The sequence below is a fragment of the Acinetobacter sp. CWB-G5 genome, from assembly GCF_019209785.1.
GTDB classification, from domain to species: Bacteria; Pseudomonadota; Gammaproteobacteria; order Pseudomonadales; family Moraxellaceae; genus Acinetobacter; species Acinetobacter johnsonii.
The window spans coordinates 1-57,671 of sequence record NZ_JAHUTF010000006.1; the positions used below are offsets into that span (position 1 = coordinate 1).

Consider the following 57,671-nt stretch of genomic DNA (forward strand, 5'->3'; position numbering starts at 1 on the left):
ATTGTTAAGCTCTCCAAAGCAGTCTGTAAAATTATTTAATAGAAGAATCATAGAGTAAATCTAAAAATAGATAAAACAGTTTGTTTTTATTTTAATAATCGGTTTTATAGATTTAAAGATATTCATCATAAAAAGTCCCACTACCCCGCAGGACTTTTTACGAAGTAAAAGCTTAAGATTCACTCTGCATCCGCAGTTCAATTCTTAGCGTTCTGGCCTTTAACTGACGTGTCAAACCAAACAACAAAAGACTTAGCACTGCCATCAGTAACATCAAGATAAGTGAGAAGAATTGCATGACCTTAGTGAACTGCGTTGCTTGCTGAACTTGCTTTTCTACACTTGCAGCCATCGGCGTGAGTGTTTTGCCATAGAGTTGATGCTGCATCGTCCATAACTGTTCAGGCTTAAACCCATATTCAATAAAATGTGAATCATTTTTTTCTGCTTGGACCAGAGCAAGCACATGCGGAATGGCTGCATTTTTATCGACAGGTTGATGTAACAATGCCGTCTGCGCAAGCAAATAATGTTTTACGGGCATTTGAATTTGAGACTGCTGCAAATACTGCGCTATTTCACTTTGCTGAATATTTTTATCGTAGTGTACGATTTGCTGAAAAGCCTCGCTTTCATCATCTTTTAAATCATATTGCACATAAGTCAGCCCTGACCAAAGCAGAATAAAGGCAATCAGCCATGCCACAAACTTCAGTATAAAAGATTGAAAACGTACATAGAAAAAATGAATTTTCCGTGCATAGTGCACCAGTATGAATGCTCCAATAAAAGACACCATAATCTTGAGTACAAGCCAACCAAACCATGACAGCAAATTCAGAAAATAATCTGGCTGTTGTCCAAGTGATGCTAAATTTGCATCGACACTCATGGGCATATGTAGTTGCTGTATTTCAGCGCTCAGTCCAAAAAAGCTATAGACAAAATCAGGTTGTAGAAAATAGCTAATGCTGGAGGCAATAAACAAGGCCGCACTCAACATACACCATAAACTCAGTTTACGTTGACGTTGTTTGAGTGCAACCACACCTTGTTCAATGTGCTGAGGCTGAACAACATACTCATCTAAGGAAGGCAAGCGCTTCTCCTCTATTGACCACCCACCTTGGCATTAAGATGGTGTCGTACGATTAGAACTTGAGTCTAAAACCAGTTGATTCAAATTGTCCTGCAAACTACGCAAACGTGTGGTTGCTTCCGCACGTTTCTGCATCCCTTCTTTTTGTATTTGAATCACATCATTTACTGTTTTAATGAGGGTGTTTTGTACATGTTCAAGCGTCTCAATATCAATCACTGAACGTTGATTGGCTTTTGCTGTATCTACTGAGTTTTGATGTAACAAATCGGCATTGCGCTTCAATAAGTCATTGGTCGCATCGTCAATGGTATTGGCCAACTGCACACTATTCTTCTGCTCATTTAAAGAAATCGCCAGACTAATTTGGTTTTTCCATGCAGGCAATGTGATGTTTTTAATCGCATAAAACTTATCAACCAACATCAAATTATTAGACTGAATAATACGAATCATCGGTAATGTTTGCATGGCTGATTGTTGTAAAACCTGCAAATCACTCACGCGTTTTTCCAAATTATTGGCTAAATGATTGAGGTCGTAAACTCTCTGTGTCGTGGTTTGATCTTGTGCATGTGAAGTCAGTGTTGAGATTTCCTGCTGAATTTCATCTTGTTTCAACTGACCAGCTGCGATATACACACCGAGCTGTTTATATTCACTTTGTACACCATTAAACATCCGATCTAGTGTATCAACACGTGCTTTTAAACCAGACTGCGATTTTTCAATTTCTTTCACCAAAGTATCTATCTGTTCTTTGGTGGTATTAAAGTGCATATCAATATTATTCTTTGCCCCTTTAATTTTACTCATCAAACCACCGAAGAAACCTGAATTTTTCTTTTTATTTAAGATACTTGAGGTATTGAGCTGTTGTGCAACTTGTACCACCTGATTCAGCTTTTGCCCTGTTTCATCCAAGTCTTTATTTTGAACCAAATTAAGCAATTCATCGGTATATCCAGAGGTTTGTGTCGCAATATTTTTACCATACTCCGCCACGGCGTTATGGTTGATTTCTGCCAACTCTTTCCGTGCTGCCAAGACTGCATTGAAGTCATCTTGTTGCAAGCCAATTTCTTGCAAATTTAACTGTTGAAACTTGTGTTCAATCACTTCAGTGGTTGGCTCTACCACAAGACTGTTTTGTTCTGAGTTGGTCATAATTCACCTAATCTATTTCTTAAAGTGTTGGTTTCTGTAGTGATTTTTTTAAGGTATGAATCAATTTTTCACGGCTATTATCGAGCTTTTCCAGTTCACTTGTCGAGCTTGATTGCTGCGATTGTTTGACATGATATTGCCATGCCGGGATCAAAACCTGCTGTGCCTCTTTATATCGGTCTAACAAACTCAATGAAAGCTGCTGAGACAACTGCATTTGCGTAATCGCAATATCATTACTGCTTTGCAAAGTCTGCAAGCTGTTTATTTTCTTGGACAAACGTTCTGCAAAATTATCTAAAGGATGTGCATTCTTCACAAATTTAGGATATTCCAGTAAAAATGCTTCAGCGGCAGATATATATTTGGCCATTTGCTCACGTAAACCAGTGAGCTGCTGATAACGTGCTTGCGATTTTTGAATTTCGATTTGTAATTTTTGACTGAGATGATTGGCTCGATCCAGTAATTGATCCAGTTTTTTATAGTATTCAACTTGGGTTGAACCATATTCAATATCAATCCCAAGCCACTTTTGCAGCTCATTAAATTTGCGCTTCTTCAGGTATTTTTTTGAGTCAGCCAGTGACTGGATCAGTTGCTCAATGGTCTGGCTCAACTGTAAAGTGAGCTGCGGGTCCACTCCATTTAACAGCACAGACTGTGCTTGAATGACACCATCTGCATAATGATTGAGACGATATTGATCGTTCAGCAACGGAACCAAATCATTACGCTGGATACTTAAAAGTTCATCTGAATTGACTGGTATATCCCTTAAAGGAACAAGAACGTCAATTTGTGCCATAGTGCTTTAACCCAATAAAGAAATTGAATAAAATCATTTTTATAGTACAGCTTTTATATTAAATAACATGTAGATTTTTGCAAAAATGCTGTGACATCTTTTGTCCCGTAAAAATTATCATGAAGGTTATATCAGTTATTCAGTACTCTATTCGTACTATGACCCAAACCTATTGAGTAGAAATAAAAGATCCAATCAATACATACTCTGTTTTTATATTCTGTGGAGTTACAATCCTTTATGAAACAAAACGCATATTTGAAGTCATAAAAAAGCCATGATCAACATGGCTTTAAAATGGGGTGTTTCGAAATTATAAATAATCGCCTTCACGCTCAGGTTGATAAACCACTTTTTCAATTTTGACTTTCATCATTTGACCATCTGGCTGCGGCCATTCAATTTCTTGACCTTCAGCTAAGCCAAGAATTGCTGCACCAATTGGGGCTACAACATTGACCTGTCCCTTCTCGCCTTTAAAATCATGCGGATAAACCAAAGTAATTTCAGATGCTTCTGTAGATGGCGCAATGGTCAGTAAAACTTTTGCATTCATCGTTACCACATTGGCAGGCATATCTTGTGGAGCAACAACATCGGCGCGTGCCAATTCTTCTTCAAGCAACTGCATGGTCGGTGTAAGTTTAGGCTGATGTTCTAACATCGTTTCTAAACGATGAAGATCCTGCTCAGAAATGATAATTGCTGGGTTTGCCATGTGCTGCATTCCTATTTGAATACGGTATGAATAAAATTCTTATTAAAAATAATTTATTAGCCTATAACTTCTGTTATATCAGAAATGCAGTCTAAATTACATTTCAACTGATTTTGATTTTTTAATGCTATAAAAAAAGCCCCCTTGAGGGGGCTTTCTCAAGTCAGAACTTAGTTTGCGTAAACAGGGAATTTCGCACAAACAGCTTCAACTTTCGCTTTAACAGCGTTAATCACAGCTTCGTCACCTTTGCTGTCTAGGATATCAGCGATCCAGCCAGCAAGTTCACGTACTTCAGCTTCGCCGAAACCACGAGTCGTCACAGCCGGTGTACCAATACGGATACCAGAAGTCACAAACGGTGAGCGTGGGTCATTTGGTACAGCATTTTTGTTCACAGTAATGTGAGCTGCACCTAACCATGCATCTGCTTCTTTACCTGTTACATCTTGCTTAATAAGAGATAACAAGAACAAGTGGTTTTCTGTACCGCCAGAAACGATGTCATAACCACGAGCAATAAGAACTTCAGCCATTGCTTGAGCGTTCTTCACCACTTGTTGTTGGTAAACTTTGTATTCAGGAGCCATTGCTTCTTTAAAACAAATAGCTTTAGCCGCTACAGCATGAACCAATGGACCACCTTGGTTGCCAGGGAATACAGCTGATTGTAATTTTTTCTCAATTTCTTCGTTTGCTTTTGCAAGGATTAAACCTGAACGTGGGCCACGAAGTGTTTTGTGTGTAGTGGTTGTTGTTACGTCAGCAATCTGAACTGGGCTTGGGTAAACACCAGCAGCAACTAAACCAGCAACGTGAGCCATATCTACAAATAGGTAAGCACCAACTTTATCCGCGATGTCACGGAAACGCTGCCAATCTACAATTTGGCTATAAGCAGAGAAACCAGCTACGATCATACGTGGCTTGTGCTCAATTGCTAAACGTTCAACTTCTTCGTAATCAATTTCGCCTGTTTCAGGGTTTAAACCGTACTGAATTGCGTTATATGTTTTCCCAGAAAAACTTACTTTAGCACCGTGAGTCAAGTGACCACCGTGAGCCAAACTCATACCCAAAACAGTGTCGCCCGGGTTAAGAAGAGCTAAGTAAACAGCAGAGTTTGCTTGTGAACCCGCATGTGGTTGAACGTTTGCGTAATCTGCACCGAAAAGTTCTTTAGCACGGTCAATCGCTAATTGTTCAATCACGTCTACATATTCACAACCGCCGTAGTAGCGTTTGCCTGGGTAGCCTTCAGCATATTTGTTTGTAAGTTTTGAACCTTGCGCTTCCATTACTGCTGGAGAGCAATAGTTTTCAGAAGCAATCAGTTCGATGTGCGCTTCTTGGCGAGCATCTTCATTTGTGATTGCTTGCGCGATTTCTGGATCAAATTCAGCAATTGAGATATTGGCAAACATTAGCGAGGTCCTATGAAATTAGGGCTTTTAAGCCGTGCTAAGATTGGCGCGTATTGTAGCATGAAGTTTATAAATTTCGAGAACGAACTTTACGCAGTTTTAAATAAAAAATCGCTCATGAAGCAGAACTCCATGAGCGATTTGAGTCAAAGCAAATTACTGAATTGGCATGAGAGTTTTGACATCGGTCAGAATATTAGGAATATTTAACGCATAAGCTGAACCATGATCCCATGTTGCCTCTGTTCTATATGAAATTGATGAGTTTTTTGCAGCCTCAGTACTCAATAAAAGATCTGTTGCCTGAATTGGAACTGTAGCATCTGCTGCACCTTGATAAATAATGATAGGCGTGCTGATTTTAGTTTTTAAAGGCTGTGAACCATTGGCTAGAAAATCTTTTACTATAGGAATACTGGTCATAAAATCAGGTTGGGTACGAGGATAACCATTAATAGAATTATTATTTAAAAATGCATATTGACCCATTGCCAAGCCAAATTTATTCCCTAAAACAGTATAACAATCTGATTCAGCGTTTTCGGCAATTTGATTTGTAGGCGTTTTAAAAACTTGGAAATACTGTAAATTTGGATTCTGATTACGTAAACCTGCTGTAATCAGTGCGGTAAAGGTATCTAAAGAAGCAAGCGTTTCTATCTTATCATTTACGTCAGGCTGTGCTGCTGCTTTCAGTTCTCCTGCAGTTAAAATAAAAGATAAATTCGAAGCAGGTGCAACAGCGACTGTGCCTTTATAGTCCAATTGAGCTCTAGACTGATATTGCGCAGCGCCCAGTGCCGCATGACCACCTTGTGAGTGACCAACCGTCATCCATTGATTAGAAACCTTAGCGCCTAAATAGTTACGCGTAGCAACCACCGCATCCGTAATTGAAAAGGCCTCACTTTTGACATTTAAGAATGGATGTAATTGATCGGCTGTTGGTTCACCCAAGCCTTCATAATCAGGAGCAACAACCACATACCCAGACGCTAAGAAGCCATCTATCATCCCTTTAACATACGTATTCAATGGAATACGGCTTGGCGCACAGGCATCTGCAACACCCGTTGTACCATGTGCCCACACCACAATCGGCCAACCTTTGGCAGGTACTGCAGTTTTAGGAGTAAAAACCAAAGCTGTCGTTTGTACTTCCCGATTATGGACACCTAACATCTTATAAGTCATGACTACACTTTCACCAGCGGTAGCTGACATATCTGTAGCTGTATATGCTGTTGGCGTAGTTACGACTGGATTAACAATATTGTTTTTAGGAATCCCGTCATCTACACCAACAGAAGTTGAATCGCCATCCCCTCCTCCACAGGCTGTTAAAACAAGCACAGAACTACTGACGAACACGGCCAATATATGTTTTTTCATCTTAAAATTCCTTAATGACATTTTTTCTTGTTGTAACGATTCAAATCACTTGAATACATTAATGATTTACGCCTCAAAATGACGCATGGCAATACCAGTTACGAGAATGATACAAAGTGAACATTGTCTGCAAGTGAGCACTTACCATTGTTATAAAAACTGGTCATTGGAACTTAAAATAAATCCTGATCCCACAACTGAATTCAGGCATTAAGCTCTAGCCTTTGTTTGAACCGAATCCCAAAGAATTATTTTAATGTTAAGCAATCATTTTCCTTTTCAACCTGCCTAAATAAATCGACAAGTAGCTTCCAACTTTTCCCTTGCTTAATAAAGTCTGATCTCTAATCACCTAGCTTCACCAGATGATTTAAACAACATCACCGCACAAAATCAGCGAATAAACCACAAATCTGGCAGTCATAGGCTGTCTTGATAGTCTTGGAAATGATAAATTTATTCAGCTTTTAATTTTCGGATATGCACATGCAAGCCATTATTCTCGACACAGAAACCCATACTCTAAATGGTCAACCCATTGAGATTGCATATGCACCGATTGAAATTGCAAATGGCAAATTAAGCCTAGACAAAAGCCAAGTATTTGATCAGCTCTATGCCGTCGATGAACCGATCTCATTCGCAGCGATGGCTGTGCATCATATTTTAGAGTCAGACCTAGTTGGGAAGCCTCACTATACGACCTTTAAACTACCTACCGAAACGCAGTACATCATTGGTCATAATATTGATTATGATATTCGTGCTATCGAAAAATGTGGTGTCGATACTTCTCATATTAAAGCAATTTGTACACTCGCACTTGCACGTTTGGTCTGGCCTGATGCTGAAGCCCACAATATTTCGGCACTCATTTATATGATTTCAAAAGGCAGTCAAAAAGCCCGTGAAATGATTAAAAAAGCCCATCGTGCCGATATGGATATTATTTTAACGGCCAATATTTTAATGCATGTGGTTCATCAATTAAAAATAAACAGCATGGAGCAATTATTTGCTGTCTCTGAAGATGCTCGTGTTCCGCGAGTCATTAATTTTGGCAAGCATCGCGGAACAGCGATTGCCGAACTCCCTGCTGACTATATTCAGTGGTTAATGCGTCAAGATGAACTCGATCCGTACTTACGTAAAGCTTTAGAAAATACGAGCATTAAAACGCTCTAAAATGTATTGTCATAAATTCTTAATATTGTTGTAATTTTCAGCCTGTATGTTCAGCCTTAATTTATTTGTTCGGGGGAGTAAATTAAGGTATGAATCATTATCAAAAAACAGCATTAGGTTTAGATGCTTTACAACAACGTCATATCCCACTCAATGCACGTCAAAGACGACTATTGGTTTTAATTGGTACAGAAGATTTTGAACAATTGGCTGACCAGTTCAAACAACGCATTGCAACGCCTGAAATCCTCGAACAATTAATTGAATTAGGTTTAATTCATTATACACAAACATCTCATGCCCCTAGCCCAATAAAGCCTTCATCGGAGGCTCAATCATCGACGTCTGTACTCGAAAATAGTCAGAATAACGTCAATCCAATAGATTTAAACAGCAAAGCGCAGCCCCCTACACCACCCGCTCCTACACAAAGCCCTGCCCCACCACTTAAAGCTTATAGCTTTGAAGAAACACGCGATTTGATGATGAGCTTATTACAACGTTATTGTGGCTTAATGGCAAAACAACTTATTCTTCAAATTCAATCGGCGACAGATTTACACAGTCTCAAACGCTGCCAAATGCAATGGATTACGACGTTACAGGAAAGTCGAATAGAACCCGTAGTACTCAACCAACACTTACAACAGATCAATCACTCACTGTTGCGTTTGCAGGCAGCTTAAATAAATAGATTCAAAGGATAATAATTGAGTCTTTTTCGGCCTTAGTTAAGATTTAAAGACTACGAGTTTGATTAGCAATCTATTGTTTTATCATTCAGGCAATAAATCTTAATGTCTTTCATCGACTTTTTCAGACTTTGGCACCATGGTTACTTGAACCATTCGTCTAACAACTTGATAAATAGAAACTATGTGTGAAGTGATAAGCTGATTTTATTTTATGACCTTCAAGATAATCGCTCAAAAAAATTTATCTCTTATATACTGCAATGGGATAACTTAACTTGATATAGATCGCCCATAAAAAAAGCCCATGTAAACATGGGCTTTTTTCAATAGGGTTAATCAACAACTCGGTATATATTTTCCGTTTGTCGACTTTCAAATAACAGTTCAATACTAGGCAGAATCACTTCACCATCAACAACGATATGTTCAATTCGTTTAAACAAATCCAAACGTTCTGCTTCGGAGTTTTCAGGGACTTGTCTTAACTGGGCCTTCACATTATACGTTTGACTGTACTGGTCCTTTACCTTTACATCTACAAGCTGAGTCATAGTCATTTTCCTTTTCTTTTTTTAGCTCTGCTTAATCTTATAGCACAAGTTTTTTCCAACACAGCCCCTAGAGTTGTTAGAATTTATCGCAATGTTAATTTATATAAATATTTTCAAAATCATAACTATAAATCATAAACTTAAATCAAATATGATTAACAACTGAGATACATAGTCATATTTTTTCACATAAAAAAAGCTCGCATTTCTGCGAGCTTTTCTATGTTGGAAGGCTAGTGCTGATTTATTGTTTGAACATTTTGTATCAAACTCAACGAGCTGTCATTGATCCGTCCAACTACATCGTAGCGTCTTAGTTATAGACCTACTGTAAGTACAATATAAAAGCATTTTTCACTATCGACAAGGGCTTATGACATTTCGAAACAACTATACAAATAAAAGCCAATTGATATTTTTTAAAAATGCGAAATGATGCTGAAGGCTAAATCTAGATAACCGCTCGGCATCAAATCAAGTAAATCACACATTCATCCTAAGAATTCTTTTCCATCTTAGTTCAATCCATTTTAAGTAATTTATATCGGTATTGTCGCAATACAAAACTAAACTCATTTATCAAAACTGATTTGTTTAATTATAGTTTTGAACTTTAGCGTTGGTTACGTCTTTCGGCTTGCAAACAGCAGATCAGCAGACTGCTCTACTCTATTTTTACTGTAAGAAGAAATAAGGGATCGATATCCACAACACCACAAAAATGGGCTATAGTTTGTTCATCTGCTATAGGAGACCTTTGATTATCAACGTAACTAGTGTTCTTGGAAAAAATACAACCTATCGCAATTTAAACGATTGGTGCAAATGGCGGTTGTCAGGCCGGTGTAATTGGCGTCAATGTATATATTGGCCAAATGTCTGTATTATCAATCATGTTGAAATTGGCTATAATACCGCGATCAGTGCAGATAATGTGCTTACCTAAATATTCCTAACAAAACAAAAGCTGTAGGCAATTATAAAAAATTCATTCATGATAATAATACTGAAAATTCAATAAACAAAAACTGGATAAATTGCAACCAAAACCACATCAAATCCATTTAATACCGTAAAAATAAAACAAAGCCTGACATTTTTTATACTCCGTAAATTTTAATACATAATATGTTGCTGTTACATTTCAAATATCCATGGATACGAGAAATTAGGTTAGGGTAAATCTTCGCTTTTGTTCAATGAATAAGATAGAGGTACATCATGACCACGATTAATATTTCGGACATTAAAGAACACTCTAGTGTAATTGCTATATGTGGAACTAAAGTTGGAGATGTTGACCACATTGAAGGCAAAGAGATTCAACTCACCAAACATGGCGATGGGAAACACCATATTATCCCAAGTGCATGGGTAAGAGAAATTCGAGAGGATCAAGTCCTTTTAAATAAAGATGCCCAAGAAATTAAAGATAATTGGATTGAAGCATAGATTCAAAGAATTACAAATCTACCAGCTTTTGGGCTGGTAGTTTCATATGAAGTACACACTAAGTAGATACAAAGAACATAATGTCCATCACAGTTCGATCAATATTCATTTATAGCAAAGGTATAAAATTCACTCAATTACAACATTCTTAATCTTTAAAAGGATTTGAAACTTTATCTTTAAGACTTAACCAAACCAAAAAGGCCATAATAAATATAAGTAATCCAATCACAACAAAGAATGTTTCGCCCACAGCAAAACCTGTAATGAGTGCCCCTAAGCCGATTAATGATAATAAAATGACCAATCCGATGCCTAAGACATTCATGTTTGTTCTCCAATGACCGAAATAATAAAGATCTCATTATTGCGTTTAGGCATGTCAATTTAATGTTGTTTTCATTAAACTTTAATAGTAATTTTGATTGATTATGCGCTATTGTGTACTATTCATATTATCTTAATGAAAACTAATGTAATTTTTATAGAGAATTTTCATATAATAATATGAAGCTTCTCTATACTTAGAAAAATATTAGCTAGAAGATTAGATCAATTTTCACGCAGATTAATTCCAATCATGAGAATTGAGCTTTTACAAGCGGCACAACAAAACTTTAAAAAATCTGTACTTGTCTTGGGGGCATGAGTGATCAAGAAATCTGTTTTTCATAGTCTGGATTTACAAAAACTTATTTTGATTTTAATTATTGGCTGTGTTTCAAGCTTATTTCTAATTTCAATTTTTGTATTGAACTATGTCATCAAGGAACAGTTAACCGAGAACTCTTTAGCGGCCAATCAACGCTATGCTTCAAAGATTGCATTTAGTACCGATAAATATTTTGAAAGTATGTTGAGTGAGCTACGCTACAGTGCTCAAATTGTTGGTCAAGATTTCTCAAATCAACAGGTTTTAAAAGCTGAAGTTATTCGCCTTAAAAATCAATCACAAAAATTCAATTCGATCACAATTGTAGATAAGAATGCTTTTATTTTGGAACATTCACCTCAGACCATACATGTTGATCCAAAAAAACAATATAAGACCCCAGGTATTACCGAAGCATTAAAACTAAAGAAAACCTATATTTCCTCTCCATACAAGGGCTTGTCAAACAATTTGATTGTACTAATTGCTCAGCCTATTTTTAATCGTCAAAATGAATTTTTGGGTATAGTGACGGGCACAATCTATTTAAACAAAGAAAATTTGGTAAGTGAACTGTTAACGACGACTTATTCTTACAAAAAGAGCTACACCTATGTTATTGATAATAAAAATAAAATAATATTCCACCCAGATAAATCACGTATAGGAGATTCATTAAAAAATAATACAGGAATGCAATATATTAGATCGCACTCCACTGGAAAGATTGCTCTGGTCAATAGTAAAGGGATCGAAAACCTAGCGGGCTTTGCAGTAATTCCAAGTGTGAATTGGATTGTCGTATCGCAACAACCAACGTTAGAATTATTAAGCCAAGCAAACTCGATCATCGTTAAAGTAACACTGGCTATGCTCGGTTTCTATTTGCTTTTGTTCATATTTGTGTGGAAGCTATCATACTTGATTTCATCACCACTCAATAAGCTTGCACAAATGGCCAGCATGCTGACTCGCCCAAATATTGATCAAGACATTAAAAACATCGATCCATGGTATTTTGAAGCTTTACGCTTTCGCACCGCTCTCTTGCTCAGCTCCAAACATTTTAAAGATGAAATTGCAGAGCTTAAACAACACGTGAACACCGATCCGCTGACGGGGCTTTATAACCGCCGCGGTATGAAACTGTTTTTAAATGAATTAGAAGCAACCAATACACCTTTTTCGGTACTGACATTGGACATAGATCACTTCAAAGCAGTGAATGATAGTTATGGACATAATCAAGGCGATTACGTGTTGAAAAAGTTGGCTTCTCATATGAAAAGTAACTTTCGTCAACATGATGTGTGCTGCCGAGTCGGTGGAGAAGAATTTATTGTTTTTGTAGTACACGAAGATCCAAAGATTGCCTATATAGCAGCCGAACGGCTTCGTATAACAGTAGCACAAAGCTACATACACCCGATTGGAACGATCACTGTTTCAATTGGCATTGCCTCTTGGCCTCAAGACTCTGAGGATATCCAAGAGGTGATTAAACTTGCGGATCAAAAACTCTATCAAGCCAAAAATGACGGTCGAAATTGTATCCGTTCAACGTCATCGAATTGATACCAATTTTATTCACTATAAAGTTAGGCCAAATCATGCAGTGCTTTCAAATCCATCTGTTCAAAAATGAAAAGGACTAAAATAGTCCTTTTCATTCAAGATGATAAAAATCATACTTTTAAGTTCTATCATCCACCTCACTCATTTTTTCTAGTTCTGCATCATTTAATAATTGCCCTGTATGTTGCGGCTTAATCAAGGGTGCAGTCGGACGCGGGTTGCGCTGGGTATATTGTATACCTATGCCCGCTTTGACATCATCAGCTGCAACTTCCGTTTCAAAACGTTGCTGATCTAAAGCTCGGATATCCTCACTTACCTGCTGAATTTCATCCTGACTTGCACCCAGTTGCTGCAAGGTCAGTTGACCTAAAGCCAATGCAGACTCAAAGGTTTCTCGAACCATCAAACTGACATTTTTCTTGGACAAATACAGCGCGTGTTCACGGTCATAGGAACGAACAATCAGCTTAGCCAAAGGAAATTCAGCATTCACCAACTCTACAATTTTATTAATCGTTTCTTTGTGGTCAACACAGACTAAAATTGCTTCTGCGGTATCTGCCCCTGAGGCATGTAAAATATCTAAACGACATCCATCGCCATAGTAGACATCAAAACCAAATTTTTCTGCATTTTGGATCATGTTGACGTCATTATCAATAATGGTCACATCCACACTACGTGCCAATAACAGCTGACTGGCCACTTGACCAAAACGACCAAACCCAATCATCAATACTTTACCCGTTAAGCCATCGGCAACCCTGACCTGATCAAGTGAGCTTTCATCCTGTTCAAGGGTAAAGCGTTTAAACAGCACACCAATGATTGGCGTTAACACCATAGATAATACGACAATCGCGGTTAAATTCGACTTGATGGTATTGTCAATAATTTGAGCTGTCGTCGCGGCACTAAACAATACAAAGGCAAACTCGCCCCCCTGCGCCATCAGTAATGCACGATCTAAAGCTTCGGGATGATTACTCTTGGTCAAACGTGCGACCACATAGATCATCAGCGCTTTGGTCAACATCAACGCAATGACACCACTGACAATTAACGGCCAATTTTGTCTGACCACTGCCAAGTCCAAAGACATCCCGACACCCAAGAAGAATAAGCCGAGTAATAAGCTTCGAAAGGGTTCAATATCCGCTTCAATTTGGTGTCGGAAAGTCGATTCGGACAGTAACACTCCCGCTAAAAATGCGCCCAGTGCCATGGATAAACCACTGAGTTGCATCAGCAATGCCGCGCCCAATACCACCAATAACGCCGCAGCAGTCATCACTTCACGTGCTTTAGCAGCAGCTAAAATTTTAAATAATGGATTGAGTAACCAATGCCCTGCAACAATTAATCCCGCGATCGCCAACAGTCCAATGCCAATCCCTTGTAAATTGATAGATGAGCTTTCCGCTGCTTGATTGGGTGCCATAAAGGCAACCAATGCTAATAAGGGAACGATCAATAAGTCTTCAAACAATAAGATCGCAACGATCTTTTGACCACGTCGTTGATGCAGCTCTCCACGATCATTTAACAGTTGCATCACAATCGCAGTCGACGTCAGAACAAAGCCCGCGGCACCAATGAACGCAATTTTCCAGCTAAAGCCAAACAACATGCCCATACCCGTTAAGGCAATGACTGAAATAAGGATTTGCAAACTGCCCAATCCAAAAATTTCTTTCCTCAAACTCCATAAGTGCGAAGGCTGCATCTCCAATCCGATGATAAAGAGATACATCACGATGCCGAGTTCAGCAATATGTAAAATGGCTGTGGGATTGTTAAAAAAGGCAAAACCAAATGGCCCAATAATCAATCCAGCAATTAAGTAGCCTAATATCGAACCGAGACCAATACGTTTAAAAATAGGGACAGCAATGACCGCTGCACTCAACAGTACAACAGGTCCAACTAGTCCCAGTGAATCTACTTCTGCACTCATTTTGTTCTCATCTTGGTTGTTGGCAATCCATGCCAATTTCACGCTATTTTAATTTTATTCATTAAGGTCTATGTCAGTACGGATAAAACTTCTCAGCTGTGATCTTTTCGCTCTGCATGTCCGAAGGCTTATCATCAACACTCAACATGCTGCGAATTAAGCATGGCTGGACCAGCCTATGTTTAAAACTATATACAGCATTGTTGCTATACAGCAAGATTTTATTCGAGGAATAAAAAAACACCTCACTATTTATGAACAGAAGATAATCAAGAGCAGATTTTTATAACAGATAGATACTTAACAATAGTGTTTAGTAAGATTCTATCGTCAAAGATAAATTGGATCTTTGACGATATAGAGATGACATTCGGAATTATACTCCATCAAGATAAAGTAGAACGTCGTATGTTCAAGCATATTTTCTCGCCCCAGCCACACAAACAATGGCTGCCAAAGTGACGACCAACATCATCCAACTCACGCTTTCATGTAGTAATAGAGCGGCAAGTGCAAGACCCATAAAGGGTTGGAATAATTGCAGTTGACCAACAGATGCAATGCCGCCTTGTGCTAATCCTCGATACCAAAACACAAAACCCAGCAACATGCTAAAGACAGAAACATAAGCCAGTCCTATCCATGCGGCTGTACTGACATTCTGAAATGAAACAGGCATGCTCCATAATACTATTGGCAACATCACTGGTAACGAGAGCAGTAAAGCCCAACTAATGACTTGCCAACCGCCCAGTGTTCGCGAAAGTTTTGCTCCCTCTGCATAGCCTAATCCGCATAGAATAATTGCTGCCAGCATGTATAGGTCGCCTGTCCATGCAGTACTCATCTCTCCAAGTGCAGCATAGCCCGCTACAAAAATGGCTCCCATTACTGAAAACAACCAAAAAAGTGGCTTGGGCCGTTCACCTCCGCGTAGAACTGCAAAAATTGCAGTACTAATAGGTAATAATCCTAAGAAAACGATGGAATGAGCAGAACTTACATGCTGTAGGGCCAAAGCGGTTAAGAGTGGAAATCCGATGACCACGCCCAATGCACTGACTGCAAGTGCAGGTATGTTTGAAGCGGTCGGGCGTGCTTGGCGAAGTAACACCAGAAAAAATAATCCTAATAACGCTGCAATTGTGGCCCGTGCACTGGTTAAAAAGATGGGGCTAAAATCGGCAACGGCGACCCGTGTTGCAGGTAAAGAGCCCGCAAAAATAGCGACACCGATTAATCCGTTTACCCAGCCGCTGGTTGCCTGTTTCATGGCGTGATTCTCTTATCGTTAATCGCTCAAGTTGAACATAGACCACATGTTTGAATCGAGATACAATCCAGTACAATAAATAAAAACTGTTATGTATAAAAAGCTCATACAGTTTAGGAGAAATGGAATGCGTAGCCAAACTCGAATTGATGCAGTTATGAATGAAATTAGACTCAAAATTAGTTCACGCACTTATCTCCCCAGCCATCGCCTTCCCTCTGTGCGCCAACAAGCACGTACATTAAAGGTCTCTGTTTCAACCGTTGTCGAAGCCTATGAACGTTTAATGGCCGAAGGCATCATTCTGTCTAAACCTGGATCAGGCTTTTATGTATCTGGCCCTGTCGCGCCACTGGCTTTAGCCCAAATGGGGCCTCAGCTAGATCGAGAGGTCGATCCTTTATGGGTGTCTCGACAAGCCTTGGATACAGATCACAGCACACTCAAACCGGGATGCGGCTGGTTACCACCCGAATGGTTATATGAGACCGGTGTTCGACGTGCTCTGCGTAGCATGGCAAAAGCAGATAGCTTAGAACTGGTGGAATATGCAACAGCAGCAGGACATCCTGAACTGCGACAATTAATTTCTCGTCGTTTAATTCACATTGGCATTGAAGCTTCGCCTGAACACATCATGCTCACCGAGTCTGGCACGCAAGCTATTGATTTGATCTGTCGTTTTTTATTAGAGGCTGGCGATACTGTCATTGTTGATGACCCTTGTTATTTTAATTTTCATGCGCTGCTCAAAGCCCACCGAATCAATATTGTGAGTGTACCGTATACTCCCAATGGTCCAGATTTGGAGATCTTTCAGTCAGTTTTAGCTGAACACTCACCACGGCTGTATATCACCAACTCAGGCATACACAACCCAACGGGTGCTGTACTTTCCCCCGTCACGGCGCATCGCTTACTTAAATTGGTCGATCAAACCAATTTGGTCATTGTGGAAGATGATATTTTTGCCGACTTTGAACATACCCCTTCCCCACGACTGGCTGCTTTTGATGGACTCAATCGTGTCATTCAAGTTAGTAGTTTTTCAAAAACGATTTCAGCCTCTTTGCGCTGTGGCTATATTGTGGCCAAAAATGAGTGGATTGAAAATCTAATCGATTTAAAGATCGCCACCTCTTTTGGTGGTGGCCGACTTGCCGCCGATATGGTGCTGATTGCCTTAAAAGACAGTGGCTATCGTAAGCATATGGAAACAGTGCGCTTACGCCTTGCCCATGAAATGCAAAAGGTCATCACTCAGCTCGAAGCTTTAAATATTCACCCGTGGCTAGTCCCACAAGCGGGCATATTCCTCTGGTGTAAACTTCCCGACGGTTTCGATGCTGCGATTATTGCGCGAGAGTGTTTAAAACATGGCGTTGTTTTAGCACCAGGAAATGCGTTTAGCCAATCCTTAAATGCACAGAATTTCTTACGCTTCAATGTCGCACAATCGGTAGATCCGCATATTTTCGAAACGCTCAAAAATGTGTTAGCTCAACAGCAAAAACTCAGCAGAATAAAAGCCTCTACTTAGAAATAGAGGCTTTTATTAAAATGGTTGAATGGCTTATGAACAATACTCGTCGCGTTGATGCTCAATTAAAGACAGCGCGGCATTCCATGCTTTCAGCATCACCATTTCAATCAATTCACTTTCAAACTGTTGAGCCGTATGTTGACGTACAGCTTCAGACGGAAGATGAAGCTCTGCTCCTCCCGCCATCGCCTTGATCTGCGCTTGGCATGCGCGTTCAAGGAAATAGATCTCGTGGAAAGCACGTTGAATTGAATCCCCTATCGATAGCAAACCATGATTGCGTAAAATCATGACTCGGTTGTGCCCCAAGTCTTTCACTAGACGCTCACGTTCTTCGGTTAATAACGCCACCCCTTCATATTCGTGATAGCTGACTTTGTTATAAAACTTCAAAGCATGTTGAGACAAAGGTAATAAACCGTGTTTTTGTGCAGACACTGCAATGCCGTCTGCGGTATGCGTATGAATCACGCAGTGCACATCTTTACGTGCATCATGGATCGCGGAGTGAATCACAAAACCTGCAGTATTGACCAGTTTGCCCTGATCATAATCTGCAATAATATTGCCTGCATAATCAATTTTAACCAAATGCGAAGCCGTCATTTTTTCAAAGGGAATGCCATATTGATTAATCAGAAAATGACCGTCTTCGTCGGGTACGCGTAGACTAATATGCGTATCAATTAAATCGGTCATGCGGAAGTGCGCAATTAGACGGTACAACCCCGCAAGCTGACAACGAGCATCCCATTCTTTTTCGGACACGACATCTTTTAGACTTTTCATCGCATGTAAACTGGTCATTTGTTATCCCTATTATCTCTATCCATTAAAGTTAACACTGAGCTTGAAGGAAAAAGTCAAACCCTGCTTAAGTCCTTCTCTCAACGTAAACTGATTCTTCGTAAAATAGCGAAACCTGTCTTGAATGATTCTGCTATTTCCGTGTGCTATCAAGCAACTTAACACGCTATGACGTCGATGGTGTTTTAATGGAGTCATTCACGAAGATGATTTTGCCTTTCAGCATCGAGGGTGCAAAATCAACCATACTGCGTAGAGTACGAGTAAAATGTGCCTGATCGGCAAAACCCGCTTCTAAGGCAATATCAATCAAACTTCGACCTGCTGCCCAGAGTTTAATGGCATAGCGAATACGCAACCAAAGAATGTAGCGCCGCATTGAAATCCCTAGTTGTTGGCTAAACAAGTGCATCAGCCTCGACTCAGATAGTCCCGTATGTGCGGCAACCTGAGCTACCGTGGGAATCTGCTGAGGTACAAGTTGTTGAATATAATGACAAGCTTGTAAAACGCGGGCATCCCATGGCAATACCTGCAAGGGATTTGGGTTTAACGTCGACAGCAGTGTTAAAATCAATTGTTTGGCATCATCAGGACTGAGTTGCCCAGCGATCAGCTTTTGAAACTGTGAATAAAACACAGCGAGGCAAGCAGCAGGTAAAAAACAAATCTGTTCGCCATTCAGCAATGGATACAAGTGTCCATAGAGTGCATGATCAGGATCAATCATGAGCGCAAGATAAGGCTGATGTTCTGAATCGGTACTGTGCATCACATTGGGTGCCATCACCACAATATCGTGATAACGACGTACTTGGTCGTCTAAAGTGATCGCAAAAGGTGTGCCCAAGCCAATTTGTAAAAGTGCTGGAAAATGGGCATGGGCATTATTCAACTGCTCATGAGTCACATACAAAATGACACCATCCCAAGTGTAAATTTTACTTTGGTGCGCCAACCCTAAACTCGCATCCTTGCTTTGCGATAGCATATTCGTTCAAGACCATCTTTGGTTTACTGTTTAAAACTACGCCTAGTAAACACTAAAGGAGTAGGACATGTTACAGAATACCCAAACCCAAATTAAAAACAATATGCAAGATTTGGTGAATAACGCCAATCATTCTTCTGCATTGGTTGCAAGCCCTGATGTGCAAATTAAAGGAAGTGATGGCCGTTATAAAACCTTAAAAGAATTCTATCCCTTCTATCTTTCTCAGCATGAAGACCCCACTTGTCGACGTTTACACTTTGTGGGAACCACCTGTGTGATCGGGATTACTGCGGCTGCGGCGATGACCAAAAATGCAAAACTACTCTGGGCTTTGCCTGTGGTGGGTTATGGATTTGCGTGGGTCGGTCATTTCTTTTTTGAACATAATAAACCTGCCACATTTACATATCCGTTTTACAGTTTCGTTTGTGACTTTAAAATGTATAAAGACATTTTATTAAAACGCGTCGATTGGTAAATAAAGATACGACTGTCTTATATATTTGTAGGGCAGTCCGTTTGATCGAAATCTGACGATTATTACTAAGATTATGCACTACAAACGGTCTATAAAAGCAACGCTCCTTAATAACATTAACTTAGCCGGCATCAATGTCCACTACACGGCGTCATCATCTGCTCTAATGAAAAGTGATCCACACTCGCCAACAGCTCAATCAAAGCATTCATTTCTCACAGGCTCAATTTATAAAATAAGTCCTTACTATTGACCGAAAATCCCCCCTTGAATGCTCAATTACAACCCTACTCTCCAATTCTTTTCAGTGATTAACTTGAGCTTGGACACCACTGTTTTAAAGTGGTGAGTGACTTTTATCAAGTTACTCCACACTAAAACATAGTGCCAAGAAGACAAACAATAGCGATTACAAGTCAAAAAATTCTCAAGGACGATTTACATGAAACTCAGCCCATTGGTGATTGGCATATTTGGAATATCCTCTTGTAGCTTGATCCATGCATCTGCTCTGGATCAATCCGGCCAGTCGATTCTGCCCTTTTTAGAAACAGGACATTATGCTGAAGTCAGCATTGCCAGCGTAGATCCAGATATTTCGGGGAAAATTCGCAACCGACCAGATTTAGTCAGTGATGTGACGAATCTCAATACTGGTAATATGGGAAATAGCTTTCAATATTACAATGCCGCCTTAAAACTACAGCTAACCGAAGACGTCAGTTTTGGCATTTTGTATGATCAACCATTCGGTGCCGACATTCACTATCCGCTGCAATCCAATAATACATTTTCAGATAATGAGTTCAGCCAACAAGGCACTTCGGTAAACGTAAATACCCACAATATCAGTATGCTTCTCGGTATCAGTCCATTCACAAACTTTCAACTCTATGGCGGTGCAGTTTATCAATCGGTAGAAGGTGATGTCTCACTCCGAGGCAATGCCTATGGCCCTCTTTTTAATGGATATGATGCGAAATTTAAAGAAGACCATGCAGTGGGTTGGTTAACAGGTTTAAGTTATCAACAGCCGGAGATTGCCTTAAAAGCAGCCATCACCTATCGTTCTAAAATCGATCATAAACTGCAAGTCACGGAAACGGTCTTTGGTGAACCTTTAGAAGCTACACTTCCACAGAAAACAAAAATTTCTACGCCTCAATCCGTCAATCTCGATATTCAAACAGGGATCGCTTCGAATACCCTCGCCTATGCCAATCTGCGCTGGGTTAACTGGAAAGAGTTTAAAATTCGCCCGACCCAGTTTGGTGCTTTGACCGAATACATCTCTTCAATTATCAGTGATGGTACTTATGTCGATGGCTTTGATTTAGACAGCTACCAGCACGATCAGTGGACAACAACACTAGGGATTGGACACCAATTCACCCCAAAATGGAGTGCATCAACAGAAATCAGCTGGGACTCTGGCACAGGTGATCCTGCATCTAATTTAAACCCAACAAAAGGCTCTTGGGGACTTGGTTTCGGTGCACAATTTAACCCTACACCCCATTACTTTATTGCAGGTGGAATCAAATATTTTTGGCTTGGTGATGTTGTTGCAGAAGATGGAACTTACCATCTGCCTATATCTGGTATTCAATCTACAGCAGAACAAGCAGATTTTAAGAATAATAGCGCCATCGCTTATGGTTTAAAAATGGGTTATCGCTTCTAAATTAAGTCCATAAAATAAAAGCCACTCGATTGAGTGGCTTTTATTATTCTCGAAAAGTTTGCCATGTTTCAAAAGCATGCTGTTTATACAGTTTTAATTCTGAAAACTGAGGAAGGATCGCTTCACTCTGTGTAGGCCTTAAAAAGACAAAATCATCCACTTGAATATCGCAATTTCTAGAAACATTGACCAACTCTTGATTACTGCTCCGCCCATACAATAGATGCGGACGACACTGATTGGGATAAACATAATCCGCCAGCCAATAACCACCATAAATAAACAGTGCTTTCGATTTATGCGGTAATTTATTCAATAAAGGCATTGCAGGTAATTGCGCAAAAGGCAGAACTTTTAGCACAGGAGTCGCAATCCATAACGCAGGCTGTAAAGACTTTAATGATTCATTTTCAAAGTCGCTGGGTTTGAGCAACATCGAACCAAAAGATAGATCATTACAAACGCTCTTTGAGACATGAAAAGTAAAGGTCGGACTACCGCCACCATTAAAACAAAGATCACTGTTCCAAAGTGCTGGAAACTGCGTTTGAATGACCTTTTGATAATTTAAATAAATCTGCTGCGACTCTTGATAGGCCTGATCTGGTTTTTTGATGATCGATGGTATTTTAGTGACATGCGCATCGTAGCCCATCAAGCCTGACAGTTTTAAATATTGTGGATATTGCTGGATTACACTTAACATTTCAGCGAGTTGCGTTTCAGACTGCACCCCACCACGATGTAAGCCCACATCAATTTCAATATTCACGTGCAGACTTATGGCATAGTCTTTGGCTATCTCTAAATATTGCAACAACCGTTCTTTAGTATCGACTAACCATTGGATATTTGCCTTTGTCCAAGCTGAGTTTTGTGCATAAAAAGTGCGAGCTGCTTGGGCAGGCATGGGCTTACCTAATAAAAGATCAGCTGCGGTGAAATTTTCTAATATCAACTCGATATGTGGCAAATGAAAAACCATAAAACGCTGTGTATTCAATTTCTCCGACAGCAGCTGGAGTAAATCGAGGCTGGCCAATGATTTGACCACTAAACGTGGTTTTAACTGTTTCGCCTGAACGAGCTTCGTTTGAATATATTGGAGGTTCTGTTGTAATGCAGCCTCATCTACAATCAGTTGGGGTGTCGCAATCCCTTGTGTTTTTAAGTCTAAATTGAGTGTTTTAAAATAGTGATCCAACATTCTTTTTGTCCTATTCTGAATAAAAGTAGTCAACTTAAACCAGCTTACTAAGCATATGACGTATTGCTAAAAGCCAAAGCCATCAACCTGAGCTTTAGTGTAGAGCTCTTCGTCAGGCTTATGCTTAGCGAACCATCCATCCCATACAGCCATACACTTTAGCCATATCCTGCTCACCACCAATCATCCCAAAAACAACTGCTCTAAATAAGGATTCAAAAACTTCCGCTCAGGGTCCAGTTTTTGACGTAGCGTAAGAAAATCATCCCACTTTGGATATAAACTTCGAAGCTGCATTGAAGTCATACTGTGCATTTTGCCCCAATGGGGCCGTCCCTTATATTTCTGAAAAATAGGCTCCACAATATCAAAAATTAACCGTGGGTCTTGCTTATGATATTGATGTACCGATATCGAAATAGAGTCTTGCTGATAAAACGGACTGATCCAAATATCATCCCCTTTAACAAAACGAAACTCGAGCGGAAAAAAGGTCGCAACCTTATGCTGTCGCAATGCCGCTAATACCTCTTCTAAGCAATCCAAACCGTCATCAACAGGAATCTGATACTCCATTTCATTAAATTTGGTATTACGTACTGTCGGAAAGATCTTACTTGACCAATCCACAGCTGTTGTTGGTTTAACAAAAGTGCCTAACAGCTTTTGCACATAAGGATTCAAGGATGGAACGTTTTTAATTAATTCCGAACAGACCGTTAACAACGTATCCTCAGACAGATAGCTTTCTTTACGGGGTTGTAGCTCTTCATCTGTCTCATCTAAGGTTTTTAACATGAGTTTTTCGGCATGGGAAAAAACAAAACATTCAATATGTCGATGCTGTTGCTTCCATTGCTGAATAAACTGCATCATGTCTGCTACTGTACAAAGCTGAATATGTTCCTTCAATTTAAAGCGCGGACGATTTTGCATGGTAATTTTGGTCAAGATACCCAAACTACCTAATGAAACACGTCCAGCCGCAAAGATTTCTGGATTTTCGGTGCGACTACAATTGAGAATTTCACCTGCAGCAGTTAATAACTCAAAATTTTCCACATAAGCTGAAATACAATGCAAGTCTGCACCTGTACCATGCGTTCCAGTTGAAACGGCCCCCGCAAGGCTCTGCTGGTCGATATCGCCTTGGTTCATTAAAGCTTGATTGATGGGCTCTAGATATTGATCCAAATTGTACAATCGAGTCCCTGCATAAAGACTGCAGCGACAGTGCGCTGTATCTGATGAGGACACACCAGAAATTTGGTTCAATGACACCAAAGTCGCATCGGTGCATACTAGGGGGGTAAAGGAATGTCCTGCCCCCACAACCCGTATTTTCGGGTGACTTTGTACAATATGCTGTAACTCCAATACATTCTCAGGGTGCAAAATGTGTTGTGGATGAGCCTGTTGAAGCCCTGACCAGTTCGACCACGTATATGTCTTTTGAGTTTTCATGGACGACTCACTCCACATTCGCCCAGTACATACACTTTACTCAACTGACTCATTTGATTTTCTTGCTTTGTCCAATCCTTTGGCTTCATTTGATTTTCCTTTCATCACTACGTTGAATTGATCTGCGCTTTGGCATATTGAAAGTTAAACAAAATTATGAGATACCAAAAAGGGTTGAATGATCGCTATTCAGGGGGGCAAAACGGACTTATGCCTAAACAGTCAAATTACACCGTTCATACACGGCAATATATCCCACCCACAATATTGGCGGGGCTGCTGCATTATGCAGAACAGCAGCATTGGGATTACAGCACGTGGTTCCAGCATTCAGGCGTGAATATCAATCAAATCCAGCAAGCCCATGGCTATGTGAGTTTTACTCAGTTATGTCATGTGATTCAAAATGCCTTGGCTTCGAGCCAGCACCCTAGCTTAGGCTTAAAAATTGGCAGTAGTGAAGGCCTGATTTCCATGGGTATTTTAGGTTTTGCCATGCAGTCTTGTAAAACTGTAGCGGATGCCTTAGAGATTGCTCTACGTTACCATCAAGTTTCGGGTAGTGTTTTAAACTTGAACTTTACAATTTCTGGGGAGAGTGTTGAATTAGAGTTCATCGAAAATATTACACCGACAAACCTCAAAATATTTTTCTGTGAGGAACTGCTGAGCAGCATCATGGCCTGTTTCAACGCCATGTTAGGCGATCATCAAGATATTATTCAGTTAGAGCTGACTTATTCTCCGACCACGCATCTTGCCGAATATCAAAAAATTGTCTCCTGCCCGATTCGGTTTAATGCAGACAGAAATGTCATTCGATTTAAACGAAGTATGCTAGAGCGCCCACTCAAAACTTATAGCCCTGCCAACTATGCAACTGCCATCCAGATTTGTGAACGTGCACAACAAGAAATTGATCAGCTCAATAATGCACAATATGCATATTTATTAGAACAGCTTATCGAGCAGCACCTTCCTGTGCGCTTTGATATGCAACTCGCATCAGACTATTTACAAATGAGTGAGCGTCATCTTCGACGTTCCTTATTGCTAGAAGGCATTAGTTTTCAGCAAATTCGACAAACCGTGTTAGAACGAAAAGCGAAACAGATGCTTGAAAATAATCTCTCCATTGGGGACATTAGCCAAGCTTTAGGTTTTAGTGAAGTACGTGAATTTCGTCGGGCATTTAAACGCTGGACAGGCCAAGCGCCGTCTGTTTATAAAAATAGTACCGAATAATCCTAAGCTGATACGGAGGCCCATTTTTTCTGTTTTTATTCGTTCCCTCTTTAAAAGTTGAAGCTGAAATGTGTTCAATTAAAGCAACCAAACTGCTTCGGTCAGCTGCTTAATTTCATCCATATCATGGCTGACATACAACATCGGGATATGGGTTTCATGTTGGACGGTTTGAAAAAAAGGAAGGATTTCCTGTTTATGTGCAGCGTCTAACGCAGACAATGGTTCATCTAATAATAATAAATTTGGCGAATACAACAGTGCCCGACCCAATGCAACTCGCTGCTTTTCACCACCTGAAAGCTTCGTCGGCATACGACTGAGTAAATGATTAAGTTTAAGCAGTTCAATAATATAATCGGGATCAAAACGTCGGCTTTCAGGCGGAATGCGCTTATAGCCAAACAATAAATTTTGCATCACCGTCATATGTGGAAACAGTTGTGCATCCTGAAAAACCAAACCCACATGACGTTGCTGCACGTTTAAATTAATCTTATTTTTCGCATCAAACCATGTCTGATGGTTGATTTTAATCCAGCCCTTGACTGGAGTGTTGAGTCCTGCAATGGCATGCAAAATACTGGTTTTTCCTGAGCCTGACGCTCCAAATAAACCAACGACAGGATGTTCAGATGAAAATGTCTGATCGAGTTTAAATTTGCCTAAATTTAACTGAATATGACAGTCAATCATCGTCTTAATGTCCTCGTTTGTTTTTCTGATAGCGATGGAACCACTGGGCAAACCATAACGCCAAAAATGCCACAGTTAATGACAGAATAATCAATCGCCAAACCGCTTGTTCTGTGTCGGGTTGCTGCATCAAGCTATACATGGCCAAGGGCAAAGTTCTGGTCTCCCCTGCAATATTACCGACAAAGGTAATGGTTGCGCCAAACTCGCCCAGACTGCGACAAAAACATAAAATCGCCCCCACCAATATGCCACTGCTGGCTAAAGGCAAAGTGACATAAAAAAAAGTGCCCAAGGAGGAAGCACCAAGCGTTTTCGCCGCCATTTCTAGCCGTTGATCCACCAACTCTATGGCCAAACGAATCGATTGAACCAAGAGTGGAAAGCCCATCACGGCTGAGGCCAAAACTGCGCCTTTCCAGTTAAATGCAAAATTGAGTCCAAAGGGCTCAAGATACTTACCCAGTATCCCGTTTCCTCCAAAAACCTGTAACAGCAAATATCCCGGCACCACAGGCGGCAGCACCAGCGGTAGAAAAATAAAGGTTTCAAATAAGGATTTGCCAAAAAACTCTTTACGTGCCAAAACCCAACCCACTACCAACGCAGGGATCAGGCTAAATGCCAAACAGGTTGCAGCCACTTGGCAGGATAACTTGAGTACCTCTATCTCTTCAGCCGATAAAGAAAACATCATCACTTAGCAGCAGATAAAACGGTAAAGCCATATTTTTTAAAGACTGCATGTGCTTGTTTACTTTGTACAAACTGATAAAACGCTAGCGCATCGGGATTATTTTTGACAAGAGCTAAGGGATAAACAATCGGGGTATGGGTATTAATAGGGAAAACACCAACGACGGTGACATCTTTACTGATAGCAGCGTCGGTTGCATAGACAATGCCAAGCTGACATTCACCACGTGCTACAAAGTTGAGCGCAGCTCTGACATCTTCAGTTTCAACCAATCTTGGTTCAAGTTTTGACCACCATCCCAACGCGGTCAGTGCCTGTTTACCATATTTTCCTACAGGGACACTTTTGGTGTCTCCTGTACAAAGCTTGCCTTGAAAGGCGGTAGAAGGATCAAAACTTTTATCCATTTTTATTTTGACGGGCTTAGCTTTTGGCGAAATCAGAACAAGACGATTACCCAATAAATTCACACGTTTATTCGGCACAATTAACTTTTTATTTTGCAGATAATTCATCCACTGTTCATCTGCCGAAATAAAAACATCCGCAGGTGCACCCGCTTCAATTTGCTTGGCCAAGGTCGACGAGCCTGCATAAGAGGTTTTCACGCGTACTCTTTTTTGTTGTTCAAACATTGCATCGACATCTGCTATAGCATTGGTCAAGCTGGCTGCTGCATAAACGGTAATGGCTTGCTCTGCATGTACCTGTGCCGCAAGAGCCAAACCACAACACAACATCGCATATTGCATGCACTTATTCTTAAAATTAAGCAGCACCATGTTCCCCTTAAGCATTATAAATTGACCGATATGTTTTAAAAAATATATGGATACACAAGCAACGTCAATTCTAGAAACAGATTATTTATCGTTCAAGTTAAAGTGTTTGTATCTTAATCACGTGACTGATACTGCTCTTACAATCGAGTGAGTAGATAAGAGGTTTTATCAAATAGAGGAAGCTTATTCATGTATGCCATGAATCAATATGAGAAGGATCTAGCTGACCTGACTAGGTTATTGTTTAAGGTGTCGAGCTATTTCTGCAAAATCCTGTTCAATTGCAAGGCGTGCTTTTATTTCCATCTGTCTAAATTGACTTAAAATACTTTCGCCCAAGTCTGTGAGTTTTGCCCCACCCCCATGCGTTCCACCTTTTTGAGTTTCGACCAATCCTGACTGAAAGCTATGATTCATAGTTTCAACCAACTGCCATGCACGGCGGTAACTCATATTCATACTTTTTGCAGCTTGAGAAATTGAACCTGTACGGCGAATTTCTTCCAATAACTCGGCCTTACCCGGCCCAAATGCAATGTCTTGATTGAGAAGTATTCTGAGCTGTAATTTTAATTTGACGTCCTGCATACATTCACTCAAATAAAGACCTGTCATCGACACAGATGACCTAAAGAAAAACCTTTTACTTTTTATACAGCAAAATTTTGAATATCAAGTATATAAAACAAAACCATCGCCGCGACAAAAACTCGCTAAGGTCAAACCTGACTGCTTTGCCATATTAATCGCCATACTGGTTGGGGCTGAAATACACGCCAGCAAGGCAATATTCAGTTGAGCACACTTACGAATCAACTCATAACTAGCGCGGCTGGTCATCACCACAAAACCTTGATTTACATCATAATGATGTTCTGCAATATAACCCAATAGTTTATCTAAAGCATTGTGTCGGCCTACATCCTCAAACAAAGCCACTATTTCCCCCGCTTCAACCCATGCAGCCGCATGTGCACCGCCCGTCATTTGGGTGATTTTCTGTCGGGTATTGAGTTGAGCAATGGCTTGGGGAATTTGAACTAGCCATCCCTCACAAAGGGCTGTGGTAATTTGAGGTAAATCCAAATGAAGTTGCTGCAAGCTTTCAATCCCACAGAGACCACAACCCGTGCGTCCAACCATCATCCGCCGATGTTGTTTGAGTGCCATAAAGGCCCGACTAGAAATTGTCATTTCGACTTGGATCCCAAATTCCGTTTCGTGTATGTCCAAAGAGTAAAGCTCTTTCAAACTCTTCAAAATACCTTCAGACAAGCTAAAACCTTTCGCAAAGACTTCAATATCAGCTGGCGTTGCCATCATTACTGCATGGGAAATATCATTATAAACCAAAGCAATAGGGTATTCTTGCACCACAAAATCAGATTGTTCAACAGCTCTATTTTCACTTAAACGCTGAATATCAACTGTTTCATAGCCCAGAGAACTCAACTTAGACCCCCGAATATCCATAATAATTTTCCAATCTTCCCTAAACACTCAACCCTTCAATCATGAAAAAAATGACACCTGCAAATCAGGCGTCATTTCAGCATTGAATCAACTAGCCTACTCGATTCACGATCTGATTGGCATCTTCAGGATCAACCGTTTGTGCCAAGTTGAAATGTTCAGGCGCTTGGCCTGCATGCAAAATCACAGGCACGCTTTTCGACGCCGGTATTTTGGCGTATTTATCATGGCTACTGAGTGCAACCAATGGATTGGTCTCCGGATAATAGGCTGCGAGGCTACCTCGTGGAATGTTATACGGGACGATACGGAAGCTTTGAACCACACGTTTAACACCGTCCGAATAAATACTTTCGATATCCACCCATTGATCTGCAACAAAACCAGCCGCAGCGATATCTTCTGCATTCATAAACAAGACACGGCGCTGACCAAATACCCCACGATAACGGTCATCGAGTCCATACAAGGTTGTGTTGTATTGGTCATGAGAGCGTGTGGTCATTAGAGTATAGACTTTGGCCCCTGTATATTGTTCAGCGTATTTATTCTCTTTATCGGCATACACTTCAGCCAACGGCGTAATTAAAAACTGTGCCTTGCCTGCAGGCGTATTCCATACATGCTGATTGGCTGGATGCTCTAAGTGGAAGCCACCCGGCTGATAGACACGTTCATTAAAATCATGGAATTCATCAAACACATCTTCAATCGAATCTCGAATACGGTCATAACTTTCTACATACCATTTCCACTTGATATCACTGTCTGGTAAGACGGCTGCCGCCATACGCGCCACAATGTCAGGCTCTGAAAGTAGATTCTTAGAAGCAGGCTCATTACGCCCTGCTGAAAGATGCACATTACTCATGGAGTCTTCAACACTCACTGCCTGCGGCCCATGCTGTTGCATATCAACTTCGGTACGGCCCAAACAGGGTAAAAGTAATGCCTCTTTACCACAAACCAAATGGCTACGATTCAACTTCGTTGCAATCTGTACCGTCAAATCACAACGACGTAAGCCTTCTTGTGTATACGGTGTATCTGGAGTGGCAACAGCAAAATTACCACCTAAACCAATAAAAACTTTTACACCACCTTCATACATGGCCTTAATGGTATCCACCACGCCAAAACCATGTTCACGTGGCGACTTAATGCCGAATACTCGGTCCAGACTATCCAGCAATTTTGGGCTTGGTCGTTCATTGATCCCCATGGTTCGATCGCCCTGCACATTACTGTGCCCACGAATCGGTGCTAAGCCTGCCCCTGGACGACCAATATGCCCTCTTGCCAACATTAAGTTCGCGAGCATATGTACATTCGCAGTCCCGTGCCGATGCTGTGTAATCCCCATGCCCCAACAGAAAATGGCCGTTTTGGCATCCAAATACATTTTAGCTAAAGATTCTAAATGCTCAGGGCTAAGTCCCGTATGTGCATGAATATCGGACCATGCAGTACGATCTATTTCTTCCATCATGGCATCGAAACCGACTGTATTCATTTCGATAAAAGATCGGTCAAACACGCTCTTTTTTCCTGCTGCCAGTGCTTGAATATCCCACTCACGTAAATGTTTCAGCATCCCGAACATGAGTGCATAGTCACCGCCCACGTTGGGTTGGAAATAATAACGACTAATAGGTGTACTGCCATTGGTCATCATCTCAACAGGTGCTTGAGGATCTTGGAAACGTTCTAAACCACGTTCTTTTAAGGGGTTAATGGCAACGATATTGCCACCACGACGCGATACTTCACGTAAAGTCCCCAACATCCGCGGATGGTTGGTGCCCGGATTATGCCCAAAACTGAAAATCGCATCGGCGATATCAAAATCGTCTAAAGTCACCGTTCCCTTACCCAAACCAATTGAGTCACGTAGGCCAACACTGGTGGTCTCATGGCACATATTGGAACAGTCTGGGAAGTTATTGGTACCATAAGCGCGGACAAAGAGTTGATACAGAAATGCTGCTTCATTACTGGCACGACCCGAAGTATAAAATGCCGCTTGATCTGGATGATCCAAGGCATGTAAATGTTTTGCAATTAAGGCAAAAGCATCATCCCATGAGATGGGCACATATTTATCTGTCGCGCTGTCATAGCGCATTGGGTCGGTTAGACGACCTGAATCTTCAAGCAAGAAATCACTCTGTTCAGACAGCCAACTGACCGTATGGGTTGCGAAAAATTCAGGTGTAACACGTTTTGAAGTGGCTTCAAAGGCAACGGCTTTTGCACCGTTTTCACAAAAGTTAAAGGCATGTGCATCTTTCTTTTCAGGCCATGCACATCCTGGACAGTCAAAACCCGTGGGTTGGTTAATATTGAGGAGCGTAATCGCACCTTTTTTGAAAACTTCCTGTCTCTTTAAGTTTCTTGCAACACTTAACAACGCACCCCATCCACCCGCAGGATTGGTATAAGGTTCTATTCGCGCATAGCTGGTTTCTTCATCGTCATGCTTTTTCTCTTCAGTGTTTTCCATCTCACCGCCCTCAATATTTATCTTCGGTAAAAAGTTCTGCAATGATCAATTCACTGTTCGTTTTGCTCATAGCATTCGTAAGCGATTTGGATTTCTCATCCTTTTTTTGTTGTCCATTTCTTATTCATCATGCCTACATTTCTTGGCACAATTCCAAAATACTTCTGATCAAAAATATCCCCCTTTTGGTATGCAATTTCAATAGATGAATTATTACAAAAGACAATGACTTGATGGATCGTGTTCGAGGAACACCCTCTCATTTTTTGAAAATGAACGAACTAAACGACTTCAAGGCGCCGTTTGATCTTTGAAATAAAACATTTCATACTCTCATTTATAAAAACTAAATCGTATGTAAATACGAAGTGGAGCGACTATGGACGGTTCGACGACTACACGCTTAGAACATAGGTCAGCGCAACTGATCGATCAATTTGGCCGTCATAAACATAAACTCCGAATCTCACTGACAGATCGTTGTAACTTTCGTTGTAGTTATTGCATGCCCGATAGGCCGGAATGGTTGGCAAAAAAAGACATCTTAAGCTTTGAAGAGCTGTTAAACTTTTGTGAAATGATGGTCAGTTTAGGCATTCGGCACATTCGTTTAACAGGTGGGGAGCCTTTAATGCGTCAAGGCGTAGTCAATTTTATTGATGCTTTGAATCGGCTCAAGCCACACGGTTTAGAACGTATTTCCATGACCAGTAATGCTTTCTATTTAAACAAGTATGCACGAGCGCTAAAAGAAGCAGGACTAGATGATCTCAATATCAGCCTCGATAGCATTCATGCAGACACGTTTATGAACATGACCAAACGTCCGATAGCACCTGTTCTCGAAGGCATTGCGGCAGCACAGCAAGCCAATCTGCCGATAAAATTGAACTGTGTTTTAGTCGCAGGACAAAATGATCATGAAGTGCTTGAACTGACTCAATGGGCTTATCAGCAGAAGATCGCATTACGTTTTATTGAATATATGCCTCTAGATCAACCTGAGCACTGGCAGCCTAAAAAAGTTATCACTGAAGATGACATTATCCAAACACTTAAGCCCCATTTTCAGATTCAGAAACAACCCAGACGACATGACCCTGCAACCATTTATATGCTTAATGATCAGTACACATTAGGCATTATTTCCACCATCAGCAAACCATTCTGTCAAAGCTGTAACCGTTTACGTATCACTGCAACGGGAGAGCTTTTTACCTGTTTATTTGCCAATACCGGAACACCGCTACGTCATTTACTTCAACAAAAAGATCCCGCTTTATTACAAGCCCAGATTCTCAATGCTGTGTGGCATAAAAAAGCGGGGTTTATTGAACATCAGCACGCCCCAACGCGCAAAATCAGTATGCATGCCATAGGGGGTTAATCAACTAGTTAATTTTGAGTTTGTCAGTCATTCGACTGTATCCGCTTTTATTTTTGTGTTATCTAAATACGTCATAAACTTTTTCTCTTGATTGAACAGTTTCACTTTAGATCAACACTTCAATGTTTCGGAATACTTTATGAAAAACGTTGGCATGAAGCCAGAAAGCTATCGCGTTGCAACTGCAAGCTCTGAACTGCTTGCCCCTGCACATTGTTTACAACTTCTTGCCGACGGCAATACCGAAAAAGGTGATGCTCTCAAAACAGCCCGCATTGCTGGGATTTTAGCCGCAAAACGTACCGATGAACTGATTCCGCTGTGCCACCCCCTGCCTATTTACCGCGCCGATGTCGATTTTGAACTACTTGTCGACCGTGTGGTTATTCGTGCAACCGTTGAAACGATTGGGCCGACAGGTGTAGAAATGGAAGCGTTGACCGCTGCCAGTATTGCGGCTCTCACCATTTACGACATGCTCAAACCCCATTGCGAACCGCATGAGCTGATCATTCAACAATGTAAACTCGATCTGAAAAAAGGCGGAAAATCACACTTTAAACGTCATTTGCGTCAGCCTGTTTCTGCGGCAGTATTGGTTCTGTCGGATACCGTTGCCGCAGGTCGAAAACCCGATACTGCTGGCCGCTCCGTCGTCGAGACCTTAACCGAAGCTGGTTTTGATCCAATTCATTATCAAATTTTACCTGACGAAGCCGATCAGTTAAAAGCATTGGTCTTAGAGCTCACTCAATCTTATGCCTGCATTATTACTGTAGGCGGAACAGGCATCGGCAAACGTGACATTACAGTAGATACACTTGAGCCTTTACTTGAACGTGAGCTCAATGGCCTGATGGAAGCCGCACGTGCTTTCGGACAAAAACGTACCCCTTATGCTGCGATGTCACGTGGCGTTGCAGGTTTTATCGACCGTTCATTGGTGATTACCCTTCCGGGCAGCCGTGGTGGTGCAAGTGAATCTATGGCAGCCATTTTACCTGCTTTGGTTCATATTTTTGATGTCTGCCGTGATCTACCTCATCCGGGAGGCTATGAATGAGTTGCTCTGGCGTTGGTTTAATTACACTCGATCAAGCTCTTGAACACTATAGCGCCGTCCAAACATTGCCTGTCGTTACTATGCCTTTAGTACAGGCGCATCGGCATGTTTTAGCGGCAGATGTTTTATCAACAGTTGCCTTGCCTCTATTTACCCAAAGTGCGGTTGACGGCTATGCGCTGCGCTCTGAAGACTTGCAAGCAGGAATTACTCGCTTTGAATTGGTTGGTGAAATTCGTGCAGGTATTGAAGAACATATTGAGATTCAAGCAGGTCAAACCGTTCGTATTTTTACTGGGGGCAAGCTGCCAAACTCAGCAGATACTGTGGCTCGACAGGAAATTATTACGCGTGGCCATAAGCAAGCGACTCTAACTCAAGCTTTGGACAAAGGTGCAGACATTCGTTATCAAGGTGAGGAGTTATCCATCGGGACAACACTTGCACAGCAAGGTCAGCGTTTAGGCAGCGGTTTAATTGCGGCACTCAGTATGGCGGGTGTTCAGCATGTCGAGGTTTATCGCCAACCTAAAATTGCAGTGATTATTACCGGTGATGAAGTCAGTACGCAACTGGACAATCAATCTAAAGTGTTCGATGCCAATGCGCCAATGATCCGTACTTGGCTCAAAGAACAGGGTTTTGCTGAAGTGCATTTAGAACATGTGATTGATGATGAGAAGATACTCACACAAGCGCTCTCGAATGCCATGAATCATTATGATGTAGTCATTACTACAGGCGGTGTTTCGGTAGGCGATTATGACTTGATTCGACCTGTTTCAATGGCTTTAGGTGCAACAGAGATTTTCTGGCAAGTTGCACAAAAACCGGGTAAACCACTATATTTTGCTGAATATCAAACAGGCAGTCATCATTCTTATTTGATTGGTTTGCCTGGGAACCCTGCTGCTGTGCTCACCTGTCTTGCTGTACATGTATCGACATTATTGGCGGCTTTACAGGGGGTTACGTCTCCTGCACCCGCGTGGAAAAAAGCTCGCTTCAACGACAGCATTAAACAAGACAGCCGTGAGCAACTGGTTCGCATGGTATTAGATGTCAACGAATTTGGACAATTAACCGTTTCCAAACTCGGCAAACAACAATCCCACATGCTCAGTAATTTAAATCGAGCCAATAGTATAGTTCGAATCCCTGCCCGATCTGATGCCCCTGTAACATTGGACTATGTCGATTTCATCTCGATCTAAGAACATCGATTGGATAGTGATACAAACCAAATACTTTTTTGCACACGGTCTAAGACTTGGACAGCTTTGTCTTAGACCGTACATCTCAATATTGAACGATCGTTATTGCTACCCCTATACACAGATGTTAGGTCTAAATCATGCAAAACAACCCAGCAACAACACTCCAGCAACAACACTGGTGATTTTAGCGGGTGGGAAAGCCACACGAATGAATGGGGTCAATAAGCTTTTGCAAAGATTTTAGACTATTGTTTTGATGTACTGCTAAGCATAGCCCCTAAAAAAATGGATTATAGCGGTACAGTATGGAACAAATTGAAACAAGAAAAAGGCAGATAATACAGTATTTATAGGTGTTTGAGGTTATTTTGGTATGTATTGAAATAAGTAAATGGTGCGCTCAGCGGGACTCGAACCCACGCCACAGGCTTCGGAGACCTGTACTCTATCCAGTTGAGCTATGAGCGCGCGAGCACATCATATCAAAAAAAATCACAAGGTAAAGCATCTATATAGCTTAGAGTGATTTTCCTGCTTATGCTTTATACAATGTTCCATATCTGCAACACAGAATTGCGAGTAGATTACTTGGTTTATTAGGCATAATCACTCACAATAGTGCCACTATTAATCATTCGAGAATTTCATGACTGATGCATTGACGTTAAGAGATTTGTCCAAAACCTATAAAAATGGGTTTCAGGCTTTAAAAGGCATCGATTTAACTGTTCCTGAAGGCGAGTTCTATGCCCTTCTTGGACCAAATGGTGCAGGCAAATCTACAACGATTGGTATTATCAGCTCATTGACCAAGAAAACCTCAGGCACTGTCGAAATTTTTGGACATAATCTCGACACGCACCCCTCTCAAGCCAAACAGTGCTTAGGGGTTGTACCTCAAGAGTTTAACTTCGGTCAGTTTGAAAAAACCTTCGATATCTTAGTCACACAAGCGGGCTATTATGGTATTCCTAAAAAAATTGCGGAAGTTCGTGCCGAAGAATATTTAGAAAAACTCGGCTTATGGGAAAAACGCGGCGTTCAAGCCCGTATGCTTTCAGGCGGTATGAAACGCCGCCTGATGATTGCTCGTGCCATGATGCATGAACCGAAACTCCTTATTTTAGATGAACCCACAGCAGGGGTTGATATTGAGCTACGTCGTTCGATGTGGGACTTCCTCACAGAAATGAACAATAAAGGCACATCGATCATTTTAACCACACATTATTTAGAAGAAGCAGAAATGCTGTGTCGTCGAATTGCCATTATTGACCGTGGTGTCATTAAAGAAGACACCAGCATGAAAAATTTTCTCAATCAGCTCAATGAAGAAACCTTTATTTTTGATTTGGCCGCACCGATTGAACCGATTCATATCGACATCATTGGCGTTCGTTTCCATTTAGTCGATGCCGTGACTTTAGAAGTGACTATGGATAGGGCACATACTCTCAATGACTTATTTCAATTGCTCGAATCGCAAGGAATCCGAGTTCGTAGTATGCGGAACAAATCTAACCGTTTAGAAGAACTGTTTGTGAAGATGGTTGAAAAAAATCTCGAAGGAACTACGCCATGAACTTAAATCAACTTAGCGTAGCTTTATATACTTTGGTGCATAAAGAAATTCGCCGCTTTATGCGCATCTGGCCGCAAACCTTGCTTCCACCTGCCATTACCATGAGCTTGTACTTTGTGATTTTTGGTAATTTGGTCGGTTCTCGTATTGGTGAGATGGGCGGTTTTAGCTATATGCAGTTCATCGTGCCTGGACTAATTATGATGGCTGTGATTACCAACAGTTATGCTAACGTTTCTTCGAGCTTTTTTAGTGCCAAATTTCAAAAAAGTATTGAAGAGCTGATCATGAGTCCTGTACCTTTGCATGCCATTTTATGGGGCTTTGTCTTAGGCGGTGTCTGTCGCGGGGTCTTGGTCGGTATCATTGTGACGGCCATGAGTTTATTTTTTACTGACCTTTATATTACCAATTGGTTTGTTACCATTTACACCGTCTTGGTCACCTCGTTCTTATTTTCACTGGGTGGTTTTATCAATGCGGTGTATGCCAAATCTTTTGATGACATCTCCATCATCCCAACCTTTGTGCTGACGCCTTTAACTTATTTAGGTGGCGTATTTTATGCCATTTCAGCACTCAGCCCTTTTTGGCAAAATTTATCGTTGATCAATCCAATTGTATATATGGTCAATGCTTTTCGTTTCGGTATCTTAGGTCATAGCGATGTTAACGTCGTCGTCTCCCTATCTGTTATGACCATATGCTGTGCAGTGCTTTATGGCATTGCTTACTATTTACTTTCTCGTGGTTCAGGAATGCGTGAATAATGAGTGTAGAACATTCTCTTTTGGGTAAAGACACCAATTACCCTACAACTTATCAACCCGATATTCTTTTTCCTATTGCTCGTGCTACAGCACGTGAGCACTATGCGCATATTGAAGGTATTCAACAAGGTAAAGACTGGTGGCATGTTTTTGAAATTTCTTGGTTAAATCACCATGGTGTTCCGCAAGTTGCCATTGGTCGCATCAGCCTGCCGGCCACCTCGCCCAACCTCATTGAGTCAAAGTCATTAAAACTCTACTTTAATAGCATGAACTTTACTCAGTTTGAGTCTAAAGCTGCGTTTAAAGAAACAGTCGAACAGGATTTATCGGCGGCTGCTGGCGCAGATGTGAATATTGATCTTTTTCATGTCGATGATGTGGAAATTAGCCAACCTGAAGGTACCTGTATAGATGAACTGACTCCAACCCAATTGGAAAATCATCCCAATGCAAATCTATTGGCATTAGATGATACTGCGGAAGATGTTGAAGTACAGATTTACTCGCATTTACTCAGAAGTAACTGTCCAGTCACTGGACAACCTGATTGGGGCACGGTATTTATCCGATATAAAGGTAAAAAGCCTTGTTATAACAGCATACTGGCTTATATTATCTCTTATCGTCAGCACAACGGTTTTCACGAACAATGTGTGGAACAAATATTTGCCGATATTTGGCAAAATTTGAAACCTGAAAAGCTGATGGTGTACGCAGCTTATACACGCCGTGGTGGTTTAGACATTAACCCTTGTCGTGTGTCAGATGTGTCATGGATGCCCCGCCCAATTCGATTGGCGCGACAATAAAATAAAGAACATTGAGGTTAATACACGATGCCATTTTTTGGTTTTATTCCATCGACTGAACTTTTACAGACTATTCAAACTGCTCAGCAGAAGAAAAACTCAAGTGAACCTTTATATCCACTTCGAGATAAAACAGCACTCCTCATCAATGATGAAATTATTGATGCCATTTTGACTGAGTTAGTTCGCCGTTTTCCACCGAGTGATAAACGTGACACAGCCGAGAAACTGGCTGGCTATATTAAGTCAACAGTTGCGGTTTTGTTGAAGCAACTTTTAGGCAAATCATCGAATGATGTGGTTCAAGCATCGATTCAGTTTTCTGAAAAAAGCTTGTTTAAAGATGCTGAAGGTCAGTTCCGTGTGGGTGAAGCGTTAGATGCAAGCTTAGTGACCAGCCTCAAATATAACTATGCTGAAATTAAAGCAGGCAATGAAGTAGATAAAGCCGCGTTAACTGAACTGTATAAACAGTTTGCTGAAGCGACTGTACGCCACTTCATGAATGACTTTAATAAAACCCTCGATTTGGGCATGATTAAGCGTAAAGCGGCCGATATCGGTTCTGCAGCTGTCATTAAAGCAGTGCATATTGCTGCCAATAAAATCATCCCCAATTTAACCAAAGATGAACTTTTAGCTTTAGCTGAATATCACGACACCTTATTTCATGCTTAAGTACTAAAAGTCTTCGAGACTTTTCAGATCAAAATGACTCTACTTGTGTAGGGTCATTTTGGTTTCTAAGCTGTGATTTCTTACTCTTTATATAAAGTCCATTTATAAGCTGAGACCAGATCTTTTTGTCATTGTCACTAGACCCTAAACACTACAATTTTAATTGCTTCTATATAAGGAAGACTTTTTATATCAGTCAGTAAAACTTGACTTATATAGTCACATAGATACTCTGCCTAAAAATCTGTGTCATTTTTAATGATCTGTCCTTTATATAGGCTGAGTTTGTCTTTTTTTGTATACCTATTTGCCCGCTTCAGTACAGACAATGTTATCTTAAAGCCTATTCACGATAGACTCCGTTCACAAGAATTTCGACATAACAGAAACGCGAACTATGGGCTTTACCCTATTCGCTTTGCTCCACTGCCAATAACGACTCTGGAAATTAGACTTCTATGTTAAATTTAAACTTTTATAACAAAGTTAAACGTTTACCTTTATTGATTGGCGCCTTGTCGATCACCAGTTTTTGCCAAGCCAACGATTTCTCTTCTCATCCTGACTATTTCAGCTTTAAACAAAAAACCATGCAAAATTATGGCCTGTCTGCTGAACAAGTCGATTGGGCGATGAATGGTTCTAAAAATGTACCTAACATCATCAACATTATGAACCGCCCTGGTGAAAGTAAACCGTGGTACGAATATAAAACCAACTTTATGGCAGAAAGCACCATTCAACGTGGTGTCCGTTTTAAAGCACAGTACGCAGATACTTTAAACCGCGCCGAACAACAATTTGGTGTGCCGCAATCAGTCATTCTCGGCATTTTAGGGGTAGAAACAGGTTTTGGGACGAACAAAGGTAATTTTGTCACCCGTGATGCTTTAGCCACTTTAGGTTTTGGTTACGAACGTCGTAAGCAATATTTCCAAGATGAACTCAGTGCTTTAATCGCATGGAGCTATAAAGATGGCGTGCCAACCAACTCGGTTGTAGGTTCGTATGCAGGTGCGGTTGGCTATCCACAATTTATGCCAAGCAATATTCCAAAGTTTGGGGTGGATTATGACGGCAATGGTCATGTCGATTTACGAAATTCAGCAGTCGATGCGATTGGTTCAATTGCCAACTATTTAGCAAATCATGGCTGGCAACGTAATCAACCAATTGGATTCGCAGCACGCTATAGTGGCTCAAATCCTGAAGCGGTCATTGCCAAAGATTTAACTTTACCGACACCTTATGGCGTTTTAAAAAATCAGGGCATTCAACCGACCAATCCGATTGTCAAAATCGATGATTTAGATATGGTGAATGTGATCCAACTACAGGAAAATTATGGGCAAAGTTATTATATTACTTACCCTAACTTTCAAGTGATTACGACCTATAACAAGAGCCGTATGTATGCGACTGCAGTGTGGCAATTAGGGGCTGAAATTGCTAGCCGATAAGGCTAGCTTTTTACTCAATCTTGAGATGTCAACAAAAATATATTTAAAAATGATGTAAATTTCGGCATTTTTCACACCTTGTTACAATATTGATTGTTTTTTAACCAAAAAATGTTCGGTTTATGTAGTTTTTATCATTATTTTAATTAAACACTAGACATGCTTATGACTGCATGAATATTATCCATTTCGTCAAATGTTGTTGCAAAAGTGAATTAACAGGCAAGTTTTTTTATCTTTCAACCACTTAGTTTAAAGAAAAAAGTATTGTCTTTTGGAGTTTATAAATGCAGTCTTCGCTTAAATATATACTGGCCATTGCCTCGACCATCGCGCTGAGCCAATCGCAAGCAGAGATGGTTCAGTCATCATTTACCAATGATAACGATAACTCTCGCCTAGCTGCGCGTGTCTTGAATAAAGATGCTCAAGGCTTTAACTCACACTTCTCAAATTTAAATAGCCTTTCAATCACTGAACGTTCAGGCGATAAAATTCGTCGCGAAACAATCGCTGCAAAAATTGAGATCCCTGAAGAAGAGCCTTCAGTGATTGAAAAGTTAAATACTGTTGCATCAAATACAGTACGTAAGTTTAGTCAAACGGGTATGGCGTCTTGGTATGGTCGTCAGTTCCACGGTCGTAAAACAGCAAGCGGTGAAACATTCGATATGAATGCATTAACTGCAGCTCATCGTAGCTTGCCACTAAACTGCTTTATTCGTGTAACGAATAAAACCAATGGTAAAAGTGTTGTGGTTAAAGTAAATGACCGCGGCCCATTCCATGGTAACCGCGTACTTGATCTTTCTTATGGTGCTGCGAAGCAACTGGGTATTACCAATGCAGGTACTGCGAAAGTCAGCATTGAACGTATTGATGGACCAAACTCTTAAGATTCTTTCCTACAGCATGCATTTGACAGCAAAGCCACAGTAATGTGGCTTTTTTTATTGTCCTATCTTTGCCTAATGTTTTACACAACCGTAAACAGCTCGATCTCCATCATTTAATCCATCCCAGATGCTTAGTTTGAATAAGATGCGAAATCTAATCGATCCGATTTTTTTGAAGCGAGTGCTCTCACATTTTTACAGCGGTGGAAGACTAGCAAAATTAAATATTTTCTCGGCTCATTCTTATCTGATCAAAGCCAATTTTTCTACCCACCCTGAACTGTAGTTTTAAGCATTCTTCAAATTAAAATGATTTTATGAATTACCTAGTAAATTAAGCGCTATTTTTGCGATATTAGATTCACTATTGCCCTGCTTGTTTTTGTATAATTAGGGCAGTTTTATAAACCAAAACTCAAAAGAAAACCTTCTTATTTCTTCAAAGTTCTCAAACCCCGCCTCATTTGCTCTATTTTCAACTTTTTTAGTTCCCCAATCAAAGCTACGCCAATTTGATAGACATAGAAAAAATCGCAAATGGTGAGCATTTAGGGTAACACAAATTTAAAAGCAATGAAAAAGATCGGGCTCTCGCACTTTTTCATGCTTTTTTCGGTATTTTATGGGCCTATTTGCTGATGAAATGCTAGAAATCGAATAACAGATTCAGACCGTAAAAAAATCCTAAACTCAGCAAAATACTGAGCAATAATTTTCTCGTCAAAAGAGTGATTAACAGCGTAAAAATTGCCCCATAAAAATAGCTATTTACAAATATCCCTTTCCAGTGTCCGCCTTCGAAAAAAACCAGTGGCAAACAAATTGAAACCATCAGACAAGGTGCCGCATATTTCAGCATGCGTGTCGCAAATTTAGGCAGCCGAATTTGAGTTTTTGGCTCTAAAAATAAATACCGATTAAAAAAAGTCACACAGGTCAGACTCAAAACAAATAACCAGGTCATGTTTTAGTCCTCTGCTTGATCAAAAAACGCAGCAATCCACATCCCACTAAATCCAGCCAGCAAAATAGCTGATCCAAGCTCGAACCAACTCAAAATCAGCACCATGATCGAGGAACTCACCACGCCATAAATTGCGGCCTTATTTTGAATCAGCATCACCGCCATAACCAAGAACACCACCACAATTGAAAATTCTAAGTGGAGAGTTGAAAGATCAGGTACTTTATTTGCAAGCAAAATACCCATTAGACTAAACAACACCCAACTGACATAAAAGCTGAATCCTGCACCCAACATATAGGCATAAGATAGCTTTTCCTTCAGCATCGCAGTGGCGTAGAGTTCATCGGTCAGTAAAAAACCGATACTCAGTCTTCTTTTGAGTGACCACGGCTTCACCTCCTCTCTTAAACTCAGTGCATAAATAAAGTGCTGACTGGTTAGAAAAAATACGGTGATCAGAATACTCAATAAAGATGCACCCGTCATGAGCATACTCAAACTGACCAATTGTGCCGCACCTGCAAACACTAACGCTGACATGCCTACAGCTTGCATGACACTCAGACCCGCATTAATCGCTGCTGAGCCTGCCAATATTCCCCATGGAATAACGGCGACTGAAAGCGGCAACATATCCTGTACGCCACGGAAAAAACCTAAACTTTTCTGTTGGATCAATTGCGACTGCACAGCAGACTCCATTTTTCAATTCGCTAGAGTCAATATGCGGCATGGCTTAAATGGCTTTCTTGTATGAAATTGCTGTTATTTTAAATTTTATGTGCCAGATATTGCGCAGGCGTACAGCCCAAAGACTTTTTAAAATGACGAGTGTAATGGCTTTGATCAGAGAAACCACAGAGTTGTGCGACTGTCGCAATCTCGCAGCCTTGTTTAAGTAAATATAAAGATTTACGTAATCGAAACTGTACCAACCATGCATGAGGTGGAAGTCCTGTAAACTTTTTAAATTGACGTAGTAAATGCCATGGACTCATCCCGACAACAGCGGCGAGCTCGGCCAGTTGATGCTCTCTTTCAGGTTCCGCAGCAAGTAGTTCTTGTACCAAGACTACTTTACGTTGCGCTTCAGGCAAGTCTTTTAATATTTTCTTAGATTGATTATAACGGCTTAATAAATAAGCCAAAGTTGAAATATATAAACTCTGCTTAAACAGTGTATTTTTCGGCTGTAATAACAAATCGAACAGCAAACTCAATTGTTCGGCTAGCCCTTCATCATGAACCACAGCTTGTGGAAACCACGGCATAGTACCTGCTTCATGAAAAAAATCTTGACTCACCTCTTGGATCATTTCAGGAGTCGGATAAATTGCTCGATAACACCACCCAGTTTCAACAGCAGAAGAACCCGTATGTACCTCATCAGCATTCACTAAAATAATGTCGCCTTGCGGTGCAATATGCTGATTTCCTGTGCGTAAAAAAGACTGCGCACCTTCATCAATTAAACCAATACAGTAGCCTTCATGGGTATGTTTTGAAAACTGCGTATGTTGATAGGAGGCTTTTAACATTTCAAGACCATCAAGTTCTTGAACATGATGGTAATTTACAAATTCACTGGGTCTGATTTCGTGCATGAGTTGGCCTCTCCTGAACACTCAGCATACTGCGATTCAGCAAAACGTATAGAACAAAATTGCTCTACTACTGATAGGTTTTTCCTTGGTGCTTTAACCAACCACCTTCATGGCGCTGTTGTGGATCGTGATGTGTCCAGTGGATCACCCCGCCTTTTTCACTATATTCGTATTCACCATTGAAACCAACGGTATCCCCTTTCTGTAAGCGTTCAATACGGGGTGCTAAATCAATATTATGTGCAATCAAAACCGTCATTGCATTAGGAAGTTCTACAATAAATTTTTGATGACGAGAACCGTCATTATCATCTTTAAGCACAGCCACAACACGCCCTTGTGATTGAACTTGAATATTACTTTTCCGGTTTTGAAACGCTTGGGCAATTTTTGTTGTGCCATCAAGCACTTGATTTTGCGGTTGACTGGTCTGTGTAGAGGGCTCTACCGTGACTGATGGTGTCGATGTTTGTAATTGATTTTCTTGAAGATCGATTCCGAAATACGCAGCAATCAAAAGTACGATCACAGCACCAATACTCAGGTTGGTTTTGTTGGCCACTTGTTTACTTCCCTCGTTTTATTTTTATTCATTGTATAAAAAAAGCCCCAAAGGGGCTTTTTTTACTCAAAATAATTTTTCAATTATTTTGCAGCAGCTTGAGCAGCAGCAACTTCTTCAGCGAAAGAAAGTTCAGCTTTTTTCTCAATACCTTCACCCACTTCAAAGCGAGCGAATTGAACAACTGTAGTACCAGTTGCTTTAAGAACGTCAGCAACTTTCTTGTCGTTGTCGATTACGTACATTTGACGATCAAGAGCAACTTCGTTCAAGTATTTCTCAACTGAACCAGTGACCATTTTCTCGACGATGTTTGCAGGCTTACCAGATTCGATTGCTTTAGCTTCAGCAATTTCTTTCTCTTTAGCGATAAGTTCAGCAGATACACCTTCAGCAGAGATAGCAACTGGGTTGAATGCAGCAACGTGCATTGCAATACCTTTACCAGTCGCAGCATCACCTGTGTAAGATACAACAACACCGATTTTTAAACCGTGTTTGTAAACTGCAAGGTTTTCGCCTTCAATGATTTGAGCACGACGAACTTGGATGTTTTCACCGATTTTTTGAACAAGAGCAATACGCGCTTCTTCTACAGTTGCACCATCTTCAAGTTTCAATTCAGCAATTTTAGCAGCATCAGTTTCGCCAGCAGCTAACGCAGCAGCAGCAACTTGAGCAGAGAAACCAGCAAAGTTTTCGTCTTTAGCAACGAAGTCAGTTTGGCAGTTTACTTCTAAAAGAAGCGCTTTGTTACCGTCTTGAGCGATAGTGATTGCGCCATCAGCTGCAATGTTACCCGCTTTTTTAGCCGCTTTAGCTTGACCAGATTTACGAAGGTTATCAATCGCTAATTCGATGTCACCATTCGCTTCTGTTAATGCTTTTTTACATTCCATCATTGCAAGACCAGTACGATCGCGCAATTCTTTAACCATGCTTGCTGTAACTGCAGTCATGTCAATCTCCTAAATACGGTAGAAAATGAATTCTTTTTAGAACAGAAACGGCCCAGAGCTGTCTCTTGGGCCGTCTGCATACATGACGCTTACTTTGCCACCATCACATGTCGCAAAAATGACAAGCTTACGTCAAACGCATTAAGCCTCAGGAGCTTCTTTAGCTTCTTCAACTTTAGCTTGTGCATTTGCTTGTGATTGAGCATATTCTTTACCAGCAAGAATCGCATCAGCCATAGCAGAAGCATACAAAGTAACTGCACGGATCGCATCGTCATTACCCGGAATAACGTAGTCTACGTTGTCTGGGTTAGAGTTTGTATCAACGATACCAATTACAGGAATACCAAGGTTTTTAGCTTCTTTAATTGCAATTGCTTCGTGATCAACGTCGATTACGAATAATGCGTCAGGTAAACCACCCATGTTTTTAACGCCGCCTAAAGCGCGTTCAAGTTTTTCCATCTCACGAGTACGCTCTAAAGCTTCACGTTTAGTAAGCTTAGCGAAAGTACCATCTTGAGATTGAGTTTGAAGGTCTTTAAGACGGTTGATAGATTGGCGAAGTGTTTTCCAGTTCGTCAACATACCACCTAACCAACGGTGATCAACATATGGTTGACCAGCACGTTGTGCTTGTTCACGGATGATGTTAGAAGCAGCACGTTTCGTACCAACAAACAATACTTTATTCTTTTTGCTAGCAAGGTTGTTAACAAAGTTCAAAGCATCATTTAACGCAGGAACAGTGTGCTCAAGGTTGATGATGTGAATTTTGTTACGCGCACCAAAGATGTATTGACGCATCTTTGGGTTCCAGAAACGTGTTTGGTGACCGAAGTGTGCGCCTGCTTGAAGAAGGTCGCGCATGCTTACGTTGTAATCTGCCATTTTCTTTACCTTAAAGTTTGGGTTAGGCCTCCATATATCCGCATCCTCCACCCTAACGGGCACCCAGAGAAATGTGTCGATATATGTGCGGATTTTATTGCCCCATCGCACAAAGCCCGTGAAATTTATTCACGAAAAAGCATTTGATAAAATGGGCGGCTATTTATACCATAGTCACACACAAATTTCCAAAAGTTTTTAGAGATCATGAACAGTACTTACGAAGCACCCCGTCGACTCATCAAAAGCGCTGAAGACATCGAAAAGATGCGTGTGGCTGGACGACTGGCGGCTGAAGTCTTGGATATGATCAAGCCACATATTAAACCAGGTGTGACTACACTTGAGTTAGATACGATTTGTCACGATTATATTGTCAATAAACAAGACGCGATTCCAGCATGTTTAGGTTACGGTGCTGCACCGGGTCGCCCTGCTTTCCAACATGTAATTTGTACTTCTGTAAACCATGTGGTCTGTCACGGCATTCCTTCAGATGCAAAAGTGTTGAAAAAAGGCGATATTTTAAATATTGATGTGACGGTCATTAAAGATGGTTTCCACGGCGATACCAACATGATGTACATCGTGGGTGGCGAAACTTCTATTCTCGGGAATCGTTTATGTAAAGTGGCACAAGAAGCGATGTACCGTGGAATAGCAACAGTGAAGCCAGGTTCAACCATTGGCGACATTGGTCACGCCATTCAACAATATGTCGAATCGGAACGTTTCGGTGTCGTGCGTGAATATTGTGGTCACGGTATTGGGACTGTGTTCCATGACGAACCTCAAGTCTTACACTATGGCCAACCAAACTCAGGCATGATTTTAGAAGAAGGCATGACCTTTACCATTGAACCAATGGTCAATGGTGGTGATTGGAAAACTAAATTACTGGGGGATAAATGGACGGTAGTGACCAAAGACCATAGTTTGTCTGCACAGTATGAACATACGTTGTTGGTCACTAAAAACGGGGTCGAAGTGTTAACTGCACGTCCTGAAGAGGATTTATCACGTTTTCAGTCTTAATTGCTGTCATTGGCATGAAATATGATGCCATCTGTCAAAAAGACCACCTACTGGTGGTCTTTTTTATGACTAAGCAAATATTGGATGTGAAATTTATTCTTTATTTTACAAACATCTATAATCAAGAAATACTCAACAGTAGCGCTCTATTACATTCATTCATCTGTAACAAAGATTGCAAGCTAGTAACACGATCACACAAAACGGGTTTTGACATTCACAAATGTCAAAAACACATGTCCTTCAAAAACAACAGCTTTATCGTAGCAGCAACCTTAATAATACGCTCTATAAAAACGAATAGCTAATTTGGACATGGAGTCCCAGAATGAAAAAAACATTGCTTTGTGTAGCAACGTCTATTGCTGCCTTGCCTATGCTCACACATGCAGATTCACCTTATTTTAGTCTACAAGATGGTGATGGATTTAAACGCTTTTCTGTATCAGTCGGTGCTTTACATGTCATGCCACAAGGTAAAGCTCAACCCTTCCGAGTTAACACATCAGTTAAAGAAGGCGAAGTAGCCAAAAATGGTGATATTAAAGTCGACACCGTCTTAAATAATCTAAATGAAGATGTTGACCAAAGATTATTAGCCGATGCACTCAAAGTATTGGGGTTTGTAACAGGGGGGAATCTCAGTTCAGGTTTAAGTGGTTCATCCACTATAAGCGGCCTCGAAAGCTGGGATAACCCAGGTACAGGTTTAGAAGCCGATGATGTCACAACCCTTGGCATCATGACCAACTACTTTTTTACCGATAATATTTCCTTCGAGATGAAAGCTGGTATTCCGCCTAAAGTCGACTTACAAGGCAAAGGAAAAATTTATGCACCCTTCGCCGCAGTTGCGACTCCACAAATTGGCGACCTCCCCTTAGAATTTTTAAATATTGACTTAAAAAATAATATTTTCATTACCGACTTAGAAGCACATGGCCCTGCGGCATCTGCACGAGCGTGGACACCTGCTTTCGAGTTCCAATATCACTTTGGTAAAACAGGTGTGAATAAATTCCGCCCCTATGTCGGTGTTGGAATGATGTATGCCTACTTCAATGAGCTAGAAATTAACCCACAAACTGAAAAAGACTTGATTGCGGCAGGTCATATGATTGCCAATATTAAAGAAGGAAATGCTGGTGCATCACTTGAAGGGAAAAAGAGTTCAGCCAATCCCAAAGTTAAGCTAGAAGCAACCGATGCCTTCGCCCCTATTGCAACCGTCGGTTTCACCTATGACTTTAATGATAAATGGTTTGCTGTCGGCTCGGTGTCCTATGCTCATCTTAAAAATGAAACCACGATCACCGTCAAAGATGCCACGCACGGTGAACTAATCAAATCTACAGCCGATATTGAAATTAACCCCATTCTGGCTTATGCAGGTGTCGGCTACCGATTCTAAGCTTCAAACAACTACCAAAAAGACGACACCAAGTCGTCTTTTTTAATGAATATTCGTTGTTTTTATTGATCAAATAGTCAATTTTTTATCATCGCTTTCAGCAAATAATTCACTTAATATAGCGAACTCTAAGCTCATTTTTTGGTTGAAATATGTCAGAAACTCGTTTTTCCAAACCGCTGATTTATATGCTCATTGGAAGTGCAATAATTCTGGCATTATCACTGGGTGTCCGACATGGCTTTGGACTCTACCTTGTGCCTATGAGTGATGAGTTTGGCTGGGGACATAATGTTTTTAGTCTAGCGATTGCGATGCAAAACCTGATTTGGGGCGCTGCGCAACCCTTTACAGGTGCATTAGCAGATAAATATGGCTCTAAAATCGTGGTTGCCGTCGGTGGGGTGTTGTATACCATCGGTTTGCTGCTCATGGCAATCAGCTCTACGGGTTGGTTACTCAACTTAAGTGTCGGTCTTATTTTGGGCCTAGCATTATCTGCGACCTCTTTTTCTGTATTGTTATCCGCGGTAGGTCGTGCTGCACCGCCTGAAAAACGTAGCCTTGCTATGGGTATTGCCAGTGCAGCGGGTTCTTTTGGGCAGTTCATTATGCTGCCGTCAACCTTACTGCTGTTACAAAACTTTGGCTGGTCTGCGGCGTTGGTCGTTAGTGCACTTTTAATTGCGATGATTGTTCCGCTGGCTTGGATGCTCAAAGCTCCCGCCTTTGTTATACCGAATGCTTCAACCAACCAAGTTCAGCTCAGTTTTAAAGATATCTTAGTGATTGCGAAAAACCATAAACCATTTTGGTTCCTATCACTCGGTTTTTTAGTCTGTGGCTTCCAAGTGGTCTTTATAGGTATCCATTTACCTGGCTATTTGATTGACCATGGTTTTAATGCAACCACAGGAACTGTTTTCTTAGCGTTGGTCGGTTTATTTAATATCGTTGGCACTTACACTGCGGGTTGGCTAGGTGGGAAATATTCTAAACCAAAGTTACTGATGGGCTTATATGGGCTCAGAGGCATTGCGATTATTGCCTTTTTGATGCTACCGCTCAGCACACTCACCATCTATAGCTTTGGTGTGGTGATGGGTTTATTATGGTTATCTACAGTGCCTTTAACCAATGGTATTGTGGCCAATATGTTTGGTATTAAATACCTCAGCATGCTGAGTGGCATCGTGTTCTTTACCCATCAAGTTGGTTCATTTTTCGGTGGATGGCTGGGTGGTGTGAACCATGACGTGACAGGTAATTATGACTTGATTTGGCTGTTTTCCATTATTCTGAGTGTTTTTGGCGTACTGGTACATTTCTTTGTCGATGAAAAGGCGGTTGTCCATGACTAATTCATTTTTATGGCTCAAGTGTGGTATCGGCATTAGCATCGTTGCTTTGTTTGCTCTGGCGATTAGCCTTTGGCTGAATACGCCTGACCTGTTTGAGTATTTTAATCAGGCGTTTTGCGCACATTAAATCTGTATATTTTGAGCTCAATATTTCATTATAAAAGAAAAGCAATACAATCATTAGCTTAGTATTTTTTAAATTTTTTCATAAGTTTAGAACTTCTTTTAATTTTAAGATTACACATATTTTGATTACATTTTCTCTAGACCCCATATCTAGAGAAAATAATCAAAATGACCGCATTAACCCAACTTTCACAAGCGATTCATGATGCCCCGCGTTGGCATCAACCTGAACAATTTCAAAATCCAGAAGAAATACAAATTATCCCACTGGCGGAAGAAGCCTTAGGTGCTGTGGTTTTTGGTTTAGATGCCCGTAAAGCCCAAGCAGGAGAAACCATTTATCGCTTAAAACAAGCTTTGGCTGAACATCTAATTTTAATTTTTAAAAACCAAACTTTGGATGATCTGCAATATTTAGCCTTTGCTAGCTATTTTGGTTCTATTTTCCGTCCAAGTGCAGACAATCCTGTGCTGGCTAGTCAGTCTGACACTGGTGTTCCACCCGATGTGGTTCCTGTTTCCAATGCGGTCGGTCAAGGCGACTACACCGGCCATGGCGAACTCACCCCACATGCCGATCACCAGTGGACACCTCTTCCCTCTTTTGGCTCTCTGCTCTATGCCCTTGAGCTTCCTCAAGACGGCGGACAAACCTCTTGGTTCAATACCATCAAAGCCTATGATGCGCTTTCCGATGACGTCAAAAAGCAGATCGACCAGCTACAGCTGATTACTTATAACCCGTTCGTCCGTGCGCAAAGGAATACAGGCAATATGGGTTATGGAGACAGCCCTTATTATCGCTTTAAAGATCAACCCATTTTAGGTCATGCCTATCCGCATCCCTTAGTCCGCACACATCCAGAATCTGGGCGTAAAGCGCTTTGGCTCAATACCCGTTCGGAAGTTGAATTACTCAATGTCGATGATAGCGAAGGCAGTGAACTGATTGCTACACTTCGTACGCACATCCTCAAACCTGAGTTTCGCTATGAACATCACTGGGAAACTGGAGATATTGTATTTTGGGATAATCAGGTGACACTACATTCACGTCGCCCCTTTCCTGTCGATCAACGTCGCTTACTCAAACGTATCAGCCTTGCAGGTGGACGTCCGTACTAGGCGACAAATAAAATGAATAATTCATTGGTATGACACCAAAATGTCACGATTGTTTTAGATAATCTGTTAAAAAACCGATAAAAAAGCCCATCAAACAATGTACGACTGATCAGTAAAGGCATTTCAATAGAATGCATTTACTGTTGGGCTATTCTCAACGGAGTCTTACTGTTTAAATCGAATTTTTGGAGTTCTTTCTGTTCTTTTGTTTAGCCAAAGAAAATGCCAGTCAGTTTCTTAACTGCCTGGCATTACAACTTTTAAGTGGGCTTTCTAGCTCTATGGCTTAAGCATTGCGTTTCGCAAAGTCATCCATAAAATTCACTAGCGCTTGAACGCCTTCTAGTGGAACCGCATTATAAATACTTGCGCGCATCCCACCAACTGAGCGGTGACCTGCAAGGTTCAACAAATGGTTTTCTTCTGCTTCTTTAAGGAAAAGTTTCTCTAAATCTGGATTCGCTAAAGTAAACGGCACATTCATAATTGAACGGTTTTGCACAGCTATTGGGTTCGCATAAAAATCGCTTGCATCGATATAACCATAAAGCAGTTTCGCCTTTTCAAGATTCACTTTATGAATCGCCTCAACACCGCCTTGTTCAAGCAACCATTCAAACACCAGACCGGATAAGTACCATGCATATGTCGATGGTGTATTGACCATCGAATCATTCTTCGCCTGTGAAGCGTATTTCAAGATGCTTGGAATTTCAGGTTTGGCTTGATCTAGCAGATCTTCACGAACAATAACCAAGGTTAAACCCGCTGGGCCAATGTTCTTTTGCGCGCCTGCATAGATGATACCAAATTTAGTGACATCAACAGGTGCAGACAAAATACTTGAAGACAGGTCTGCAACCAATGGCGCATTGGTTTCTGGAATAGCCGCAAACTGAAGACCACCAATCGTTTCATTGTCAACATAATGCACATAAGCCGCATCTTGAGATAAGTTCCAAGTGCTTGAGTCTGCAATGGCAAGTTTTCCATCAATTTGCGTACCCGCTTCAATGACGTTGATATCGCCATAGCGCTGCGCTTCTTTCAGTGCTTTCTCAGACCAAATTCCAGTATGGATATAGTCCGCTTTGCTGTTTTTACCCAACAAATTTAAAGGAATCGCGGAGAACTGAAGTGAAGCACCACCTTGAAGGAACAAGACTTTATAGTTCTCTGGAATGTTCATGAGTTTACGTAAATCTGCTTCTGCTTTTTCAGCCACAGCGACATAGTCTTTACTACGGTGACTCATTTCCATGATGGAAAGACCCTTGCCTTGCCAATCAAGCATTTCAGCTTGTGCTTTTTCTAAAACGGCAGTAGGTAATGCAGCAGGACCAGCACAGAAGTTGTACGCGCGCATGATTTTTCCTTTCAAAGTGAAACACAATAAAATGATGGCATTTAACCACAGATAGTCAGTGCTTGCAGTAAATTCAACTGAAAATATTTCAATGTAATCTCACCTTTACAGTCAAAAACTCAATCAAGATCAACGATCCAGTTTTAACTCAGCACTCCTCAATCAATTACAGCAGCGCTTTCCCATTTACCTAAGCTCAAACGAAAGCATTCCCTTTGCTTAAAAATGTCGCTAATCTATTGATATACATTTGCAAATTAAACAATTCAGTAACTGAGTCAGCATTCAGAACAGTTAGATTATGCGTATAATGTGCAAAACATAGAAAAGAGTCGTGCTCATGCCACAAAGACTATTCAACATGCTTAATACACCAGCCAACAAATTCTTATTGCGTACATCACTGCCATCAATCTTGTCATTAAGCATGTTCGGTCTCAGTCTCGGAATCAGCTCGACAACTTTTGCCGCATCCATCAGCTATCAACAAGCTGAGCAAAGTGTGTTACAAGACTCGTTTAGCACACAGGCCACCCAAGCCTTACAACAAGCCTCAAAACTAGAAGCTGAAGCGGTCAAAGGTTTGGGGCTACCCCGTATCGATCTGAACGTACGTGCTTATGCTTTTCATAATGAGCTCGATGTGCCTCTGGGTGCACTCAAAAATAATTTAGAACACACACTGACTGATGGTGTAGCCACGAAAATTGATGAGTGGCAAAACACCTATCCAAATTTGGGCGATTTAAGTGGTTTAGAGCAAGGCATTGATCAAACCATCCACAAAGGTGTCGGGCTTATTCCAAATAGCTCGCAAATTACCTTAGAAGATCAAGTCATACGCCCGACGATTTCTGCAATGATGCCGCTTTATACAGGTGGGTTAACCTCAAGTGCGAAACAAGTCGCCAATATCAAAGCCAAACGTAGCGAACTCAACAGCAAACAACAGCAAGACCTACAACGCTTTGAGCTGATTCAAGCCTATTTCAATGTTCAACTGCAAAAACAGTTGCTCGCGTCTAGCCAATATAATTGGCATGCAATGCAAAAACACTATGACAATGCTCTTAAACTTGAACAACAGGGCTTTATTAGTAAAGGCCAGCGCATGCAATTTGAAGTCGCAAAAAACAATGCACAGCGCAGTGAGCAAGCCAGTCAGACCAATTTAAAAGCCAGTTTATTTCAGCTGAATAACCTTTTACAAAGCAGCCAAATTACTGAGCTCACCACACCACTCTTTATTAACAATACCCAAAACCAAGATTTAAATACTCTACTCAAGTCATATGCAAATCAATCGGCTTTAGTACAAAAACTGCAAATGGACACCCAACTGGCACAAGCCAATGTCACGGCACAAAACGCTGCCAAGAAACCCCATATTTTTGCCTTTGGTGAATACAGTCTGGATGACAAAAATAACTGGATCGTTGGCTTAGCCGCACAGTACAATCTGTTTTCAGGCATTGATAAAAACAAAAATGTCCAAGCAGCTGAATTACAACGCTATGCTTCTGAACTGATGACAGCACGAACTAAACAAGAAATTGAAAATGTGATTTATAAATCGTATAGCGAAGCCACCACAGCGCAGCAAAGTGATCAGTTATTACAGCAAAATATAAAAGCAGCGCAAGAAAATTTACGTATACAAGAACTGTCCTTTAAAGAAGATATGGGAACGGCGACACAAGTGATCGATGCACAAAATATGCTCAGTGCTTTAAAAGCTGAAACCGCACTGAATGCCTATAAATATGTCATGTCATTGGCGACGCTTCTACAAAGTCATGGTTCGATCCATCAGTTTCAAACCTATCTTCTGCAACCCAATACACGATTTATTCGTTAATTCTTTGATGAGAGCCATTTAATGAATCAAGATCAAAACCAATCTGATCCACAAAAACCTGAAAAACAAGAAGATCAAACGGTGCCATCAACAGAGGAATTAACCACAAATGATACTCAAGAGCAGGCACAGACTGAGAGCGAACAGACTGAGCCAGCATTAGCCAATACAAACACCGAGCAAAAGTCCAAAGCGATCAAGCTAATTGGGGGGCTTGCTCTCATCATTCTATTCATCGTGATTGCTTTTGGACTGTGGAAGGCCTATCAACCGAAAACGGTTGAAATCCAAGGTCGGGTTGAGGCAGAAACGATCCATGTTAGCACCAAAGTCCCAAGTCGAATTGATGAAATTTATGTACATGACGGACAAAAGATCAGTAAAAACCAAGAACTCGTTCGACTGTATAGCCCTGAAGTCGATGCCAAAAAACAGCAAGCATTGGCCAGCTTACAGGCTGCTTTAGCACTCCAGTCCACTGCTGACCGTGGCTCTCAGGAAGAAAATATTGCGAGTTTATACGCCAACTGGCAAGCACTGAAAGCACAGCAAACTTTGGCACAAACCACCTATCAACGTGGTGCAAACTTGTACCAACAAGGCGTCATTTCACGCCAACGTCGCGATGAAATGCATGCCGCAGCACAATCAGCCGCTCAAATGACAGAAGCCGCATATCAACAATATGCTCGGGCTGAACGTGGCAGTACTCCACAGCAAAAAAGTTCAGCAGATGCGCAAGTGCAAATTGCAAAAGCAGCTGTTGCTGAAGTCAATGCACTTGAAGCTGAAACCAAACTACTCTCGCCCATTGACGGTACCGTGTCTAAAACCTATGGCAAACCTTCTGAATTGGTGGCGATGGGGGTACCAATTGTGAGTATTATTCAAGATCACGAGCTTTGGGTATCACTGAATATTCGTGAAGACCAATACCCCAACATCTATCAAGCAAAACAAATTGAAGGCTTTATTCCAGCCTTAAACCTGAATACCAACTTTAATATTAAGAATATTGATGCCGAAGGCGAATTTGCCACCATTAAGACCACACGCCAAACAGGAGGTTATGACATTCGTAGCTTTAAAGTTCATTTGACGCCTGCGCAAGCCATTCCAGACCTAAAAGTTGGCATGAGTGTGTTGTTTAAAGTCAAAGAGAGCAAATAATGCTAAGCGGGCTACTGCGGGAACTGAACTATTTACTGAAGCATAAGTGGGATCTATGTTTAGTCACGCTTGCCCCACTGTTTATTATCGTGCTGTTTTCCAGCATGTTTGCCCAAGGTAAACCCGAACATTTGCCTATTGCGATTATTGACCAAGACCAAAGTGAACTGAGCCAAAATATACAGCACTACTTAAGACTCAACCATACTTTAGATGTCGCCATCGTCAGTGATCAAAATACCGAAGTCGAAAAGTTACTGAACCAAACCAAAGTTTGGGGTTACGTCAGTATTCCCAATGGTGCTGAACAACGTTTTGTTCAAGCTAAAGATGCTGAAATCAGCATTGCCTATAACCAAAGTTACTTTAGTGTGGGGAACACCATTTCATCAGCTATGTTACTCAGCACAGTTGAAGCCATGGCAGACTATGCCGGTGAAAGCTATTTAGAAAATACTCTTCCTTATTTAGATGTGCCTACACCACACGTTAAAATTTCGACCTTATACAATCCAAATTTGAGTTATGAGTTCTATTTAGAACCCTTTATGATTCCTGCAATTTTGCATTTACTGCTCTGCTGTTGTGTCGCATTTTCAGTCGGTCAAGAATTTAAGTTTCATACAGCGCAAAATTGGCTAAAGAAGCAATCTGCTTTTAAAGCCATCCTCACTAAAAACCTAACCTATGTACTTATTTTTAGCTTATGGACATGGGCGTGGATGTTTTGGCTGATTGAGGTTCGCGGTTGGTTTGTTGCAGGTCAGCTTTGGTTGATCATGTTGGCACAGCTTTTATTTTATAGCGCCTATGCCTTGATCAGTAGTACCATTGTTTTAGCCACCAACAACTTATCCAAAACCTTTGGTTTAATTGCTGTGTATGGTGGCTCTTCGCTCAGTTTTGCAGGAGTGACCCTCCCCTTAAATAACGCACCACTATTTACCAAATTTTGGGCCAATATTATTCCTTACACACCTTATGCCAAACTACAAACCGAACAATGGGTCATTGGTAGCCCAATCAGTTCATCGCTGTTGCCTTTACTCATACTTATCCTCTATGTGGTCTTTTACGCTGTGACCTCTGTCCTGCTGCTCAAAAAAAGAATCAAAGGAGCAGTATCATGAAGTCATTTTTGCACTATTACCTCAAGACATTTAAAGACATCATCGCCAATCAGTCGATTTTAACCACGCTCATCCTCTCGGTGATTTTCTATAGTGTTTTCTATCCGACTGCCTACAAAGCACAGCAAGCAGAAGCTTTGCCCATTGTGATTGTGGATGAAGAACAAAGTACCGTGACCAATAACATCATTCAGCAAGTTTCGCTCAGTCCAAATGTTGAAGTGAAGGCTGTGACCGGCAATTTCCTCGATGCTAAAAATATGATTAAACAAAAGCAAGCCGATGGTATTTTGCTCTTACCCGAAAATCTTTCCAACAGTCTTCGGCATGGCGAAGTCGGTGGGATTGGGCTCTATCTCAGCGCGGCAAACTTTTTAAAAACCAAGCAAATTGGGCTAGGTCTCGCTACCTCAATTGAAAATGCTGTACGCGAGCATGTGGAAAAATTTGGCAATATTTCGCACTTTTCTCCAGCCATTTCCATTCATCAAACACCGCTTTTTAACACCATGTCGGGTTATGGCAGTTATATTTTCCCAGCCATTGCTCCGCTGATTATTCATCAAACCATCGTGCTCGGTTTAGGGATGTTATTGGCCGGATACCGCGAACAGAAATGGCGACCAACGACGACAGAATTTTTTGCGATTTTTTGCGCCATTCTGACCATTGGTATGCTCGGTTGTTTATATTTATTTGGCTTTATTTATTGGTTAA

General features: G+C 40.9%; 53 protein-coding genes and 1 tRNA gene (1 of these 54 running past the window's edge). 26 read left to right on the forward strand and 28 right to left on the reverse strand.

From position 1 onward, the window contains the following. Positions 1-172: 172 nt before the first annotated feature. The 6 genes from KVY11_RS10880 to KVY11_RS10905 form a co-directional block, all read right to left on the reverse strand. Entirely contained in the window at positions 173-1,099 is a 927-nt protein-coding gene (locus KVY11_RS10880) for a hypothetical protein (RefSeq protein WP_218288935.1), read from the reverse strand. 33 nt (positions 1,100-1,132) lie between these two features. After that, the gene (locus KVY11_RS10885) at positions 1,133-2,266 is read right to left on the reverse strand and encodes a toxic anion resistance protein (RefSeq protein ID WP_218288936.1); all 1,134 of its coding nucleotides are present in this window, start codon (positions 2,264-2,266) and stop codon (positions 1,133-1,135) included. Positions 2,267-2,285: 19 nt separating this feature from the next. Continuing rightward, positions 2,286-3,074 (reverse strand): tellurium resistance protein, encoded by a 789-nt coding sequence (locus KVY11_RS10890; RefSeq protein WP_218288937.1) that lies wholly within the window; start codon positions 3,072-3,074, stop codon positions 2,286-2,288. Between the two features lie 313 nt (positions 3,075-3,387). Next, positions 3,388-3,792, reverse strand: a complete 405-nt coding sequence (rnk, locus tag KVY11_RS10895; RefSeq protein WP_004696044.1) for a nucleoside diphosphate kinase regulator — start codon at positions 3,790-3,792, stop codon at positions 3,388-3,390. Between the two features lie 170 nt (positions 3,793-3,962). Further along, entirely contained in the window at positions 3,963-5,216 is a 1,254-nt protein-coding gene (gene glyA / locus KVY11_RS10900) for a serine hydroxymethyltransferase (protein WP_005400534.1), read from the reverse strand. A gap of 156 nt (positions 5,217-5,372) precedes the next feature. Further along, positions 5,373-6,608 (reverse strand): alpha/beta fold hydrolase, encoded by a 1,236-nt coding sequence (locus KVY11_RS10905; protein ID WP_218288938.1) that lies wholly within the window; start codon positions 6,606-6,608, stop codon positions 5,373-5,375. A 486-nt stretch (positions 6,609-7,094) separates the two neighbouring features. Here KVY11_RS10905 and KVY11_RS10910 point away from each other — a divergent pair, with 486 nt between their 5' ends. Then, a complete protein-coding gene (locus KVY11_RS10910) occupies positions 7,095-7,793 on the forward strand; it encodes an exonuclease domain-containing protein (protein WP_218288939.1) in 699 nt (232 codons plus the stop codon). 89 nt (positions 7,794-7,882) lie between these two features. Continuing rightward, on the forward strand, positions 7,883-8,479 hold the full coding sequence (locus KVY11_RS10915; protein ID WP_218288940.1) for a hypothetical protein: 597 nt from the start codon (positions 7,883-7,885) through the stop codon (positions 8,477-8,479). Positions 8,480-8,820: 341 nt separating this feature from the next. On the opposite strand, the gene KVY11_RS10920 is transcribed toward KVY11_RS10915, so the two are convergent. Further along, on the reverse strand, positions 8,821-9,039 hold the full coding sequence (locus KVY11_RS10920; RefSeq protein WP_004696033.1) for a hypothetical protein: 219 nt from the start codon (positions 9,037-9,039) through the stop codon (positions 8,821-8,823). Positions 9,040-10,260: 1,221 nt separating this feature from the next. On the opposite strand from KVY11_RS10920, the gene KVY11_RS10925 reads away from it, so the two are divergent. Then, the gene (locus KVY11_RS10925) at positions 10,261-10,491 is read left to right on the forward strand and encodes a DUF2171 domain-containing protein (RefSeq protein WP_218288941.1); all 231 of its coding nucleotides are present in this window, start codon (positions 10,261-10,263) and stop codon (positions 10,489-10,491) included. 148 nt (positions 10,492-10,639) lie between these two features. Here KVY11_RS10925 and KVY11_RS10930 read toward each other — a convergent pair whose 3' ends face one another. After that, positions 10,640-10,819 carry a hypothetical protein gene (locus tag KVY11_RS10930; RefSeq protein WP_218288942.1) on the reverse strand — a complete coding sequence of 60 codons (180 nt, stop codon included), beginning with the start codon at positions 10,817-10,819 and terminating at the stop codon, positions 10,640-10,642. Positions 10,820-11,140: 321 nt separating this feature from the next. On the opposite strand from KVY11_RS10930, the gene KVY11_RS10935 reads away from it, so the two are divergent. Then, positions 11,141-12,718 carry a sensor domain-containing diguanylate cyclase gene (locus KVY11_RS10935; protein ID WP_218288943.1) on the forward strand — a complete coding sequence of 526 codons (1,578 nt, stop codon included), beginning with the start codon at positions 11,141-11,143 and terminating at the stop codon, positions 12,716-12,718. A gap of 118 nt (positions 12,719-12,836) precedes the next feature. On the opposite strand, the gene KVY11_RS10940 is transcribed toward KVY11_RS10935, so the two are convergent. Together KVY11_RS10940 and KVY11_RS10945 are read right to left on the reverse strand one after the other, a co-directional pair. After that, on the reverse strand, positions 12,837-14,678 hold the full coding sequence (locus KVY11_RS10940) for a monovalent cation:proton antiporter-2 (CPA2) family protein (protein ID WP_218288944.1): 1,842 nt from the start codon (positions 14,676-14,678) through the stop codon (positions 12,837-12,839). 412 nt (positions 14,679-15,090) lie between these two features. Further along, the gene (locus tag KVY11_RS10945; RefSeq protein WP_218288945.1) at positions 15,091-15,951 is read right to left on the reverse strand and encodes a DMT family transporter; all 861 of its coding nucleotides are present in this window, start codon (positions 15,949-15,951) and stop codon (positions 15,091-15,093) included. A 127-nt stretch (positions 15,952-16,078) separates the two neighbouring features. Between KVY11_RS10945 and KVY11_RS10950 the strand changes: the two genes are divergently transcribed. Further along, positions 16,079-17,491 carry a PLP-dependent aminotransferase family protein gene (locus KVY11_RS10950; RefSeq protein WP_218288946.1) on the forward strand — a complete coding sequence of 471 codons (1,413 nt, stop codon included), beginning with the start codon at positions 16,079-16,081 and terminating at the stop codon, positions 17,489-17,491. 33 nt (positions 17,492-17,524) lie between these two features. Here KVY11_RS10950 and KVY11_RS10955 read toward each other — a convergent pair whose 3' ends face one another. Then, the gene (locus KVY11_RS10955) at positions 17,525-18,301 is read right to left on the reverse strand and encodes a class II aldolase/adducin family protein (protein ID WP_218288947.1); all 777 of its coding nucleotides are present in this window, start codon (positions 18,299-18,301) and stop codon (positions 17,525-17,527) included. Positions 18,302-18,467: 166 nt separating this feature from the next. Further along, the gene (locus KVY11_RS10960; RefSeq protein ID WP_218288948.1) at positions 18,468-19,292 is read right to left on the reverse strand and encodes an AraC family transcriptional regulator; all 825 of its coding nucleotides are present in this window, start codon (positions 19,290-19,292) and stop codon (positions 18,468-18,470) included. 67 nt (positions 19,293-19,359) lie between these two features. Between KVY11_RS10960 and KVY11_RS10965 the strand changes: the two genes are divergently transcribed. Both KVY11_RS10965 and KVY11_RS10970 read left to right on the forward strand, forming a co-directional pair. Next, positions 19,360-19,773: a DUF962 domain-containing protein gene (locus tag KVY11_RS10965; RefSeq protein WP_168158063.1), complete on the forward strand. Its 414-nt coding sequence runs from the start codon at positions 19,360-19,362 to the stop codon at positions 19,771-19,773. A 442-nt stretch (positions 19,774-20,215) separates the two neighbouring features. After that, the gene (locus KVY11_RS10970) at positions 20,216-21,457 is read left to right on the forward strand and encodes an OmpP1/FadL family transporter (RefSeq protein WP_218288949.1); all 1,242 of its coding nucleotides are present in this window, start codon (positions 20,216-20,218) and stop codon (positions 21,455-21,457) included. A gap of 43 nt (positions 21,458-21,500) precedes the next feature. On the opposite strand, the gene KVY11_RS10975 is transcribed toward KVY11_RS10970, so the two are convergent. Beyond that, the gene (locus KVY11_RS10975; protein WP_218288950.1) at positions 21,501-22,664 is read right to left on the reverse strand and encodes an alanine racemase; all 1,164 of its coding nucleotides are present in this window, start codon (positions 22,662-22,664) and stop codon (positions 21,501-21,503) included. A 183-nt stretch (positions 22,665-22,847) separates the two neighbouring features. Continuing rightward, positions 22,848-24,128: a D-arabinono-1,4-lactone oxidase gene (locus tag KVY11_RS10980; RefSeq protein ID WP_218288951.1), complete on the reverse strand. Its 1,281-nt coding sequence runs from the start codon at positions 24,126-24,128 to the stop codon at positions 22,848-22,850. 156 nt (positions 24,129-24,284) lie between these two features. On the opposite strand from KVY11_RS10980, the gene KVY11_RS10985 reads away from it, so the two are divergent. Further along, on the forward strand, positions 24,285-25,373 hold the full coding sequence (locus tag KVY11_RS10985) for an AraC family transcriptional regulator (protein WP_218288952.1): 1,089 nt from the start codon (positions 24,285-24,287) through the stop codon (positions 25,371-25,373). A gap of 78 nt (positions 25,374-25,451) precedes the next feature. Here KVY11_RS10985 and KVY11_RS10990 read toward each other — a convergent pair whose 3' ends face one another. From KVY11_RS10990 to KVY11_RS11015, 6 genes are all read right to left on the reverse strand, one after another. Then, positions 25,452-26,069, reverse strand: a complete 618-nt coding sequence (locus KVY11_RS10990) for an ATP-binding cassette domain-containing protein (protein ID WP_218288953.1) — start codon at positions 26,067-26,069, stop codon at positions 25,452-25,454. 4 nt (positions 26,070-26,073) lie between these two features. Next, a complete protein-coding gene (modB, locus tag KVY11_RS10995; RefSeq protein ID WP_010327198.1) occupies positions 26,074-26,766 on the reverse strand; it encodes a molybdate ABC transporter permease subunit in 693 nt (230 codons plus the stop codon). Continuing rightward, positions 26,766-27,506 carry a molybdate ABC transporter substrate-binding protein gene (gene modA, locus KVY11_RS11000; RefSeq protein WP_371315990.1) on the reverse strand — a complete coding sequence of 247 codons (741 nt, stop codon included), beginning with the start codon at positions 27,504-27,506 and terminating at the stop codon, positions 26,766-26,768. Before modA ends, modB begins: the two co-directional genes overlap by 1 nt. A gap of 279 nt (positions 27,507-27,785) precedes the next feature. Beyond that, positions 27,786-28,136, reverse strand: a complete 351-nt coding sequence (locus KVY11_RS11005) for a winged helix-turn-helix domain-containing protein (RefSeq protein ID WP_087013338.1) — start codon at positions 28,134-28,136, stop codon at positions 27,786-27,788. An 84-nt stretch (positions 28,137-28,220) separates the two neighbouring features. Then, a complete protein-coding gene (fdhD, locus tag KVY11_RS11010; protein ID WP_218288955.1) occupies positions 28,221-29,021 on the reverse strand; it encodes a formate dehydrogenase accessory sulfurtransferase FdhD in 801 nt (266 codons plus the stop codon). A 91-nt stretch (positions 29,022-29,112) separates the two neighbouring features. Further along, entirely contained in the window at positions 29,113-31,524 is a 2,412-nt protein-coding gene (locus KVY11_RS11015; protein WP_218288956.1) for an FdhF/YdeP family oxidoreductase, read from the reverse strand. Between the two features lie 379 nt (positions 31,525-31,903). On the opposite strand from KVY11_RS11015, the gene moaA reads away from it, so the two are divergent. From moaA to KVY11_RS11030, 3 genes are all read left to right on the forward strand, one after another. Then, positions 31,904-32,911: a GTP 3',8-cyclase MoaA gene (moaA, locus tag KVY11_RS11020; RefSeq protein ID WP_218288957.1), complete on the forward strand. Its 1,008-nt coding sequence runs from the start codon at positions 31,904-31,906 to the stop codon at positions 32,909-32,911. A gap of 139 nt (positions 32,912-33,050) precedes the next feature. Beyond that, positions 33,051-33,974 carry a bifunctional molybdenum cofactor biosynthesis protein MoaC/MoaB gene (gene moaCB, locus KVY11_RS11025; RefSeq protein WP_004982494.1) on the forward strand — a complete coding sequence of 308 codons (924 nt, stop codon included), beginning with the start codon at positions 33,051-33,053 and terminating at the stop codon, positions 33,972-33,974. After that, the gene (locus KVY11_RS11030; RefSeq protein ID WP_218288958.1) at positions 33,971-35,188 is read left to right on the forward strand and encodes a molybdopterin molybdotransferase MoeA; all 1,218 of its coding nucleotides are present in this window, start codon (positions 33,971-33,973) and stop codon (positions 35,186-35,188) included. Before moaCB ends, KVY11_RS11030 begins: the two co-directional genes overlap by 4 nt. Positions 35,189-35,583: 395 nt before the next feature. Here the strand turns inward: KVY11_RS11030 and KVY11_RS11035 are convergent. Continuing rightward, positions 35,584-35,659, reverse strand: a tRNA-Arg gene (locus KVY11_RS11035). Between the two features lie 178 nt (positions 35,660-35,837). On the opposite strand from KVY11_RS11035, the gene KVY11_RS11040 reads away from it, so the two are divergent. The 6 genes from KVY11_RS11040 to KVY11_RS11065 all read left to right on the forward strand — a co-directional run bounded on the left by KVY11_RS11040 (position 35,838) and on the right by KVY11_RS11065 (position 41,389). Beyond that, entirely contained in the window at positions 35,838-36,773 is a 936-nt protein-coding gene (locus KVY11_RS11040; protein WP_195728148.1) for an ABC transporter ATP-binding protein, read from the forward strand. Next, on the forward strand, positions 36,770-37,543 hold the full coding sequence (locus KVY11_RS11045) for an ABC transporter permease (protein ID WP_004982514.1): 774 nt from the start codon (positions 36,770-36,772) through the stop codon (positions 37,541-37,543). The genes KVY11_RS11040 and KVY11_RS11045 overlap by 4 nt, the downstream gene beginning before the upstream one ends. Beyond that, positions 37,543-38,355 carry an NADPH-dependent 7-cyano-7-deazaguanine reductase QueF gene (gene queF, locus KVY11_RS11050; RefSeq protein WP_218288959.1) on the forward strand — a complete coding sequence of 271 codons (813 nt, stop codon included), beginning with the start codon at positions 37,543-37,545 and terminating at the stop codon, positions 38,353-38,355. The genes KVY11_RS11045 and queF overlap by 1 nt, the downstream gene beginning before the upstream one ends. 27 nt (positions 38,356-38,382) lie before the next feature. Then, positions 38,383-39,033: a hypothetical protein gene (locus KVY11_RS11055; protein ID WP_218288960.1), complete on the forward strand. Its 651-nt coding sequence runs from the start codon at positions 38,383-38,385 to the stop codon at positions 39,031-39,033. Between the two features lie 458 nt (positions 39,034-39,491). Next, positions 39,492-40,493 (forward strand): lytic murein transglycosylase B, encoded by a 1,002-nt coding sequence (gene mltB, locus KVY11_RS11060; protein WP_218288961.1) that lies wholly within the window; start codon positions 39,492-39,494, stop codon positions 40,491-40,493. Between the two features lie 287 nt (positions 40,494-40,780). Further along, on the forward strand, positions 40,781-41,389 hold the full coding sequence (locus tag KVY11_RS11065; RefSeq protein ID WP_004695839.1) for a septal ring lytic transglycosylase RlpA family protein: 609 nt from the start codon (positions 40,781-40,783) through the stop codon (positions 41,387-41,389). 646 nt (positions 41,390-42,035) lie between these two features. On the opposite strand, the gene KVY11_RS11070 is transcribed toward KVY11_RS11065, so the two are convergent. From KVY11_RS11070 to rpsB, 6 genes are all read right to left on the reverse strand, one after another. Continuing rightward, positions 42,036-42,353, reverse strand: a complete 318-nt coding sequence (locus tag KVY11_RS11070) for an AzlD domain-containing protein (RefSeq protein ID WP_218288962.1) — start codon at positions 42,351-42,353, stop codon at positions 42,036-42,038. 3 nt (positions 42,354-42,356) lie between these two features. Then, positions 42,357-43,058: an AzlC family ABC transporter permease gene (locus tag KVY11_RS11075; protein ID WP_218288963.1), complete on the reverse strand. Its 702-nt coding sequence runs from the start codon at positions 43,056-43,058 to the stop codon at positions 42,357-42,359. 68 nt (positions 43,059-43,126) lie between these two features. Then, positions 43,127-43,960, reverse strand: a complete 834-nt coding sequence (locus KVY11_RS11080; RefSeq protein WP_218288964.1) for an AraC family transcriptional regulator — start codon at positions 43,958-43,960, stop codon at positions 43,127-43,129. Positions 43,961-44,027: 67 nt separating this feature from the next. Then, the gene (locus tag KVY11_RS11085) at positions 44,028-44,522 is read right to left on the reverse strand and encodes a DUF3465 domain-containing protein (RefSeq protein ID WP_218288965.1); all 495 of its coding nucleotides are present in this window, start codon (positions 44,520-44,522) and stop codon (positions 44,028-44,030) included. Positions 44,523-44,605: 83 nt separating this feature from the next. After that, positions 44,606-45,481: a translation elongation factor Ts gene (tsf, locus tag KVY11_RS11090; RefSeq protein ID WP_004695824.1), complete on the reverse strand. Its 876-nt coding sequence runs from the start codon at positions 45,479-45,481 to the stop codon at positions 44,606-44,608. Between the two features lie 141 nt (positions 45,482-45,622). After that, positions 45,623-46,372 carry a 30S ribosomal protein S2 gene (rpsB, locus tag KVY11_RS11095; RefSeq protein ID WP_004982536.1) on the reverse strand — a complete coding sequence of 250 codons (750 nt, stop codon included), beginning with the start codon at positions 46,370-46,372 and terminating at the stop codon, positions 45,623-45,625. Between the two features lie 207 nt (positions 46,373-46,579). Between rpsB and map the strand changes: the two genes are divergently transcribed. The 5 genes from map (at position 46,580) to KVY11_RS11115 (ending at position 51,430) form a co-directional block, all read left to right on the forward strand. After that, positions 46,580-47,407, forward strand: coding sequence for a type I methionyl aminopeptidase (gene map, locus KVY11_RS11100; protein ID WP_218288966.1), 828 nt, complete (start codon positions 46,580-46,582; stop codon positions 47,405-47,407). A gap of 328 nt (positions 47,408-47,735) precedes the next feature. Next, entirely contained in the window at positions 47,736-48,818 is a 1,083-nt protein-coding gene (locus KVY11_RS11105) for an OmpW family protein (RefSeq protein WP_168158084.1), read from the forward strand. 152 nt (positions 48,819-48,970) lie between these two features. Beyond that, positions 48,971-50,179, forward strand: a complete 1,209-nt coding sequence (locus KVY11_RS11110; protein ID WP_218288967.1) for an MFS transporter — start codon at positions 48,971-48,973, stop codon at positions 50,177-50,179. Beyond that, on the forward strand, positions 50,172-50,306 hold the full coding sequence (locus KVY11_RS16620) for a hypothetical protein (RefSeq protein ID WP_017397043.1): 135 nt from the start codon (positions 50,172-50,174) through the stop codon (positions 50,304-50,306). Before KVY11_RS11110 ends, KVY11_RS16620 begins: the two co-directional genes overlap by 8 nt. A gap of 167 nt (positions 50,307-50,473) precedes the next feature. Beyond that, positions 50,474-51,430, forward strand: a complete 957-nt coding sequence (locus KVY11_RS11115; RefSeq protein WP_218288968.1) for a TauD/TfdA family dioxygenase — start codon at positions 50,474-50,476, stop codon at positions 51,428-51,430. Positions 51,431-51,716: 286 nt separating this feature from the next. On the opposite strand, the gene serC is transcribed toward KVY11_RS11115, so the two are convergent. Continuing rightward, positions 51,717-52,796: a 3-phosphoserine/phosphohydroxythreonine transaminase gene (gene serC, locus KVY11_RS11120; protein ID WP_004982544.1), complete on the reverse strand. Its 1,080-nt coding sequence runs from the start codon at positions 52,794-52,796 to the stop codon at positions 51,717-51,719. A 340-nt stretch (positions 52,797-53,136) separates the two neighbouring features. Between serC and KVY11_RS11125 the strand changes: the two genes are divergently transcribed. The 4 genes in view from KVY11_RS11125 to KVY11_RS11140 are tightly spaced (at most 21 nt apart) and all read left to right on the forward strand, a layout consistent with a single transcriptional unit that may run on beyond the window. Next, a complete protein-coding gene (locus KVY11_RS11125; RefSeq protein WP_218288969.1) occupies positions 53,137-54,654 on the forward strand; it encodes a TolC family protein in 1,518 nt (505 codons plus the stop codon). Positions 54,655-54,675: 21 nt separating this feature from the next. Beyond that, positions 54,676-55,824, forward strand: coding sequence for an HlyD family secretion protein (locus tag KVY11_RS11130; protein WP_218288970.1), 1,149 nt, complete (start codon positions 54,676-54,678; stop codon positions 55,822-55,824). Further along, positions 55,824-56,954: an ABC transporter permease gene (locus KVY11_RS11135; RefSeq protein WP_218288971.1), complete on the forward strand. Its 1,131-nt coding sequence runs from the start codon at positions 55,824-55,826 to the stop codon at positions 56,952-56,954. Before KVY11_RS11130 ends, KVY11_RS11135 begins: the two co-directional genes overlap by 1 nt. Continuing rightward, positions 56,951-57,671: the 5' portion of an ABC transporter permease gene (locus KVY11_RS11140; RefSeq protein ID WP_218288972.1), read on the forward strand. The gene runs 368 nt beyond the window's last position; 721 of the gene's 1,089 nt are visible here — the first part of the coding sequence; the start codon lies at positions 56,951-56,953; the stop codon falls past the right edge of the window. Before KVY11_RS11135 ends, KVY11_RS11140 begins: the two co-directional genes overlap by 4 nt.

Coding starts and splice junctions, on each gene's coding strand:
- KVY11_RS10885 (WP_218288936.1), bottom strand. CDS start 2,266: ATGACCAACTCAGAACAAAACAGTCTTGTGGTAGAGCCAACCACTGAA.
- KVY11_RS10890 (WP_218288937.1), bottom strand. CDS start 3,074: ATGGCACAAATTGACGTTCTTGTTCCTTTAAGGGATATACCAGTCAAT.
- rnk (WP_004696044.1), bottom strand. CDS start 3,792: ATGGCAAACCCAGCAATTATCATTTCTGAGCAGGATCTTCATCGTTTA.
- glyA (WP_005400534.1), bottom strand. CDS start 5,216: ATGTTTGCCAATATCTCAATTGCTGAATTTGATCCAGAAATCGCGCAA.
- KVY11_RS10905 (WP_218288938.1), bottom strand. CDS start 6,608: ATGAAAAAACATATATTGGCCGTGTTCGTCAGTAGTTCTGTGCTTGTT.
- KVY11_RS10910 (WP_218288939.1), top strand. CDS start 7,095: ATGCAAGCCATTATTCTCGACACAGAAACCCATACTCTAAATGGTCAA.
- KVY11_RS10915 (WP_218288940.1), top strand. CDS start 7,883: ATGAATCATTATCAAAAAACAGCATTAGGTTTAGATGCTTTACAACAA.
- KVY11_RS10920 (WP_004696033.1), bottom strand. CDS start 9,039: ATGACTCAGCTTGTAGATGTAAAGGTAAAGGACCAGTACAGTCAAACG.
- KVY11_RS10925 (WP_218288941.1), top strand. CDS start 10,261: ATGACCACGATTAATATTTCGGACATTAAAGAACACTCTAGTGTAATT.
- KVY11_RS10930 (WP_218288942.1), bottom strand. CDS start 10,819: ATGAATGTCTTAGGCATCGGATTGGTCATTTTATTATCATTAATCGGC.
- KVY11_RS10940 (WP_218288944.1), bottom strand. CDS start 14,678: ATGAGTGCAGAAGTAGATTCACTGGGACTAGTTGGACCTGTTGTACTG.
- KVY11_RS10945 (WP_218288945.1), bottom strand. CDS start 15,951: ATGAAACAGGCAACCAGCGGCTGGGTAAACGGATTAATCGGTGTCGCT.
- KVY11_RS10950 (WP_218288946.1), top strand. CDS start 16,079: ATGCGTAGCCAAACTCGAATTGATGCAGTTATGAATGAAATTAGACTC.
- KVY11_RS10955 (WP_218288947.1), bottom strand. CDS start 18,301: ATGACCAGTTTACATGCGATGAAAAGTCTAAAAGATGTCGTGTCCGAA.
- KVY11_RS10960 (WP_218288948.1), bottom strand. CDS start 19,292: ATGCTATCGCAAAGCAAGGATGCGAGTTTAGGGTTGGCGCACCAAAGT.
- KVY11_RS10965 (WP_168158063.1), top strand. CDS start 19,360: ATGTTACAGAATACCCAAACCCAAATTAAAAACAATATGCAAGATTTG.
- KVY11_RS10970 (WP_218288949.1), top strand. CDS start 20,216: ATGAAACTCAGCCCATTGGTGATTGGCATATTTGGAATATCCTCTTGT.
- KVY11_RS10975 (WP_218288950.1), bottom strand. CDS start 22,664: ATGTTGGATCACTATTTTAAAACACTCAATTTAGACTTAAAAACACAA.
- KVY11_RS10980 (WP_218288951.1), bottom strand. CDS start 24,128: ATGAAAACTCAAAAGACATATACGTGGTCGAACTGGTCAGGGCTTCAA.
- KVY11_RS10985 (WP_218288952.1), top strand. CDS start 24,285: ATGAGATACCAAAAAGGGTTGAATGATCGCTATTCAGGGGGGCAAAAC.
- KVY11_RS10990 (WP_218288953.1), bottom strand. CDS start 26,069: ATGATTGACTGTCATATTCAGTTAAATTTAGGCAAATTTAAACTCGAT.
- modB (WP_010327198.1), bottom strand. CDS start 26,766: ATGATGTTTTCTTTATCGGCTGAAGAGATAGAGGTACTCAAGTTATCC.
- modA (WP_371315990.1), bottom strand. CDS start 27,506: ATGTTGTGTTGTGGTTTGGCTCTTGCGGCACAGGTACATGCAGAGCAA.
- KVY11_RS11005 (WP_087013338.1), bottom strand. CDS start 28,136: ATGCAGGACGTCAAATTAAAATTACAGCTCAGAATACTTCTCAATCAA.
- fdhD (WP_218288955.1), bottom strand. CDS start 29,021: ATGGATATTCGGGGGTCTAAGTTGAGTTCTCTGGGCTATGAAACAGTT.
- KVY11_RS11015 (WP_218288956.1), bottom strand. CDS start 31,524: ATGGAAAACACTGAAGAGAAAAAGCATGACGATGAAGAAACCAGCTAT.
- moaA (WP_218288957.1), top strand. CDS start 31,904: ATGGACGGTTCGACGACTACACGCTTAGAACATAGGTCAGCGCAACTG.
- moaCB (WP_004982494.1), top strand. CDS start 33,051: ATGAAAAACGTTGGCATGAAGCCAGAAAGCTATCGCGTTGCAACTGCA.
- KVY11_RS11030 (WP_218288958.1), top strand. CDS start 33,971: ATGAGTTGCTCTGGCGTTGGTTTAATTACACTCGATCAAGCTCTTGAA.
- KVY11_RS11040 (WP_195728148.1), top strand. CDS start 35,838: ATGACTGATGCATTGACGTTAAGAGATTTGTCCAAAACCTATAAAAAT.
- KVY11_RS11045 (WP_004982514.1), top strand. CDS start 36,770: ATGAACTTAAATCAACTTAGCGTAGCTTTATATACTTTGGTGCATAAA.
- queF (WP_218288959.1), top strand. CDS start 37,543: ATGAGTGTAGAACATTCTCTTTTGGGTAAAGACACCAATTACCCTACA.
- KVY11_RS11055 (WP_218288960.1), top strand. CDS start 38,383: ATGCCATTTTTTGGTTTTATTCCATCGACTGAACTTTTACAGACTATT.
- mltB (WP_218288961.1), top strand. CDS start 39,492: ATGTTAAATTTAAACTTTTATAACAAAGTTAAACGTTTACCTTTATTG.
- KVY11_RS11065 (WP_004695839.1), top strand. CDS start 40,781: ATGCAGTCTTCGCTTAAATATATACTGGCCATTGCCTCGACCATCGCG.
- KVY11_RS11070 (WP_218288962.1), bottom strand. CDS start 42,353: ATGACCTGGTTATTTGTTTTGAGTCTGACCTGTGTGACTTTTTTTAAT.
- KVY11_RS11075 (WP_218288963.1), bottom strand. CDS start 43,058: ATGGAGTCTGCTGTGCAGTCGCAATTGATCCAACAGAAAAGTTTAGGT.
- KVY11_RS11080 (WP_218288964.1), bottom strand. CDS start 43,960: ATGCACGAAATCAGACCCAGTGAATTTGTAAATTACCATCATGTTCAA.
- tsf (WP_004695824.1), bottom strand. CDS start 45,481: ATGACTGCAGTTACAGCAAGCATGGTTAAAGAATTGCGCGATCGTACT.
- rpsB (WP_004982536.1), bottom strand. CDS start 46,372: ATGGCAGATTACAACGTAAGCATGCGCGACCTTCTTCAAGCAGGCGCA.
- map (WP_218288966.1), top strand. CDS start 46,580: ATGAACAGTACTTACGAAGCACCCCGTCGACTCATCAAAAGCGCTGAA.
- KVY11_RS11105 (WP_168158084.1), top strand. CDS start 47,736: ATGAAAAAAACATTGCTTTGTGTAGCAACGTCTATTGCTGCCTTGCCT.
- KVY11_RS11110 (WP_218288967.1), top strand. CDS start 48,971: ATGTCAGAAACTCGTTTTTCCAAACCGCTGATTTATATGCTCATTGGA.
- KVY11_RS16620 (WP_017397043.1), top strand. CDS start 50,172: ATGACTAATTCATTTTTATGGCTCAAGTGTGGTATCGGCATTAGCATC.
- KVY11_RS11115 (WP_218288968.1), top strand. CDS start 50,474: ATGACCGCATTAACCCAACTTTCACAAGCGATTCATGATGCCCCGCGT.
- serC (WP_004982544.1), bottom strand. CDS start 52,796: ATGCGCGCGTACAACTTCTGTGCTGGTCCTGCTGCATTACCTACTGCC.
- KVY11_RS11125 (WP_218288969.1), top strand. CDS start 53,137: ATGCCACAAAGACTATTCAACATGCTTAATACACCAGCCAACAAATTC.
- KVY11_RS11130 (WP_218288970.1), top strand. CDS start 54,676: ATGAATCAAGATCAAAACCAATCTGATCCACAAAAACCTGAAAAACAA.
- KVY11_RS11135 (WP_218288971.1), top strand. CDS start 55,824: ATGCTAAGCGGGCTACTGCGGGAACTGAACTATTTACTGAAGCATAAG.